The organism is Frigoribacterium sp. PhB107 (assembly GCF_003751515.1).
Classification (GTDB): Bacteria; Actinomycetota; Actinomycetes; order Actinomycetales; family Microbacteriaceae; genus Frigoribacterium.
This window is the reverse complement of the sequence record NZ_RJKU01000003.1, coordinates 1-54,561: the sequence shown is the minus strand read 5'-3', so window position 1 is coordinate 54,561 and position 54,561 is coordinate 1. Positions and strand designations below refer to the sequence as shown.

Annotated in this window: 57 protein-coding genes (1 of these 57 only partly in view); 25 read left to right on the top strand and 32 right to left on the bottom strand. The window is 73.7% G+C overall.

Annotation, left to right across the window (positions count from 1 at the left end):
• Together EDF18_RS13785 and EDF18_RS13780 are read left to right on the top strand one after the other, a co-directional pair.
• Positions 1-735, top strand: the 3' portion of a protein-coding gene (locus tag EDF18_RS13785; RefSeq protein ID WP_123548413.1) for a glycosyltransferase family A protein. The gene continues 183 nt to the left of window position 1, outside the view; 735 of the gene's 918 nt are visible here — the last part of the coding sequence; its start codon lies off the left edge, out of view; it ends in the stop codon at positions 733-735.
• 14 nt (positions 736-749) lie between these two features.
• On the top strand, positions 750-944 hold the full coding sequence (locus EDF18_RS13780; RefSeq protein WP_123548582.1) for a DUF2795 domain-containing protein: 195 nt from the start codon (positions 750-752) through the stop codon (positions 942-944).
• 77 nt (positions 945-1,021) lie between these two features.
• Here EDF18_RS13780 and EDF18_RS13775 read toward each other — a convergent pair whose 3' ends face one another.
• The 4 genes from EDF18_RS13775 to EDF18_RS13760 form a co-directional block, all read right to left on the bottom strand.
• Positions 1,022-1,219 (bottom strand): hypothetical protein, encoded by a 198-nt coding sequence (locus tag EDF18_RS13775; RefSeq protein ID WP_123548412.1) that lies wholly within the window; start codon positions 1,217-1,219, stop codon positions 1,022-1,024.
• A 68-nt stretch (positions 1,220-1,287) separates the two neighbouring features.
• Positions 1,288-1,812: a hypothetical protein gene (locus EDF18_RS13770; RefSeq protein ID WP_123548411.1), complete on the bottom strand. Its 525-nt coding sequence runs from the start codon at positions 1,810-1,812 to the stop codon at positions 1,288-1,290.
• On the bottom strand, positions 1,812-2,462 hold the full coding sequence (locus EDF18_RS13765) for an Asp23/Gls24 family envelope stress response protein (protein ID WP_123548410.1): 651 nt from the start codon (positions 2,460-2,462) through the stop codon (positions 1,812-1,814). Before EDF18_RS13765 ends, EDF18_RS13770 begins: the two co-directional genes overlap by 1 nt.
• Positions 2,459-3,016, bottom strand: a complete 558-nt coding sequence (locus EDF18_RS13760) for an RNA polymerase sigma factor (protein WP_123548409.1) — start codon at positions 3,014-3,016, stop codon at positions 2,459-2,461. Before EDF18_RS13760 ends, EDF18_RS13765 begins: the two co-directional genes overlap by 4 nt.
• Before the next feature lie 129 nt (positions 3,017-3,145).
• Between EDF18_RS13760 and EDF18_RS13755 the strand changes: the two genes are divergently transcribed.
• Positions 3,146-3,571, top strand: a complete 426-nt coding sequence (locus tag EDF18_RS13755) for an Asp23/Gls24 family envelope stress response protein (protein ID WP_123548581.1) — start codon at positions 3,146-3,148, stop codon at positions 3,569-3,571.
• 21 nt (positions 3,572-3,592) lie between these two features.
• Here EDF18_RS13755 and EDF18_RS13750 read toward each other — a convergent pair whose 3' ends face one another.
• The 4 genes from EDF18_RS13750 to EDF18_RS13735 all read right to left on the bottom strand — a co-directional run bounded on the left by EDF18_RS13750 (position 3,593) and on the right by EDF18_RS13735 (position 8,019).
• Entirely contained in the window at positions 3,593-4,573 is a 981-nt protein-coding gene (locus EDF18_RS13750) for an NAD(P)H-quinone oxidoreductase (protein ID WP_123548408.1), read from the bottom strand.
• Between the two features lie 68 nt (positions 4,574-4,641).
• Complete coding sequence (locus EDF18_RS13745) at positions 4,642-5,661, bottom strand: zinc-binding dehydrogenase (protein WP_123548407.1); 1,020 nt, start codon at positions 5,659-5,661, stop codon at positions 4,642-4,644.
• A gap of 67 nt (positions 5,662-5,728) precedes the next feature.
• Positions 5,729-6,499: an SDR family oxidoreductase gene (locus EDF18_RS13740; protein ID WP_123548406.1), complete on the bottom strand. Its 771-nt coding sequence runs from the start codon at positions 6,497-6,499 to the stop codon at positions 5,729-5,731.
• A gap of 128 nt (positions 6,500-6,627) precedes the next feature.
• Positions 6,628-8,019 carry a GntP family permease gene (locus EDF18_RS13735; RefSeq protein WP_123548405.1) on the bottom strand — a complete coding sequence of 464 codons (1,392 nt, stop codon included), beginning with the start codon at positions 8,017-8,019 and terminating at the stop codon, positions 6,628-6,630.
• Between the two features lie 154 nt (positions 8,020-8,173).
• On the opposite strand from EDF18_RS13735, the gene EDF18_RS13730 reads away from it, so the two are divergent.
• Both EDF18_RS13730 and dcd read left to right on the top strand, forming a co-directional pair.
• Positions 8,174-8,911: a FadR/GntR family transcriptional regulator gene (locus EDF18_RS13730; RefSeq protein ID WP_123548580.1), complete on the top strand. Its 738-nt coding sequence runs from the start codon at positions 8,174-8,176 to the stop codon at positions 8,909-8,911.
• A gap of 9 nt (positions 8,912-8,920) precedes the next feature.
• The gene (dcd, locus tag EDF18_RS13725) at positions 8,921-9,508 is read left to right on the top strand and encodes a dCTP deaminase (RefSeq protein WP_123548404.1); all 588 of its coding nucleotides are present in this window, start codon (positions 8,921-8,923) and stop codon (positions 9,506-9,508) included.
• A 69-nt stretch (positions 9,509-9,577) separates the two neighbouring features.
• Here dcd and aroC read toward each other — a convergent pair whose 3' ends face one another.
• Positions 9,578-10,663, bottom strand: a complete 1,086-nt coding sequence (gene aroC, locus EDF18_RS13720) for a chorismate synthase (protein ID WP_123548403.1) — start codon at positions 10,661-10,663, stop codon at positions 9,578-9,580.
• Positions 10,664-10,958: 295 nt separating this feature from the next.
• The gene (locus EDF18_RS13715) at positions 10,959-11,978 is read right to left on the bottom strand and encodes a helix-turn-helix transcriptional regulator (RefSeq protein ID WP_123548402.1); all 1,020 of its coding nucleotides are present in this window, start codon (positions 11,976-11,978) and stop codon (positions 10,959-10,961) included.
• A 225-nt stretch (positions 11,979-12,203) separates the two neighbouring features.
• On the opposite strand from EDF18_RS13715, the gene EDF18_RS13710 reads away from it, so the two are divergent.
• Entirely contained in the window at positions 12,204-13,241 is a 1,038-nt protein-coding gene (locus tag EDF18_RS13710) for an aldo/keto reductase (RefSeq protein WP_123548401.1), read from the top strand.
• A gap of 121 nt (positions 13,242-13,362) precedes the next feature.
• Here the strand turns inward: EDF18_RS13710 and EDF18_RS13705 are convergent, their stop codons facing one another.
• The 3 genes from EDF18_RS13705 to EDF18_RS13695 all read right to left on the bottom strand — a co-directional run bounded on the left by EDF18_RS13705 (position 13,363) and on the right by EDF18_RS13695 (position 17,208).
• Positions 13,363-14,226, bottom strand: a complete 864-nt coding sequence (locus tag EDF18_RS13705) for a tryptophan-rich sensory protein (RefSeq protein WP_123548400.1) — start codon at positions 14,224-14,226, stop codon at positions 13,363-13,365.
• Between the two features lie 190 nt (positions 14,227-14,416).
• A complete protein-coding gene (locus EDF18_RS13700) occupies positions 14,417-16,624 on the bottom strand; it encodes a heavy metal translocating P-type ATPase (RefSeq protein WP_123548579.1) in 2,208 nt (735 codons plus the stop codon).
• Between the two features lie 125 nt (positions 16,625-16,749).
• Positions 16,750-17,208, bottom strand: a complete 459-nt coding sequence (locus EDF18_RS13695; protein WP_123548399.1) for a DUF3817 domain-containing protein — start codon at positions 17,206-17,208, stop codon at positions 16,750-16,752.
• A 231-nt stretch (positions 17,209-17,439) separates the two neighbouring features.
• On the opposite strand from EDF18_RS13695, the gene EDF18_RS13690 reads away from it, so the two are divergent.
• Positions 17,440-17,787 carry a hypothetical protein gene (locus EDF18_RS13690; RefSeq protein WP_123548398.1) on the top strand — a complete coding sequence of 116 codons (348 nt, stop codon included), beginning with the start codon at positions 17,440-17,442 and terminating at the stop codon, positions 17,785-17,787.
• A 126-nt stretch (positions 17,788-17,913) separates the two neighbouring features.
• Here EDF18_RS13690 and EDF18_RS13685 read toward each other — a convergent pair whose 3' ends face one another.
• Positions 17,914-18,312 (bottom strand): MerR family transcriptional regulator, encoded by a 399-nt coding sequence (locus EDF18_RS13685; RefSeq protein ID WP_123548397.1) that lies wholly within the window; start codon positions 18,310-18,312, stop codon positions 17,914-17,916.
• Between the two features lie 152 nt (positions 18,313-18,464).
• Between EDF18_RS13685 and EDF18_RS13680 the strand changes: the two genes are divergently transcribed.
• On the top strand, positions 18,465-19,184 hold the full coding sequence (locus tag EDF18_RS13680) for an SDR family oxidoreductase (protein ID WP_123548578.1): 720 nt from the start codon (positions 18,465-18,467) through the stop codon (positions 19,182-19,184).
• Here the strand turns inward: EDF18_RS13680 and EDF18_RS13675 are convergent.
• The 4 genes from EDF18_RS13675 to EDF18_RS13660 form a co-directional block, all read right to left on the bottom strand.
• Positions 19,181-20,158, bottom strand: coding sequence for an oxidoreductase (locus EDF18_RS13675; RefSeq protein WP_233569175.1), 978 nt, complete (start codon positions 20,156-20,158; stop codon positions 19,181-19,183). The two genes, EDF18_RS13680 and EDF18_RS13675, sit on opposite strands and share 4 nt — an antisense overlap.
• Positions 20,155-20,733 carry a molybdopterin-dependent oxidoreductase gene (locus EDF18_RS13670; protein WP_123548396.1) on the bottom strand — a complete coding sequence of 193 codons (579 nt, stop codon included), beginning with the start codon at positions 20,731-20,733 and terminating at the stop codon, positions 20,155-20,157. The genes EDF18_RS13675 and EDF18_RS13670 overlap by 4 nt, the downstream gene beginning before the upstream one ends.
• A gap of 80 nt (positions 20,734-20,813) precedes the next feature.
• Positions 20,814-21,296, bottom strand: coding sequence for a hypothetical protein (locus EDF18_RS13665; RefSeq protein ID WP_123548395.1), 483 nt, complete (start codon positions 21,294-21,296; stop codon positions 20,814-20,816).
• Positions 21,297-21,381: 85 nt separating this feature from the next.
• Positions 21,382-22,323: a hypothetical protein gene (locus tag EDF18_RS13660; RefSeq protein ID WP_123548394.1), complete on the bottom strand. Its 942-nt coding sequence runs from the start codon at positions 22,321-22,323 to the stop codon at positions 21,382-21,384.
• Between the two features lie 142 nt (positions 22,324-22,465).
• Between EDF18_RS13660 and EDF18_RS13655 the strand changes: the two genes are divergently transcribed.
• From EDF18_RS13655 to EDF18_RS13640, 4 genes are all read left to right on the top strand, one after another.
• Positions 22,466-23,086 (top strand): superoxide dismutase, encoded by a 621-nt coding sequence (locus tag EDF18_RS13655; protein WP_123548393.1) that lies wholly within the window; start codon positions 22,466-22,468, stop codon positions 23,084-23,086.
• Between the two features lie 262 nt (positions 23,087-23,348).
• On the top strand, positions 23,349-24,695 hold the full coding sequence (locus EDF18_RS13650) for a sensor histidine kinase (RefSeq protein ID WP_158614685.1): 1,347 nt from the start codon (positions 23,349-23,351) through the stop codon (positions 24,693-24,695).
• Positions 24,692-25,414 carry a response regulator transcription factor gene (locus EDF18_RS13645; RefSeq protein WP_123548391.1) on the top strand — a complete coding sequence of 241 codons (723 nt, stop codon included), beginning with the start codon at positions 24,692-24,694 and terminating at the stop codon, positions 25,412-25,414. Before EDF18_RS13650 ends, EDF18_RS13645 begins: the two co-directional genes overlap by 4 nt.
• A 40-nt stretch (positions 25,415-25,454) precedes the next feature.
• Positions 25,455-26,405, top strand: a complete 951-nt coding sequence (locus EDF18_RS13640) for a hypothetical protein (RefSeq protein ID WP_123548390.1) — start codon at positions 25,455-25,457, stop codon at positions 26,403-26,405.
• 118 nt (positions 26,406-26,523) lie between these two features.
• Here EDF18_RS13640 and EDF18_RS13635 read toward each other — a convergent pair whose 3' ends face one another.
• Positions 26,524-27,177: a ScbR family autoregulator-binding transcription factor gene (locus EDF18_RS13635; RefSeq protein ID WP_158614684.1), complete on the bottom strand. Its 654-nt coding sequence runs from the start codon at positions 27,175-27,177 to the stop codon at positions 26,524-26,526.
• A 147-nt stretch (positions 27,178-27,324) separates the two neighbouring features.
• Between EDF18_RS13635 and EDF18_RS13630 the strand changes: the two genes are divergently transcribed.
• Positions 27,325-27,906, top strand: coding sequence for an N-acetyltransferase (locus tag EDF18_RS13630; protein ID WP_123548389.1), 582 nt, complete (start codon positions 27,325-27,327; stop codon positions 27,904-27,906).
• A gap of 11 nt (positions 27,907-27,917) precedes the next feature.
• On the opposite strand, the gene EDF18_RS13625 is transcribed toward EDF18_RS13630, so the two are convergent.
• Complete coding sequence (locus EDF18_RS13625; RefSeq protein ID WP_123548388.1) at positions 27,918-28,880, bottom strand: EamA family transporter; 963 nt, start codon at positions 28,878-28,880, stop codon at positions 27,918-27,920.
• 71 nt (positions 28,881-28,951) lie between these two features.
• On the opposite strand from EDF18_RS13625, the gene EDF18_RS13620 reads away from it, so the two are divergent.
• Positions 28,952-29,884, top strand: coding sequence for a LysR family transcriptional regulator (locus tag EDF18_RS13620; protein ID WP_123548387.1), 933 nt, complete (start codon positions 28,952-28,954; stop codon positions 29,882-29,884).
• Positions 29,885-30,054: 170 nt separating this feature from the next.
• On the opposite strand, the gene EDF18_RS13615 is transcribed toward EDF18_RS13620, so the two are convergent.
• A complete protein-coding gene (locus EDF18_RS13615) occupies positions 30,055-31,401 on the bottom strand; it encodes a M23 family metallopeptidase (RefSeq protein ID WP_123548386.1) in 1,347 nt (448 codons plus the stop codon).
• Between the two features lie 399 nt (positions 31,402-31,800).
• Here EDF18_RS13615 and EDF18_RS13610 point away from each other — a divergent pair, with 399 nt between their 5' ends.
• Positions 31,801-32,919: a glycoside hydrolase family 6 protein gene (locus tag EDF18_RS13610; protein ID WP_158614683.1), complete on the top strand. Its 1,119-nt coding sequence runs from the start codon at positions 31,801-31,803 to the stop codon at positions 32,917-32,919.
• A gap of 36 nt (positions 32,920-32,955) precedes the next feature.
• Here the strand turns inward: EDF18_RS13610 and EDF18_RS13605 are convergent, their stop codons facing one another.
• Entirely contained in the window at positions 32,956-33,360 is a 405-nt protein-coding gene (locus tag EDF18_RS13605) for a MerR family transcriptional regulator (protein WP_123548575.1), read from the bottom strand.
• Between the two features lie 99 nt (positions 33,361-33,459).
• On the opposite strand from EDF18_RS13605, the gene EDF18_RS13600 reads away from it, so the two are divergent.
• Positions 33,460-35,058, top strand: a complete 1,599-nt coding sequence (locus EDF18_RS13600) for a SulP family inorganic anion transporter (protein ID WP_123548384.1) — start codon at positions 33,460-33,462, stop codon at positions 35,056-35,058.
• Between the two features lie 19 nt (positions 35,059-35,077).
• Here the strand turns inward: EDF18_RS13600 and EDF18_RS13595 are convergent, their stop codons facing one another.
• From EDF18_RS13595 to EDF18_RS13585, 3 genes are all read right to left on the bottom strand, one after another.
• A complete protein-coding gene (locus EDF18_RS13595) occupies positions 35,078-36,118 on the bottom strand; it encodes a C40 family peptidase (protein WP_123548383.1) in 1,041 nt (346 codons plus the stop codon).
• A gap of 117 nt (positions 36,119-36,235) precedes the next feature.
• Entirely contained in the window at positions 36,236-36,865 is a 630-nt protein-coding gene (locus EDF18_RS13590; protein WP_123548382.1) for a DUF1992 domain-containing protein, read from the bottom strand.
• A 53-nt stretch (positions 36,866-36,918) separates the two neighbouring features.
• The gene (locus EDF18_RS13585) at positions 36,919-37,842 is read right to left on the bottom strand and encodes a PfkB family carbohydrate kinase (protein WP_123548381.1); all 924 of its coding nucleotides are present in this window, start codon (positions 37,840-37,842) and stop codon (positions 36,919-36,921) included.
• A gap of 203 nt (positions 37,843-38,045) precedes the next feature.
• Between EDF18_RS13585 and EDF18_RS13580 the strand changes: the two genes are divergently transcribed.
• Both EDF18_RS13580 and EDF18_RS13575 read left to right on the top strand, forming a co-directional pair.
• Positions 38,046-38,567 (top strand): SRPBCC family protein, encoded by a 522-nt coding sequence (locus tag EDF18_RS13580; protein ID WP_123548380.1) that lies wholly within the window; start codon positions 38,046-38,048, stop codon positions 38,565-38,567.
• 175 nt (positions 38,568-38,742) lie between these two features.
• On the top strand, positions 38,743-39,798 hold the full coding sequence (locus EDF18_RS13575; RefSeq protein WP_123548379.1) for a TerC family protein: 1,056 nt from the start codon (positions 38,743-38,745) through the stop codon (positions 39,796-39,798).
• Between the two features lie 348 nt (positions 39,799-40,146).
• On the opposite strand, the gene EDF18_RS13570 is transcribed toward EDF18_RS13575, so the two are convergent.
• From EDF18_RS13570 to EDF18_RS13555, 4 genes are all read right to left on the bottom strand, one after another.
• Complete coding sequence (locus EDF18_RS13570; protein ID WP_123548378.1) at positions 40,147-41,649, bottom strand: PTS ascorbate transporter subunit IIC; 1,503 nt, start codon at positions 41,647-41,649, stop codon at positions 40,147-40,149.
• 44 nt (positions 41,650-41,693) lie between these two features.
• Positions 41,694-41,966 (bottom strand): PTS sugar transporter subunit IIB, encoded by a 273-nt coding sequence (locus tag EDF18_RS13565; protein WP_123548377.1) that lies wholly within the window; start codon positions 41,964-41,966, stop codon positions 41,694-41,696.
• Positions 41,967-42,078: 112 nt separating this feature from the next.
• The gene (locus tag EDF18_RS13560) at positions 42,079-42,549 is read right to left on the bottom strand and encodes a PTS sugar transporter subunit IIA (protein WP_123548376.1); all 471 of its coding nucleotides are present in this window, start codon (positions 42,547-42,549) and stop codon (positions 42,079-42,081) included.
• Between the two features lie 228 nt (positions 42,550-42,777).
• A complete protein-coding gene (locus tag EDF18_RS13555; protein WP_123548574.1) occupies positions 42,778-43,938 on the bottom strand; it encodes an ROK family transcriptional regulator in 1,161 nt (386 codons plus the stop codon).
• Between the two features lie 91 nt (positions 43,939-44,029).
• Between EDF18_RS13555 and EDF18_RS13550 the strand changes: the two genes are divergently transcribed.
• The 5 genes from EDF18_RS13550 to EDF18_RS13530 all read left to right on the top strand — a co-directional run bounded on the left by EDF18_RS13550 (position 44,030) and on the right by EDF18_RS13530 (position 50,623).
• Positions 44,030-46,195, top strand: coding sequence for a transketolase (locus tag EDF18_RS13550; protein ID WP_158614682.1), 2,166 nt, complete (start codon positions 44,030-44,032; stop codon positions 46,193-46,195).
• A gap of 377 nt (positions 46,196-46,572) precedes the next feature.
• Positions 46,573-47,607 (top strand): iron-siderophore ABC transporter substrate-binding protein, encoded by a 1,035-nt coding sequence (locus tag EDF18_RS13545; protein ID WP_123548374.1) that lies wholly within the window; start codon positions 46,573-46,575, stop codon positions 47,605-47,607.
• Between the two features lie 36 nt (positions 47,608-47,643).
• Complete coding sequence (locus EDF18_RS13540; protein ID WP_369878364.1) at positions 47,644-48,690, top strand: FecCD family ABC transporter permease; 1,047 nt, start codon at positions 47,644-47,646, stop codon at positions 48,688-48,690.
• 59 nt (positions 48,691-48,749) lie between these two features.
• On the top strand, positions 48,750-49,781 hold the full coding sequence (locus tag EDF18_RS13535; protein ID WP_123548572.1) for an iron chelate uptake ABC transporter family permease subunit: 1,032 nt from the start codon (positions 48,750-48,752) through the stop codon (positions 49,779-49,781).
• Positions 49,778-50,623 (top strand): ABC transporter ATP-binding protein, encoded by an 846-nt coding sequence (locus tag EDF18_RS13530; protein ID WP_123548373.1) that lies wholly within the window; start codon positions 49,778-49,780, stop codon positions 50,621-50,623. Before EDF18_RS13535 ends, EDF18_RS13530 begins: the two co-directional genes overlap by 4 nt.
• A gap of 228 nt (positions 50,624-50,851) precedes the next feature.
• Here EDF18_RS13530 and EDF18_RS13525 read toward each other — a convergent pair whose 3' ends face one another.
• From EDF18_RS13525 to EDF18_RS13515, 3 genes are all read right to left on the bottom strand, one after another.
• The gene (locus EDF18_RS13525; RefSeq protein WP_123548372.1) at positions 50,852-51,880 is read right to left on the bottom strand and encodes a hypothetical protein; all 1,029 of its coding nucleotides are present in this window, start codon (positions 51,878-51,880) and stop codon (positions 50,852-50,854) included.
• A 183-nt stretch (positions 51,881-52,063) separates the two neighbouring features.
• Positions 52,064-52,477 (bottom strand): hypothetical protein, encoded by a 414-nt coding sequence (locus tag EDF18_RS13520; protein ID WP_123548371.1) that lies wholly within the window; start codon positions 52,475-52,477, stop codon positions 52,064-52,066.
• 94 nt (positions 52,478-52,571) lie between these two features.
• Positions 52,572-53,036 (bottom strand): phage holin family protein, encoded by a 465-nt coding sequence (locus EDF18_RS13515; protein ID WP_158614681.1) that lies wholly within the window; start codon positions 53,034-53,036, stop codon positions 52,572-52,574.
• 269 nt (positions 53,037-53,305) lie between these two features.
• Between EDF18_RS13515 and EDF18_RS13510 the strand changes: the two genes are divergently transcribed.
• Together EDF18_RS13510 and EDF18_RS13505 are read left to right on the top strand one after the other, a co-directional pair.
• A complete protein-coding gene (locus EDF18_RS13510) occupies positions 53,306-53,611 on the top strand; it encodes a Dabb family protein (protein WP_123548369.1) in 306 nt (101 codons plus the stop codon).
• Between the two features lie 69 nt (positions 53,612-53,680).
• Positions 53,681-54,229 (top strand): hypothetical protein, encoded by a 549-nt coding sequence (locus EDF18_RS13505; RefSeq protein WP_123548368.1) that lies wholly within the window; start codon positions 53,681-53,683, stop codon positions 54,227-54,229.
• The last annotated feature ends 332 nt before the right edge of the window (positions 54,230-54,561 follow it).

Here is a 54,561-nt window from a genome sequence, read left to right as displayed (position 1 = left end):
AGCGACCAGTCCGAGGGCGAGCCCGACTGGGCGCACCCGGCGGCGCAGGCCATGGTGCGGGTGCTGCGCGCGCAGGGACGCTCCGTCGAGACGCACGTCCACCTGCCGCGTCGGGGCCTCGCCGAGCACCGCCAGTCGCTGCTCGAGCGGGCGACGGCACCCGAGGTGCTGTTCCTCGACGACGACGTCTGGCTCGAGCCCGGCGCTCTCCACCGGATGCACGACGCCCTGGACCGGCTCGGCTGCGGCTTCGTCGGCTCGGCGGTGCAGGGCCTGTCGTACCTGGACGACGTCCGGCCGCACGAACGGGAGGCCTTCGAGCTCTGGTCCGGCGAGGTGCTGCCCGAGCGCGTCCGGCGGGACACGCCCGCGTTCTCCCGCTGGCGGCTGCACAACGCCGCGAACCTCGTCCACGAGGCGGCTCGGCTCGGCGTGCCCGAGGGCGGCTGGGAGGCCTACCGGGTGGCCTGGGTCGGGGGCTGCGCGCTGTACCGCAGGGACGTCCTGCTCGAGGCCGGCGGCTTCGGGTTCTGGGACGACCTGCCGCGCGACCACGCGGGCGAGGACGTCGCCGCCCAGTGGCGCGTCATGCAGGCACGAGGAGGCGCGGGCATCGTCCCCAGCGGTGCCGTCCACCTCGAGGCGCCCACCACCGTGGAGCGCCGCGACGTCGAGGCGACAGACCTGGTCGACCTCGACACCCCGGCCGGACCCGGCCGGGCCACCCCGAGATGAAGGAGGCGACCGTCATGGCCGACACCCCGAACCCCATCCAGATGCAGAAGTACCTCAGCGGCGTGGACTACCCGGTCTCGAAGGAGGACCTGATCGCCACGGCGAGGGAGCAGGGCGCGCCCGACGACGTCGTGTCGGCGCTCGAGGCGCTCGACGGAGACTCGTTCGACGCGCCGACCGACGTCAGCAAGGGCGTCTCGGAGGAGTAGCTCGCCGCCGTGGGACACGGCACGGGACCGCCCGTCGTCGGGGACGGCGGGCGGTCCCGTGCGTTCGTCGACGCGGGTCAGACCTCGTCGGGCGAGGGCGCCTGCGTCGGGGCGTCGTCGCCGCCCCGGTCGCCGTCGGCGCGCTGCTCGACGTCGTCGTCGACCGAGCCGTCGGCGTCGAGGTCGTAGTCCTCGCCCTTCAGCACCTGGTCCCACTTCTGGGCGTCGTCGGGGTTCGAGTCGGGGTTCTGCGGGGTGATGGGGACGCTGCTCATGGTGACCTCCTCGGTCGGTCGTGGTCCCCTCGACGGTAGGCGCGCCTCCCCGCGCTGTCCGCCCCCGGCTACGACGAGGTGCCGACGATGCGGACGTCGATCGTCGGGGCCGGCAGCTGCTGCGCCTCGAGGTGCCCGAGGAGGCGAGCCGCGACCGCCCGCGCGACCGCCGGCCCCGAGGCGGCGTCGTCCACGGCGAGGTCGAGCACCACCCGCGTCTCGTCGTCGGTGACGGCGAGCGTCACGAGCGGCCTCGGCCGACCTGGGGTCCCGTCGGCCGCGCCGGCCGAGGCGGGCACGCCGGCCGCGGCGGCACCGGTCACGACCGCGCCGGCCGCACCGGTCACGCTGGCGACGGCTGCCCGGAGTCCGCCGAGCGCCTGGCGGGCGATCTCGACCGCACCAGGCCGGGCGTGCACGCGGGCGACGCCGTCCGTCTCCGCCGCCAGCGCCCCGAGCTCGAGCGCGAGGTCGTCGAGCCGGTCCTGCGGCACGGTCGCGACGCCGTCGGCACCCACGGCCGGGCCTGCGGCCGCACCCGCGGCCGGGCCTGCGCCCGTACCAGCACGGTCGTCGATCGTCGGGTCGTCCATCACAGTCCTGCCTCTCGGGCCTCGAGGTGCACGTCGCGCACGGTGACGTCGAGGGACTCGACGACGATCTCGGTCTGCCGAGCGAGCGCCTCGGACACGGCCTCGCGCACGAGCTCGGCGACTCGCCGCAGGTCGGCGCCGTAGACGACGCTCACCGCCACGTCGACCCTGATCGGCGCGTCGACGACGCCCACGTCGCCGGCCAGCCCGCACGAGATGACGACGGCACCCGGCACCGCGTCGCCGGCCTCGCGGACGAGCGAGCGCACCGCGCCCTCGGTGATGTGCAGGGTGCTGCGGACGTCGGGCGACGCGAGCGGGATGTCGCGCCCCGTGCGCGACTCGAGCCGGACGCGGTCCATGACGCTCGCGATCCACGACGGGTCGGGTGCCGGAGCCGTCGCGACGTCGCTCTCGACGAGCTCGGACGACAGCGCCCGCAGCCGCTCGAGCGCGAGGAGCTGCGCCAGGCACTCGGGGTCGTCCTCGATGAGCGGGTCGTACGGCTCACGGCCGGCGTCGAGGTAGTCGGCGAGCCGCTCGGTCGGGACCGAGTCGGCCCCCGAGCCCGAGCCGACGCCCGTCAGCGGGCCCTCGGCGGGGCCGTCGCTCGGCTGCGCGGAGGGCGAGAAGGGCGTCGGGTCGCTCATCGCCAGGCCTCCATCTCTCGGGTCAGTGACTCTCGGGCACGGGCGAGCTGGCCCCTCACGGCGGTCACGGACGAGCCGGTCCGCTCCGCGATGTCAGCGTACGACTCGCCGCCGACCTCGCGCATGGTCCACACGCGGCGCTGGGCGGCGGGCAGCCGGTCGAGCGCCTGGCGCAGCGCGACCATCGCGTCGGACGACTGTGCCCGCCGTTCGGGGTCGTCGTGGGCGCCGTCGGTCGAGGGCACCTCCAGCTCGTCGACGTCGGCGGCGGGACGGCGACGACGGATCAGGTCGAACGCCTTGCGCGACACGATCGTCATCATCCAGCCGCGGACGGCGTCGGGGGTCTGCAGGCCCGGGAGCTCACGCCAGATGGTGATCGACGCCTCCTGCACCGCGTCGGAGGCGTCGGCCCGGGACGAGGTCAGCCGCGTCGCGTAGGCGGTCATCAGCCCGAGGTGGCGCCGCAGCAGCACCTCGAAGGCCCGTTCGTCGCCCTCCGCGGCACGGGACGCGAGCGTGCCGTCGGCAGCCTCGGTGAGGTCGATCGACACGGTGCCTCCTCTGTGCGGCGAGCCCCGGCAGGGCGTTCGATGGAACGACTGGGACGGATTCCGTGACGATCAGGTCGCGTCGTGCGTCTCGTCCATGACTACACCAGCCTCTCGCAGAACGGAGCCACCATGGCCGACACCACCCCGACCACCCCCACCGCCGCCACGACGCCGACCGGCCTCGCGACGGACGGCCCCACGCCCGGCCGCACGGTCGTCGCCGACGCCGTCGTCGCCAAGGTCGCGGGCATCGCCGCCCGTGAGGTGCCCGGCGTGCACGCCCTCGGCGGCGGGGCGGCCCGCGCCTTCGGCGCCCTCCGCGACGTCGTCGGCAGCACGGACCTCGGCCAGGGAGTCCGCGTCGAGGTCGGCGAGACCCAGGTCGCGGCCGACGTCACGATCGTCGTCGAGTACCCCGTCGCCATCAGCCAGGTCGCCGACCAGGTCCGCGAGTCCGTCGCGGCCGCCATCGAGCAGCTCGTCGGCATGGACGTCGCCGAGGTCAACGTGTCCGTGGCCGACGTGCACATCCCCGGCGACGACGACGAGGACTGACATCGACCGGGCGCACGGCCCTCAGCGCACCGCGAGCACGATCTTGCCGAGGTGCTGCCCCGACTCCATGCGCTTGTGGGCGGTCGCGGCGAACTCGAGCGGGTAGACGCTGTCGAGCACCGGGCGCACCGTGCCGGCGGCGACGAGCGGCCAGACGTGCTCGCGGACCTCGGCCATGATCGCGCGCCGCTCCTCGAGGGGGCGGGCACGCAGGGTCGTGCCCCAGATGCGTGCGCGCGCGGCCATCAGCCGCCCCACGTCGATCGTCGCGGCCGTGCCGCCCTGCGTCGCGATCACCATGACGCGGCCCCCGGGGGCGACCGCCTCGACGTCGCGCGCCAGGTAGTCGCCGCCGACGAGGTCGAGCACGACGTCGACGCCGCGCCCGTCGGTGAGCTCGTGGACGACCTCGACGAAGTCCTCCTGCTTGTAGTCGATGCCGCGGGCCGCGCCGAGCTGCTCGCAGAACGCGGTCTTCTCGGCCGAGCCGGCGGTCGCGTAGACGGTGGAGCCGAGGGCCACGGCGAGCTGGATCGCGATCGACCCGACGCCGCTCGACCCGCCGTGCACCAGCAGGGTCTCGCCCGGCCGCAGCCCGGCCGACATGAACACGTTCGACCACACGGTCGCGAGCGCCTCGGGCAGCCCCGCCGCCTCGACCAGGTCGAGCCCCTTCGCGTAGGGCAGCAGCAAGCCCTCGTCGACGGCCACGCGGTCGGCGTAGCCGCCGCCGGACAGCAGCGCCAGGACGTAGTCGCCCAGGGAGGCGCCCGTCACCTCGCTGCCCACGCTCACGACGGTGCCGCTCACCTCGAGCCCCGGCCACGCGGGCGCCCCGGCCGGCGACGGGTAGTGCCCCTCGCGCTGCGAGACGTCGGCGCGGTTCACGCCCGCGGCGGCGACGTCGATCACGACCTCGTGGGGGCCGGCGACGGGCTCGGGGACTTCGCTGACGACGAGGGCGGAGGGCCCTCCGGGAACGGGGACGGTGACGGCGCGCATGCCTCCATCCTCCCCTGCGGGGCGGGACCAGGCTCGCCGGCTCCGTCCCGTGGCGCGACCGGCGCCTCCTACGGCCTGTCGGGCCAGGCGGCGACGAGCACCTTGCCGCTGACCGACGAGTCCCGGGCGACGTCGAAGGCCCGGGCCGCGTCGGCACTGTCGACGACGTGCGTGACGACCGCGCCGAGCGACGGGTCGGCGTCGAGCATCCGCACGGCCTCGTCGATCTCGTCCCGGAACCGGAAGACGCCGAGCACGGTGAGCTCCTTCGAGATCGCGGGCGCGAGGTTGACCGGGCGGGCGACGTCCGGCACCATCCCGACCTGCGCGACGACGCCGAGGCGACGGGCGGCGACGAAGGCGGCGCTGACGGCCGGCGCGGCGCCCGAGCACTCGAGCACGACGTCGAACGAGTCGGCGGGGACGGCGTCCTCCCCGAGCCGGAGGACTTGGTCGGCGCCCACGGCGAGCGCCCTGGCCAGGGGCTCGGGCAGGACGTCGACGACGGTCACGTGCGCCGCACCGCGGGCACGGGCCGCGGCGGCGGCGAGCAGGCCGATCGGGCCGGCCCCGGAGACGAGGACCCGGGCGCCCCGGACGTCGCCGACCCGGCTGACGGCGTGCAGGGCGACGGCGAGCGGCTCGGCCAGGGCCGCGCGCTCGAGCGGCAGCGTGGCGGGCAACGCCCGCAGCATGCCCGCGTCGACCACGAGGTACTCGCTGAGGGCGCCCTGCGTGTGCGGGTGCGTCGAGGCGCTGCCCAGGTAGGAGCCGCCGGGCCACAGGTGCGGCGCCTCCTCGGTGCCCTCGGTCGGGGTGCCGAACCGGGCAGGGTGCACGGTGACGGGGGTCCCGGGTGCCCACTCGCCGCTCGGGTCGAGGTCGACGCGTCCCGACAGCTCGTGGCCGGGGGCGAGGGGCTCCTCGACGACGAAGGCACCGTTGGCACCCTCGAAGTAGTAGTGCAGGTCGGAGCCGCAGATGCCGACGAAGTCGACGCGGAGGCGCACCTCGCCCTCGCCGGGCTCGGGCGTCGGGACCTCGCGCTCCGTCAGGACGGTCGCGGAGTCGATCTGGATGGTCTTCACGGTCGTTCTCCTCTGTGGGCGGGTCGGTTCTGCGTGCTCGTCGGACGACGCACGGGGACGACGCGCGTCAGACGACGCTCGTCATGCCGCCGTCGACGAAGATGTTCTGCCCCGAGACGAAGTCGCTCGCGCTCGACGCGAGGTAGATCAGCGTCCCCGTGAGCTCCTCGACGCGGCCCCAGCGACGCGCCGGCGTGCGCTGCCGCAGCCAGGAGTCGAAGGTCTCGTCCTGCCAGAGGGCCGTGTTCATCTCGGTCGCGAAGTAGCCGGGCGACAGGGTGTTCACCTGTACCCCGTGCCGGGCCACGTCGGCCGCCATGCCGCGGCTCAGCTGGGCGACCCCGCCCTTGCTCGCCGAGTACGGCGCGATGGTCTCGCGCGCCAGCATCGACTGCACGCTCGCCACGTTGACGATCTTCCCCGAGCCGCGCTCGACCATCCCGGGCGCGACGAACCGCGAGACGTAGAACACGCTCGACAGGTTGGTGGCGACGACGGCGTCCCAGTCCTCGACGGGGAACTCGGTGAACGGCGCGCGCTTCTGCACGCCGGCGTTGTTGACCAGGACGTCGGGCATGCCGTGCTCGGCCACGAGCTCCCCGACGGCCGCCTCGACGGACGCGGCCTCGGTGACGTCGAAGACCGTCGTCGCGGGCCGCGTCCCCGTGGCCGCCTCGAGGGCGTCCTGGGTCTCGCGCAGCGCACCGGCGTCGCGACCGTGCACGATCACCTCGGCCCCCGCCTCCGCCAGCGCCAGGGCGAACGAGCGACCGAGTCCGCGGGAGGAGCCGGTCACGAGGGCGAGCCGGCCGGTGAGGTCGAACAGGGACGAGGTCATGGTTCTCCTTGGTGGTTCCGGGCGGTCCGGACGGTCGGCGTGGTCGATGCGGTCGGGACGGCCCGGGCCGTCGGGACGGCCCGGGCCGTCGGGACGGCCCGGGCCGTCGGGACGGCCCGGGCGGTCGGTCAGACCAGCGAGCCGACGGCGAAGACGAGCAGCGCCGCGGCGAAGCCGAGCACGGACTCGACGCCCTGCTGCACGGTCCACACGCGCAGGGTGGTCTTCACGTCCATGCCCATCAGCCGGCCGACGAGCCAGAAGCCCGAGTCGTTGACGTGGCCGGCGAAGACCGAGCCCGCAGCCGTGGCGAGCACGACGGCGGCCAGCTGGACGGCGTTGAGGTCGGCCAGGGCGACGGCCGGGGCCACGAGGCCCGCGGCGGTGACGAGGGCCACGGTCGCCGAGCCCTGGGCGAGGCGGAGGATCGCGGCGATGATCCACGCGGCCACGATGACCGGCAGTCCGAGGTCGCCCAGCACGTCGGCGAGGGCGTCGCCGATGCCCGAGGCGCGGAGGACGCCGCCGAACATGCCGCCGGCGCCGGTGATGAGCACGACCGAGCAGATCGGGCCGAGCGCGCTGTCGAGCACCTTCTCGAGAGCACTGCCGCCGACGCCGCGGGCCCGGCCCAGGACGACGGCCGCGACGAGGACGGAGATGAGCAGCGCGATGCCGCTGGTGCCGATCAGGACGAGCGCCTGCACCCAGGTGGCGTCGGGGTCGACGACCCCCACGGAGCCGAGCGAGCTGAGCCCGGTGTTCAGCAGGATCAGGACGAGCGGGACGGCGAGGACGGCCATGACCGTGCCGGCCTTGGGCGGGTTCGCGGCGTGGACGTCGTCCTTCTCGCTGCCGAAGAGGGACAGCACGGGCAGCGGGATGCGCTTGTTGACGTACTTGGCCCACAGGTAGCCCGACACGTACCAGACGGGGAACACGATGACGAGGCCCGCGACGAGCACGATGCCGAGGTCGGCGCCGAGCAGCTCGGTCGCCGAGACCGGGCCGGGGTGCGGCGGCAGGAACACGTGCATGACCGAGAAGGCCGCGGCGGAGCTGATGCCGTAGAGCAGCAGCGACTTGCCGCCCATGCGCCGGGCCACGGCGAAGACGATCGGCAGCATGACGATCAGGCCGGCGTCGAAGAAGATCGGGAAGCCCATGATCAGCGAGGCGAGGCCGAGGGCGAACGGCGCGCGCTTCTCCCCGAAGACGTCGACCATGCGGTCGGCGAGCACCCGGGCGCCGCCCGACGACTCGACGAGCCGCCCGAGCATGGCCCCGAGGCCGACGAGCAGCGCGACGGAGCCGAGGGTGCTGCCGAAGCTCGTGACGAGCAGGTCGGCGATGGCGCCCGTGGGGATGCCCGTCGCGAGGGCCGTGAGCGCCGCGACGATGACGAGGGTGAGGAACGCGTGCAGCTTGAACTTGATGACGAGCACCAGGATCAAGGCGATCGCCCCCGCGGCGATCGCGAGCAGCGGTGCCGCCCCCAGGGTCTGTGTCCAGTCGTCCATGTCGATCTTCTCCGTTGAATACCGTGGGCTGCGCCCGTCGAGTCCGCGGTCGAGGCGCACAGGAGGTGCGCGACCGCGGTGAAGGCCAGGGTGCCACCAAAGGTAGTACTTTTCAAGTCGTGCCGAGCTCGCGGCCTACGACAGGATGACCCTCATGACATCTCGCCCCGGGCCCGAGGGGACGCACGCTCGGCTCGTGCAGGCCCTCGGCGGCCGCATCGCCTCGGGCGACCTCCCCGTGGGCAGCGTGCTCACCCTCGCCGCGCTCGAGCTCGAGTTCGGGGCCTCCCGGACCGCCGTGCGCGAGGCGGTGCGCGTCCTCGAGTCGCTCGACCTGATCCGGTCACGCCGCCGCGTGGGGATGACCGTGCAGCCGCGGGCGTCGTGGCGGGTGCTCGACGCGCAGCTCATCCGCTGGACCCTGGCCGGCCCGCTGCGGCAGCGGCACCTCGTCGAGCTGATGGAGCTGCGCGCCGCGCTCGAGCCGGCCGCCGCCCGGCTCGCGGCCCGGAACGCCACGGACGACCAGCGCGCGGGCCTCGTGCGCCTCGCCTCCGAGCTCGACGACCTCGGCCGGGCCGGGCGGGGCGACTCGTCCGAGTACCTCGCGGTCGACGTCGCGTTCCACTCGCTGCTGCTCGCCGCCAGCGGCAACCTCCTGTACGCCGAGCTCGCCGCCCCGGTCCGCGAGATCCTGGAGGGGCGCGCCGACCTCGGCCTCACGCCGGCCGTCCCCTGGCCGGGCACCCTCGACGCCCACGTCGCGGCCGCGCGCGCGGTCGCCGACGGCGACGGCGACGCGGCCGAGCACCAGGTGCGCACCCACATCGCCATCGTCAGCCACGAGGTGCAGGAGGCGCCGGGCAGCGAGGCGGACCAGGCGGCTGACTAGGCTGACCGCGTGCTGCTCTCCGACCACGACATCAAGCTCGAGCTCGACGCCGGGCGCATCGGCCTCGACCCGTACGACTCCTCGCTGATCCAGCCGTCGAGCATCGACGTGCGGCTCGACCGCCTGTTCCGGCTGTTCGACAACCACAAGTACCCGTTCATCGACCCGGCCGCCGAGCAGCCCGAGCTGACGCGCCTGGTCGAGACGCCCGCCGACGAGCCGTTCATCCTGCACCCGGGCGAGTTCGTCCTCGGCAGCACCTACGAGCGCGTCACGCTGCCCGACGACGTCGCCGCCCGCCTCGAGGGCAAGAGCTCGTTGGGCCGCCTCGGCCTGCTGACGCACTCGACGGCCGGCTTCATCGACCCCGGCTTCACCGGGCACGTCACCCTCGAGCTGTCGAACGTCGCGACGCTGCCGATCAAGCTCTGGCCGGGCATGAAGATCGGGCAGCTCTGCTTCTTCCGGCTGAGCTCGCCGGCCGACCACCCCTACGGCTCGGGCGAGTACGGCTCCCGGTACCAGGGCCAGCGCGGACCGACCGCGAGCCGCTCGGCGACGAACTTCGTCCACACGGACGTGTCCGCGCGCGACTGAGCCCCGGAGGGCTCAGCCCTGCAGGAGGCGCGGCTCGGCTGAGCAGGACGCTCGGCCGAGCTGCACCGATCAGGCCCCGGGAGGCGTGAAGGGCACCGGTCCGATCTGGGCCCGGAACGCGAGCACGTGGTCCATCACGACCAGGGCGAGCATCGCCTCCACGATCGGCGTCGCACGGATGCCCACGCAGGGGTCGTGCCGTCCGAAGGTCTCGACGCTCGTCTCGTTCCCCGCGCGGTCGATCGAGCGCTGGGGCGTCCTGATCGAGCTCGTCGGCTTGATCGCGACCGAGACCCTCAGGTCCTGCCCGGTCGAGATCCCGCCGAGCACGCCGCCCGCGTCGTTCGTCTCGAAGCCGTCGGCGGTCAGGGCGTCGCCGTGCTCGCTGCCGCGCTGCGAGACGCTGTCGAAGCCCGCCCCGATCTCGACGCCCTTGACGGCGTTGATGCCCATCATCGCGGCGGCGATGTCCGCGTCGAGCTTGGAGAACAGGGGCTCGCCGAGGCCCGCGGGCACGTTGCGGGCGACCACGTCGATGCGGGCGCCGCACGAGTCGCCGGCCCGGCGCAGCTCGTCCATGCGCTCCTCGAGCCGCGGCACGATCGCCGCGTCGGGGGCGAAGAACGGGTTCTGCGAGATCTGCGACTCGTCGGTGAAGGGGACGGCGATGTCGTCGAGCTGGCTCATCCAGCCGGTGAACGAGATGCCGCCCTGCTCCTGCAGCCACTTGCGCGCGACGGCGCCGGCGGCGACCATCGGCGCGGTGAGCCGGGCGGAGGAGCGGCCGCCGCCACGAGGATCGCGCACGCCGTACTTGCGCCAGTACGTGTAGTCGGCGTGGCCGGGGCGGAACGTGTCGAGGATGTTGCCGTAGTCCTTGCTGCGCTGGTCGACGTTGCGGATCATGAGGGCGATCGGGGTGCCCGTGGTCTGCCCCTCGTAGACGCCGGACAGGATCTCGACGGCGTCGGGCTCCCTGCGCTGCGTGACGTGGCGCGAGGTGCCCGGGCGACGGCGGTCGAGCTCCCCCTGGATGTCGGCCTCGGTCAGGGCGAGGCCCGGAGGGCACCCGTCGATGACGCAGCCGATGGCGACGCCGTGCGACTCGCCGAAGTTCGTGACGCGGAAGAGTTCACCGAAGGTGCTGCCAGACATGGGACGACCTTACGGCCCCCACGTCTCGAGCGATGGAGAGAAGGGGGTGCGAGTGGGGACCCGACGCCCTCACCCGCACCCCTCGCGGCCGCGACCGGGACCCGACGTCCCTGCGCTTGCCGCGTGTACGACTCGCGATCCTGAACCCAAATCGCGAGGCCCCCTCATTCTGCGTCGTGTCGGGCCCTCCTGGCCACCAGGTGGTCACGAAACGAAGGAGGAGGACAGGGAGCGAAGGAGGCGCCGGATCGGGTCGCCGGACGCCCTCGTCCCTGCCCTCGGCCCCGTCGACCGCTCAGGACTCGAGGGTCTCGCGCGGAGTCCGGCCGAACTGCGTCGAGTAGAGCGCGGCGAACCGCCCGGGGTTCGCGAAGCCCCAGCTCAGCGCGATCCCGGCCACGGTGTGCCCGAGCGTGGGGTCGCCGAGCACGAGGTCGGCATGCGCACCGCGCAGGCGAGCCGCGCGCAGGGCCGCCGTCGGGGTCGTGTCGAGGTGGCGACGGAACGCCAGCTGCAGCCCTCTCGGGGTCAGGCGGGCCGCCTCCGCGATCTCGACGATCCCGATGTCGTCGTGCGCGTGCTCCTCGACGAAGGCGAGCGCTCGACGGACGGTGGACGGCAGGGCACGCGCGTCGGAGGACCGGCCCGTCCCCACCACGTTCGTGTCGTAGGCCTCGACGAACGCCGTCACGAGCGAGCGGAACGCGGCCGACCGCACCAGCGGGCTCGCCATCGCGGCGTCGTTCGAGAGCACCCCGTCGAGCACGTGCCGGGTCGTGCTGCCCCAGTGCTCGCCCAGGGCCTCGGAGACGGGCTCCATCGCGAGGGTCTGCAGCCCCTCCGGCGGCGTCGTGAGCGACAGGCCGGCGAGCTCGCGCTCCACGGCGGCCCGGTCGAGCATCACCTGGCCGAGGTGCATGTCGTCCCAGCGGTGCTCCTTGACGCGGTCGCTGGGGAACACGAAGCGGTCGCCCGTCTGTGCCCGCAGGTCGGCCCTGCCGTCCGCGAGGCCGTAGCGGCCGCCCAGGACGCGGCTGATGCAGAAGAACTCGGGCAGCGGCTCGCTGACGGCGTGCAGCTGTCCCCTGTAGTGGATCTGGCCCATCGCGAACCGGTCGTCGCCGGAGACGACCCGGCCGAAGCTGAAGTCGGGGCCGGCCTCGGGAGTGAGGTCGCGGAGACGGTAGATGCGGCTGATGATGGAGTGCGCGACCGCGGGGTCTGCGGTCTCGACGCCGCGCACCCGAGGGTCGTCGAAGTCCGGGCGACGGGAGCCCGTGCGGGTCCAGGCCGTGGGCGTCGCAGGACTGGCCATGCGCCCCTCCAGGCGGTGCGGCGGAGCACGAGGTGCTCTCGTGGGCGACGAGGCCGGTGGTCGACGCACCTCGCACGCATCGGCCTGATCCACCGATGCCGCGATGCTACCTCGCAGGCTCGTCTCGGGCGACTCTCACCCGACCGCCTGGTATCGAGCGTCTCCCGGGTGCCGGGCCGACGCCTCCTCGGGCACGGCCACGAGCTCGCGGCGTAGCGTCGGGGCATGGACTACAGGACCCTCGGGAACAGCGGTGCCTCCGTGTCGGAGCTGACACTGGGCACCATGACGTTCGGCGCAGAAGCCGACGAGACCACCTCTCACCAGATCCTCGACGCGTTCGTCGCGGCCGGCGGCACGCTCGTCGACACCGCCGACGTGTACACGGCGGGGACCTCGGAGGAGATCATCGGGCGCTGGCTCGCCTCGCACCCCACGGAGGCGGCGCAGGTCGTGCTCGCGACGAAGGGGCGGTTCCCGATGGGAGACGGCCCCAACGACGTCGGCCTCTCGCGCCGGCACCTCGCGACGGCGCTCGACGCGTCGCTCAGCCGGCTCGGCGTGGAGCACGTCGACCTCTACCAGATGCACGCCTGGGACGCCTTCACCCCGATCGACGAGACGCTGCGGTTCCTCGACGACGCGATCACCGCGGGCAAGATCGGCTACTACGGCTTCTCGAACTACCTCGGCTGGCAGCTGACGAAGGCCGTCGCCCGGGCCCAGGCGCTCGGCTTCGCGCCGCCCGTCACGCTGCAGCCGCAGTACAACCTGCTCGTCCGCGACATAGAGCACGAGATCGTGCCGGCCTCGCTCGACGCCGGCATCGGCCTGCTGCCGTGGTCGCCCCTCGCCGGCGGCTGGCTGAGCGGCAAGTACCGTCGCGACGAGGCACCCACCGGCGCGACCCGCCTGGGCGAGGACCCGAAGCGGGGCATGGAGGCGTGGGAGGCGCGCAACGGCGACGAGCGGACCTGGTCGGCCATCGAGGCCGTCGCCTCCGTCGCGGACGCGCACGGCGCCTCCTCGTCGCAGGTGTCGCTCGCGTGGCTGCTGAGGCAGCCGGCCGTGACCTCGGTGATCCTGGGCGCGCGCACGGTCACGCAGCTCGACGACAACCTCGGCGCCTCCGACCTCGCGAAGCTGCTCACCGACGACGAGCTGGCCCGCCTCGACGCGTCGAGCAGCCCGCGCGTCGACGACTACCCGTACGGGACCGCCGGCGTCGCGCAGCGCGACCGCAAGCTGACCGGCGGCCGCTGAGCCGCTGAGCCGCTGAGCCGCGGCCGCTGAGCCGCGCAGAGCGAGGCTCAGGCGACGCGAGAACGACGAACCGACGTGGGAGACCACGTCGGTTCGTCGTCCTGGCGGAGGGACAGGGCCTCTAGGAGGCGCGCGTCGCCTCCCCGGGGGCGCGGGCCGAGCCGCTCCGCTCGGCGCGCACCCGCAGCACGAGCACGACGACCAGCACGACGGCGGCGGCGACCAGCGCGGTGACCCCCGCGGCGGTGTCGAGGGGCTGCCCCGAGAACCGGCCGACGGCGACCCACGCCAGGCCCCAGACCAGCGAGAGCATCGGGGCGATCCGACCCCGTCCGACGACGGCGACCGCGACGCCCGAGAGCCCGGCGACCGCGAGGACGACCGTCGACCAGAGCCCGCTCGGCAGCCCGAACCCGTCGAAGCCGGACTCGACGAGGGCCGCGGCGACGTTGGCGGCCGTCGCGACCGACACCCAGCCGAGGTAGAGGCCCATCGTCCCGTCGGTGACGACCGCGTCGACCCGGCTGCGGGTGGGCGTGCGCACGACGAGCAGGAAGATCCGGACCAGGACGGCGAGCAGCGCGACGATCACGACGACGCTGAGCCAGACCTGGCCGAGCTGCACGGCGGCGAACAGCCAGCCCGCGTTGAGCAGCATGGAGGCGGCGACCCAGTAGCCGAGGCGACGGTGCCGGTCGACGGCCCGCTGGCCGGGCAGCGCCTGGTAGACGGCGTACGCGACGAGGCCGGCGTAGATGACCGACCAGATCGAGAAGGCCGTCGTCGCCGGGGCGATCGGCGTCGCGTCGGCGCTGAGCGCGCCGCCCGAGGCTCCCGACACCGAGGTGCCGCCGAAGGCGCCCGAGCCGACCGCGGCCAGGACGATCGCGAGCACGGCGCCCACGACGACGACGACCTGACGGACGACGTCGGCGGACGCAGGAAGTGCGGTGGCGGAGGCGGGACGGGTCGCTGCTGTGCTCATGCCGCCGACGCTATCCCCGCCTGATCTCTTAGCAACTGAATCATCAGCGATCTCCCAGCCCACGCCTCCTGTGCTCGTCGCCGCCCGCGTCTGTTCTCGGCAAATGCCGACCGTGAGCGCGCAGATCGCCCGACAAAACGGGGATCTCCCACTACAAGAGCCCCGACGGTCGGCATGTGCGGGCCTGCGCTCAGGCGGCGAGGCGCCAGCGGCGGAGGAGCTGCGCGTTCAGCGCCACGATGACCGTCGACAGGCTCATGAGCACGGCTCCGGCGGCCGGCGAGAGCACGAAGCCGACCGGCGCGAGCACGCCCGCGGCCAGCGGCACCGAGAGCACGTTGTAGCCGGCGCCCCAGACCAGGTTCTGGATCATCTTGCGGTAGCCGACCCGCGACAGCGAGATCACCGAGAGCACGGCACGCGGATCGCTCGACGCGAGAACGACGCCCGCCGACTCGACCGCGACGTCGGTGCCCGCGCCGATCGCGATCCCCACGTCGGCCCGAGCCAGCGCGGGAGCGTCGTTGACGCCGTCGCCCACCATCGCCACGCGCTGGCCGCGCTGCTGCAGCTCGGCGACGCGGGCGTCCTTCTCGTCCGGGCGCACCTCCGCGAAGACCTCGTCGATGCCGAGCTCGCGCGCGACCGAGTCTGCGACCTGCCGGGCGTCGCCCGTCACCATCGCGACGCGCACCCCGGCGTCGTGCAGCCGGCGCACCGCCTCGGCCGACTCGGGCCGGACCTCGTCGCGCAGCGCGAAGGCCGCCACGACGCCGCCCGAGCGCACGAGCCACAGCACGGCCGCGCCGTCGCCGCGCCACGGCTCCGTCGCGGCCGCGAGGTCGGCGGGCGCCTCGAGCGCCAGGTCGCGGAGCAGCCCGGGACCTCCGACCGCGACGTCGACCCCGTCGACGCGGGCCGAGACGCCGCTGCCGGTCAACGAGCGGAACGACTCGACCCGCGCCTCCTGCGGGGCAGCCGCAGCCGCAGCCGCCGCGGCACGCACCAGCGCGCGGGCGACCGGGTGCTCGCTGTCGCGCTCGGCGGCCGCGGCGAGGCGCAGGGCCTCGTCGCCCGTCAGCCCCCCGGACGAGGAGGCGGTGGCCACGTCCGTCACGCCGGGCTCGCCCTTCGTGAGGGTGCCGGTCTTGTCGAACAGCACGGTGTCGACCGTGCGCATGCGCTCGAGGGCGAGGCGGTCCTTGACGAGGACGCCCGCCCGGGCGGCGCGCTCGGTCGAGATCGCGATCACCAACGGGATCGCGAGCCCGAGGGCGTGCGGGCAGGCGATGACGAGCACGGTCACGGTGCGCGTGATCGCCTGGTCGAGGTCGCCGAGGAGGAGCCACACGACGAAGGTGACCACCCCGGCACCCGAGGCGAACCAGAAGAGCAGGGCGGCGGCGCGGTCGGCGAGCGCCTGGGCGCGCGACGACGAGGCCTGGGCCTCGGCGACGAGCCGCCGGATGCCCGCGAGGGCCGTCTCGTCGCCGACCGCGGTGACCCGGACCCTCAGGGCGCCGTCGGTCGCGACGGTGCCCGCGACGACGCGGTCGCCCTCGCCGCGCGCGACGGTCCGGGACTCGCCCGTGATCATCGACTCGTCCATCTCGGCGGAGCCGTCGACCACGACGCCGTCGGCGGGCACACGGGCGCCCGAGCGCACGAGCACGACGTCGCCCGCGACGAGGTCGGCGAGCGCCACCTCGGTCGTCGCGCCGGAGCCGGTGCCGGGGCCGGTGCCGTCGCCCGAGTCCGTGCCGGAGGTGCCGTCGACACGGTCGGCCGTGTCGGGCAGCAGCGCGGCGAGGGCGTCGAGGGCACCGGAGGCGGCGCCCAGGGCCCGCATCTCGATCCAGTGCCCGAGCAGCATGATGACGACGAGGAGCGCGAGCTCCCACCAGAAGTCGAGGTCGAGGCCGCCGATGCCGAGCGTCGTCGCCCAGCTCGCGACGAACGCGACGGTGATGGCCATCGCGATGAGGAGCATCATCCCCGGCTGCTTCGCCCGTGCCTCCGCGACGCCTCCGCTGAGGAACGGCCAGCCGCCCCACGCGAAGAGGAACGTGCCGAGCACCGGCGAGATCCACTCGGAGCCGGGGAACGACGGGACGTCGTAGCCGAGCAGCCCGGCGAACATCGAGCTGAAGGCGACCACCGGCACGGCGACGACGAGGCTGACCCAGAACTTGTCGCGGAACTGCGCGGCGTGGTCGCCGTGGCCGTGGTGGCCGGCGTGCGCGTCCTGCCCGGCGTGCGCGTCGTGGCCGGCGTGCGGGTCGTGCCCCGCGTCGACGCCCGCGGCCTCCTGGCCGTGGTCGGCCGTCGCGAGTCCCGAGTGGTCGGTGCCGACCTGCTCGTCGTCGCCGGGGGCGTGGTGGTCGTGCGCAGCGCTCATCCCCATACCCTAGGGGGGTATCGTGCGCGACGTCCAGGACTCGGGACGACCGCCTCCTCGACCGTCAGCCCCTCGCTGTCAGCCCCCTCTCCGTCAGCCCCCTCTCTGTCAGCCCCCTCGACGGATCAGCCGCCGACGGGCGGGCCGACGATCAGCAGCAGGACGAAGACGACCACGACGGCCGCGAGCAGCAGCACGACCGCGAGCGCGAGGTGCCCGAGCACCCAGCGGAGGAGGCGGTCGAGTGGCCGGCGGTCGCGCGGGTCGCCGGTCGCCTCACGCCGCCAGTCGCCGTCGAGCCCGCTGCGGCGGTCGATCCAGCGCTCGACGGGCAGCGAGGCGAACGGCACGACGGCGCTCGCGAGGGCGAGCACGGTCACCCCCGGCGACCAGCGCTGGTTCACGGCGACGACGACCCCCGCGACCAGGTAGGCGAGGAACACGAACCCGTGGATCGGCCCCGCGACGCTGACGGGCCAGTCGCCCACCTTCGCGACGTACTTCAGCAGCATCCCGCCGATCAGCAGGGCCCAGGTCACGACCTCGGCGACAGCGAACGAGCGGAAGAGGGCGCGGGGCGACATGGCGGCTCCTGGTGAGGGGGTCGGTGGGCCTCCATGGTCGCAGCACCGCCCTGGACGCCGCCTCCCCCGGTGCAGCGCCTGCACCGCCGCCCGTCCCCACGACCACGAGAGGCCCCGGACCGACCTCCGAGCACCTCCGGACGTCGCTCCGAGGCCTCTCGACCCGACCCGAGGGGCGAAGGAGGCGCGGCGTACGGTGGACGGATCGACGACGACCACGAAGGGGACTCCATGAGCGACCGCGACGCCGAGCAGCACCGCCCGCACGACCGACACGAGCGCCCCGGTGCGACGCGCCCCGCCGCCGACGGTCGGTCGCGAGGCAGGCTGCGCCTGCAGTGGCCGACCTTCCGCGGGTCGCCGTTCCTCTGGGGCGTGCTCGCGTTCCCGCTGTTCCTGCACCTGGTCACGGCCGCCGTCTCGCTCGGCCGCGGCGAGGCACCCACGCCGTTCGGCATCGTGTTCCTGGTGCTGGTCGCGGTCGTGTTCGTCGTCTGCCTGGTCGGCGTCGTGCAGACGCTCCGGCACCCGCGGCCCTCGCGGCCGTCGTGGCTCGACGAGGGCGACCCGCGCGCCTGACCCGGCCCGCACCTCCTTCGGGGCGACGTCGCCCGCGAGGGAACGAGTGGTCAGCAACGGTCGTCGACGCCGCTCGGGAGGACCGGAACTGACCACTCGGTGGGCCGACCGGTCAGGGCGGGCAGGTCAGGCCGCGTCGCGGGCAGGCTCGGCGGGCTCGCGCAGGGCCGGGCAGTGCTCGGGCGTCGGGTGCCGCGCGATCTCGACCATGCGGTCGAGGGCGTCGCGCGCGGCCGAGAGGTCGGCCATCGCCGCGGTGATGCGCCGACGCTCCGCCTCGAGCACGGCGAAGACCTCGGGCGAGCTCGTGCCGGAGTCGACGCAGGGCAGCAGCTGCAGGATCGTGCGGCTCGGGAGCCCCGCCGTGAAGAACTGCTGGATCAGCTGCACCCGCTCGACCGCCGCCTCCGCGTAGCTGCGCTGGCCGCTGCTCGTGCGGTCGGACTCGAGCAGGCCCTGCTCTTCGTAGTACCGCAGCGCGCGCGTGCTGACGCCCGCTCGCTCTGCCACCTCGCCGATGCGCATCCATGCCCCTGTTCTTCTTGGAAGGCGTCTCGGCCTGGTCCGCGTGTCGGACTTGCCCTTGACGTCAACGTGAAGTCCTAGCGTAGCCGACGCCGGGCCAGCCGAGACTGCCCGGCCGACCGTCCACGACCAGGAAGACACCACGCATGAACATCGACATCACCGGCCAGACCGTCCTCGTGACCGGGGCCAACCGCGGCATCGGCCGCCAGTTCGTCCTCGAGGCGCTCGAGCGCGGCGCCGCCAAGGTCTGGGCGACGGCGCGCCGGACCGAGACCCTCGACTTCGCCGACCCTCGGGTCGTGCCGCTGCAGCTCGACCTCACCGACCACGACTCCGTGGTGGCCGCCGCCGTCGCGGCCCACGACGTGACCGTGCTCGTCGACAACGCCGGCATCGCGACCGGCGCGTCGCTGATCACCGGCGACCTCGTCGACGCCCGCCGCGAGATGGACACGCACTACTGGGGCACCCTCGACGTGATCCGCGAGTTCGCCCCCGTGCTCGCGGCCAACGGGGGCGGTGCGATCGTCAACGTCCTCTCCGCTCTCTCGTGGTTCGCCGCTCCCGGCAGCGGGGCCTACGCCGCCGCCAAGGCCGCCGAGTGGAACATGACCAACGCCGTCCGGCTCGAGCTCGCCGCCCAGGGGACGCTCGTCCAGGGCGTGATGCTCGGGGCCGCGGACACCGACATCACGGCGAACTACGACGGACCGAAGATCGACCCGCGCGACGTGCCCCGCAGCTCGTTCGACGGCCTCGCCGCCGGTGCGATCGAGGTCGTCGTCGACGACTGGAGCGCGATGGTGAAGGCGTCGCTCGCCGGCGACCCCGCCGAGTTCTACGCGAAGATGCGCGAGCTGCTCGGCTAGACGCCGCCGAAGCGCTCCGTACGGACGCGGGTCGGGTCGTGGCCGGCGTCGACCAGCCAGCCGGCGACGGTCTCGACGAACGAGTTCGTGCCGCAGACGTAGACGAGCGGGTGCACGGACGCCGGCAGCACGAGGTCGAGCAGCTCGTCACGGGTGAGCCTGCCGGAGGCGCGGGTCGCCCCTGCAGGAGCCTCCCGCGTGAAGACCCAGTCGACCTGCACCTCGCCCGCCGACTCCTCGGCGAGCGCCGCCAGCTCGTCGCCGAACCAGCGGTCGGCCGGCGTCCGGACGGAGCAGAGCAGCCGCATCGGCGGCGGCCCGGCCGAGCCGGCCGCACCGGCCGCACCGGCCGCACCGGCCGCAGCAGCGTCAGCGTCAGCAGCACCAGCCCCCGCGGCCCTGGCACGCACCATCGCGACGAGCGGGGCGATGCCCGACCCTCCCCCGATCAGCTGCACCGGCGACCGGCCCGGTGCCGGAGCCCCGTCCGGCTCGGGCAGCACGGCGTGCACCGCCGAGTCGGGGTCGAACTCGGTCGGCGGCCAGACGAACCAGCCGCCGATCGGGCCGCGCACCTCGACGGGGTCGCCGACCTCGGCCGCCGAGACGAGGTACGGCGAGACCTCGCCGTCGGGGAGCTCCTCGACGGTGAGCTCGATCTGCGGTGCCCGGCCCGCGCCTCCTGCGCTCGCCCGCACGTCCGACGACGAGTCGTCCGACGGCGAGACGTCCGACAGCGTGACGTCCGACAACGAGTACGAGCGGACGGCCTGGTAGCCGTCGTCCGCGGTGAGGCGGACGTCGACGTGCTGACCAGCCCGGGCCGGTCGCAGCCCCGGCACCTCGAGCACGATCGAGCGCCCGGTCGGCGTCTGCCCTGCCGCGGCGACGATCGTCGCCGGCATCCACCTGAAGGGGTCAGCGGGCAGCGACGCCGACGAGGAGGCAGGCGCGCCGTCGTCCGACGAGCTCACGCGTAGCGCTGTTCGCGCCAGGGGTCGCCGAGCGCGTGGTAGCCCATGCTCTCCCAGAAGCCGCGGCGGTCGGAGGCCATCGTCTGGATGCCCTGCACCCACTTCGCGCTCTTCCAGAAGTAGAGGCCGGGCACGAAGAGCCGGGCCGGGCCGCCGTGCTCGGACCCCAGGGGCTCGCCCTCGTAGGTGTCGACGACCCAGGCCTTGCCGCCCAGCAGCTCGCTCAGGGGCAGGTTCGTCGTGTAGCCGCCGTAGCTCGTCGTCATCGCGAACTCGTGCGTGGTGTCGAGGCCGTCGAAGAGGGTGTCGAGCGAGACGCCCGACCAGTGCGTGCCGAGCTTCGACCAGCTCGTGACGCAGTGGATGTCGGTCTCGATCTGCTCGTGCGGCAGCGCCTGGAAGTCGGCCCAGCTGAGCGAGCGGCTGCCCTGCTCGGTGCCGAGCTGCAGCTCCCACCGCTTGATGTTCGGGGTCGGGCCGGCCGACAGCACCGGGAACCCCTTCTCGAGGTGCTGCCCCGGCGGGAGGCGCGGGTCGGCCTCGCGACGTCGGCCGAAGCCCGTGAAACCTGCCATGGTGCGCCTCCTCGTGGTCGACGCCAGGCTAGCCGTCCCGACCGACACCTGGTCGGGCCGAACGGTCGGCGGCTCAGGCCCTACGGCAGCTCGAGGGAGACGGGCTCGGCGCCCTCCTCCGCGGGGACGACGTCGACCGTGACGGGACGACCGTCCACGCCGGCGGGGAGCTCGTGCTCGGACACGGCCGGCACGTAGTCCATCGTGCACATGCCCGGGTCGGCAGGCGCGAGCCGCACGGTCACGGCGTCGGCACCGGCCGCCTCGACCGACTCGACGGCAGGCGGGCAGGTCGAGCTGCCGAAGAGGGTCAGGGAGAACGACGTCCCCTCGTCGAGCCAGGCCACCGAGGGGCCGCCCTCGGCGGCGCCGTCGTCCGTGCCGTCGCCGTCGCCGTCGTCCGCCGGCCCCGACGGGGTCGACGACCCGGTCGGCGCCGCCCCCGCGTCGGGTGCGCCGCCCGGCCCGGCCTGCGCGCAGGCGCCCAGGAGGAAGGTCGCCGCGACCGCCACGAGGGCGATGCGGGCGGCGGCAGGTCGTCGGTGGGGTGTCGTCTCGGCCATTCAGCCATGGTGCCAGGGCCGTCCACGACCGCGCGCCTCCTCCGTGCCCGGCCGCGGTCGAGGCGAGCCCAGGAGCAGGCGAGCCTCAGGAGGTGGTGGCCTGGTCGGCCTCGGAGCCCTCGTCGACCATCTGCTGCCACCAGTCGGGGTGCAGGTCGACCAGGCGGACCCAGGCGTACCCGGCGACGACGCGGTCGACGTGCCCCGTCAGCTCGGCGAGCGCCAGCTCGCGCGCGTCGCCGACGTCGGCACCGCCGTCGAGGTCGCCGTCGCCCTGGACGTCGAGCATGCCCAGCGCGTCGACCACGGCGACGGGCACGCGCCAGGCGTCCGGCCCCTCGAGGTGCCGCGGGACGTCGTCGACGACGCCGAGCAGCACCGCCACCGCCGAGGCCGCCCCCGTCTCGCCCAGCGCCGCGACGACGTCGAGGTGCTCCTCGTGCCAGTCGCCGTCCCAGAGCTCGGCGAGCAGCGGCACGTGGTCGCCGTCGAGCCCGAAGACGACGCAGACCCGCAGCGCGGCCCACAGGTCGTCCTCGGCCCGCGACAGCACGACCTCGTGCAGCAGCTCGAGCCCGAGGTCGCGTCCGTCGCGGGCGCCGAACCAGAAGAGGAAGTCGGCGGCGGCGATCGGCTCGGGCAGGCTGCGGATCAGGTGCCGCTCCTGGTCCGTCAGGCGTCCCTCGTCGCGCGGCCTCTCGACGGGCGGGTGGTCGAGCACGGACAGCAGGGCCCGCATGCCCCGGCGACGCCGACCCGTCAGGCGGACGACGACGGCGGCGATCGACCAGAACAGCACGAGCGGGACGAGGTCCCCGAGCGCACGCGACGGCGAGGGCGTCGTCACCAGGATCCCCACGGACAGCACGACGGGCAGCACGCCGAACATCGCGAGGGTGAACCACCGCGCGAACCGCTGCGTGCCGAGCTCACGCCGCAGGGCGGAGCGCCACGGGTCGAGGGGCACGTTGATCGGCAGCTGCCGTCGACGGGCGGCCTCGAAGACCTCGACTCGGGTGATCGGCATGTGCACGGTCCAGATCGTTGCAGACTCTGCATGCTCGGCCGGACACCGGCCCACGAGGCTGCGTCCCTGCTGGGAGTTGCTCGACACAGCACCCCACGGGAGTCGTACGGTGGACGGAGGTCAACTGCGAAAGGACTCCCACATGGCTGAGTACACCCTCCCCGATCTCCCCTACGACTACAGCGCCCTCGCGCCGCACATCAGCGCGACGATCATGGAGCTGCACCACTCCAAGCACCACAACACCTACGTCACCGGCGCGAACACGGCCAACGCCGCCCTCGCCGAGGCCCGCGAGACCGGCGACCTGGCGAACGTGAACAAGCTCGAGAAGGACCTCGCGTTCAACCTCGGCGGCCACGTCAACCACTCGATCTTCTGGACGAACCTGACCCCCGAGACCGGCGAGCCCACCGGCGACCTGCTCGAGGCCATCGGCCGCGACTTCGGCGACCTCGAGAAGTTCAAGGCCCACTTCACCGCCACCGCGCTCGGCGTGCAGGGCTCCGGCTGGTCGGTGCTCGCCTACGACGTGATCGGTCAGCGCCTCAGCGTCTTCCAGCTCTTCGACCAGCAGGGCAACGTGCCGTTCGGCCTCGTCCCGCTGCTGATGCTCGACGTCTGGGAGCACGCTTACTACCTCGACTACCAGAACGTGCGCGCCGACTACGTCAAGGCCTTCTGGAACATCGTGAACTGGGACAACGTCGGCCAGCGCTACGCGGCCGCGACCAGCAAGACGCAGGGCCTGCTGACCTTCTAGCAGCAGCCTGTCCTCCGAGGAGGCGCGGTGCGGGATCTCCTGCACCGCGCCTCCTTCGTGTTCCTGTCCTCGATCTTCGTGATTCAGGAAGTCGTCGCCTCGGGCTCCTGAACCGTGCACGACTCAGGACGATGCGTCCCCTCCTCGCGAGGATCAGGACCGATCTTCCTGAATGAGGAGAGGCGACGACGCGTCCGACCTCGGGATGAAAACCCGGGGCAGGAGGCGCGCCGCACGCGGCCCTGCACCTAACCTGGCGCACATGGCGGACGCGAGGCGGTGGGGGCGGCACGTCGTCGCGCCGGCCGCCGCCCTCGTCTACTTCGTCTTCTGGGTCGCCAGCTCGTGGGGCCGCGGCGGCGTCGCCGACAACACGGTGGTCTTCGGCCTCTTCGCGATCGCGATCGCCCTCGCCTGGTGGATCCCGACCACGTCGCTCGCGCTCGTCGTGGTCGTCCCGGTGCTGCAGCTGCTCGGGCTCGCCGAGGCCCCGTCGCAGGACACCTGGACGGCCTACGTCGCCATCGCCCTGGTGATGGCCTTCGTGGCGGTGAAGCCGTCGCCCTGGCTCCGTCTCGCCGCGCTGCTCGTCGCCGGCGTCGCCGCCGGCCTCGCCGCGTGGCTGCTGGCCGTGCCGACCCTGACGCGGCCGCAGAGCTGGAGCACCTGGGTCGGCGCCGGCACGACGGGGCTCCGCATCGAGTTCTCGCTGCTCACCGCGGCCTTGTTCGGCGTCTTCGCCGGTGCGTGGGCGATCGGGGTCGCGTTCGCGAGCATCCGCCGGGTGCTCGTGATCCGGCAGGCCCTGGAGGCGACCGAGACACGGTTCGAGGCGACCGACCTCGAGCTGCGGCTCGCCCAGGACAGGGCGCGGATCTCCCGCGACGTGCACGACGCTCTGGCGCACTCCCTCGCGGTCGTGGTCTCGCAGGCCCAGGGCGGGCTCGCCCTGCAGGCGACCCGCCCCGAGGTCGCCGAGGAGTCGCTGCGCACCATCGCCGAGGTCGGCCGCACGGCCCTGCTCGACGTGCGGCGCCTCGTCGAGCGCATCACGCAGGACGACGACGTCACCGCTCCGCGCGAGACGCTCGCCGACGTCGACGCCCTCGTCGTCGCGATGCGCGAGGTCGGGATGGAGGTGGACGTCACGACCGAGGGAGCCCCCGGGCCCCAGGGGCCGGTCGGCGCCCTCGCCCCCTCGCAGGAGCTCGCCGTCTACCGCATCGTGCAGGAGAGCCTGACGAACGCGCTGAAGCACGCGGGCACCTCGAGCCGCGTCGCGGTGCAGCTCGACTGGCGCGGCCGCGGGCTCACGCTGCAGGTCACGTCGCGGGGCCGCGGAGCCCCGCTCGTCGCGGCCCGCACCGGGGCCGACCGCGGCGCCGGCGTCCGCGGCATGACCGAGCGTGCCCGACTCGCGGGCGGCTGGCTCACGGCGCAGCCCTCGGCGGACGGGACAGCCTTCGAGGTGACCGCGTTCGTGCCGACGACCGGCGCCTCCTCGGTCGTCGCGCCCGACGCCTCCTCCGCACCTGCACCTGCACCTGCATCTGCCTCTGCCTCTGCCTCTGCCTCTGCCTCTGCCCCCACCGAGAGAAGCTCCTCATGACCGACTCGCCCGCCGCCGGCACCGCCAGCCCGGCCGTCATCACCGTCGCCGTCGTCGACGACCAGCCGCTCTTCGCCTCCGGCCTGCGGATGCTGATCGAGGCGCAGCCGGACCTGCGCTGCGTCGGCACCGCCGTCGACGGGCGCGAGGCGCTGGCGCTGGTCGAGCGCGAGCACCCCGACGTGGTGCTGATGGACCTCCGCATGCCCGTGATGAACGGGCTGGAGGCGACGGCCCGAATCCTCGAGGGGGTCTCGCCCGACGACCTGCCCCGGGTGGTCGCGCTGACGACCATCCAGCGCGACGAGGCCGTGTTCGGGGCCCTCAAGGCCGGGGCCTACGCGTTCCTCACGAAGGACGCGACGCCCGACGAGGTGCTCACGACGATCCGCGCGGCGTGGGCGGGCGACCCCGTGCCGACCGCCGCGGCCGCGCTCGACGTCGTGCACGAGTTCGCCGTGCCGACGACCCCGGCTCCCCGCGTCGACCCGCTCGAGCCGCTGTCGCCGCGCGAACGCGAGATGTTCACCCTCGTCGCCCGGGGGCTCAGCAACATCGAGATCGCGGGCGAGGCGTACCTGAGTGAGGCGACGGTGAAGAGCCACGTCCGCTCGGTGCTGCAGAAGCTCGGCATGCGCAACCGCGTGCAGATCGTCGTCTTCGCCTACGAGAACGGCCTCGTGCCCGCCTCCGACGGCGGGCCGAGGCCGCGCCGGTGAGGGCCGGTCGCCGAGGGGCGGGTCGGTGAGGGGCCGGCCGGTGAGGGCCGGCGGCCGGGAGCGCGTCGCGAAGCGGGTCACCGTCGTCGCGGTGGCCGCGCTCGTCGCCGGGGTCGTGGCCGTCGGCATCCCCGCCAACGCCGCCTGGACCCTGCCCGACCTGCCCGAGAAGGACCAGGCGTCGTGGACGATGCCCCTCGACCAGTACGTCGGGGTCGGCGTCGTCCGCCTCAACTACGCGACCGAGCTGCTCATCCAGGACTGCATGGTCGACGCCGGCCACGACGACGCGGTCGTGCCCTGGCGCGACGTCGACGCGGCCACGAACGCCACCGAGCGCCAGCCGCTCCGCGCCTTCGACCTCGCCGCCGCCCGCGAGCGCGGCTACCACGTGCCTCCCACCGTCGACGCCGGTGCCGACGCCTGGCGGGCCTTCGAGTACCGGGAGACCTCGCCCGACGAGGCGGCCGACCGCGCGACCTGCCTCGAGCGCGCCTACCGCCAGCATCCCGAGCTGTTGACGGGCGCCTCCGCGTCGTCGACCACCGGCTCGGTGGGCGACGTCGCCATCCGGCTGAGCAACGCGGCGTTCCTCGAGGCCCGGCAGGACGCCTCCGTGCGCCGGGCTGCCGACGCGTGGCACGCCTGCATGATCGACCAGGGCGTGGGCGCCGGGCCCTGGGCCGACGACCTGCCGGACGACCCGGCGGACATGCCCACCACGCGGATGGCCCAGACCTTCACCTCGTACGACCCCGCGACCGCCGTCGGCGACGAGGAGCGCGACCTCGCCGAGACCGACGCCGCCTGCCGTGCCGCCTCGGGCTACCTCGACGCGCTCTACGAGGCCGAGTGGCAGCAGCAGCTGACTGTGCCGCACGACTACGGCGAGCGCCTCGCCCAGATCGACACGGGCCCCCTCGTCGCGGCGCAGCAGCTCGTCGACCGCACGATCGAGCGGCTCGGACCCGAGCGGCCGAGGGGCCTGTAGGAGGCGAGGAGGGCTCGGCCCTCCGACGGGGGGTTACGAAACAGGTCGTGGAGTATGCATGATGGGGTACAGAGGAACACTGACGGGGCGGGGGCGCCTGCCGGTCGGCTGACGCTGGTCAGTCGATCGGGGGACGGTCCGTCGGCCTGATCAGCTCGGCGAGCTCGTCGGCGAGGCCGGCGGACCGCGGCGACAGGAACGACGGCAGCACGAAGCGCATCATGTCCTGCAGCCGCTCGAAGACGTCCGCGTGGCCGGTGCTGAGGGCCGAGAAGGTCTGCACCCCGCTGAAGGCGCCGACGACGAAGCGCGCCGCACGGTCGACGTCGAGGTCGTCGCGGAACGTCCCCTCCGAGACCGCGCGCGACACGTGCCCCGCGGTCTCGTCGACCCAGGCGAGCGCCGCGGGCGCCCGGCTCGGCACCTCGCCGATCGACTCGGTCGACAGCCGCAGGCCGGCCGCGACCATCGGCTCGGTCGAGAGCTGCGTCGCAAAGGAGGCGCACGCCAGCATCAGCGCACCGGCCGCAGACGGCGCACCCGCGATCGCGAGCTCGGTCCACGCCCGCGACAGGCGCTGCTGCTCGGCGACGACCGCCCCGGCCAGGTCGGCCTTCGAGCGGAAGTGGAAGTAGAGGGCACCCTTGGTGACCCCGGCCGCGTCCGTCACCTGGTCGAGCGACGTCTCGGCGTAGCCCCGGGCGAGGAACACCGAGGAGGCGCCCTGCAAGATGGCCGCCCGCGTCTCGCGGGCCCTGCGCTGCTGCGCCACGGTCGCCTCCTGCCCTCTGCTCGTCGTGTGCGTGTTGCTCGTCACGTGCGCGCTGCGGGTCGCGCGCCCGTGGTCGGCGGGCGCCGGCGTCGGCAGCCGTGACGAGGCTGACCCTAGGGTAGGGCCCCCGGGCGGTACCGTCGGGGCATGACGACCGTGCTCCGCCTCATGCCCGACGACCGGCTCGGCCCCTGGATCGCCCGCTCGCAGGCCGAGTACGAGCGGTCGCGGCTCGCGTCGGGCGAAGCGGCCGAGATCGCGGCGGAGGCGGCGCGCGCCTCGTTCGAGCGGAACTTCCCCGGGGGCCGCCCCGCGCCGGGGCACCTCGTGCACGACGTGGTGGTGACGGCGTCCGGCACCGACGGCGACGGAACCGGAGTCGGAGACGGCGAGGACGGCGGCAGTGACGGCCGCGGCACCGTCGTGGGCGTCCTCTGGATCGGGCCGTTCGCCGGGGGCAGCGACGCGTGGTGGGTGTGGGACGTCGAGATCGACGAGCAGCACCGCGGCGCCGGCCACGGCCGTGCGGCGATGCAGCTCGCCGAGGAGGAGGCGGCCCGCCACGGCGCCGCCACCCTCGGCCTCAACGTGTTCGGCTACAACACGGCCGCCCGGGCGCTCTACGAGTCGCTCGGCTACGAGACGACGGCGGTGCAGATGCGCAAGCCGGTCGGCGCCGCTGCTGCTGCTGCTGCCGCCGCTGTGGCTGCTGCTGAGTCGGCGCAGTGACCACCGTTGCATCACGTTCCGAGCGTCGCGTCCCGTCGCGGCGAGACGTGATGCTCGGAACCTGATGTGACCGCCCCGCTCCCGGCAGCAGCAGAGGCAGCGCGTCCCCCGAGCGGCGGGCGGCTCGCGAACAGCACCCCGGCGACGACGACGACCCCGGCGCACACCTCCACGAGGTCGGGCACCTCGTCGAAGGCGACCCACGACGCCGCCACGCCGACGACGGGCACCAGCATCGAGAAGGGGGCGACGGTGCTCGACGGGTACGCCGCGAGCAGGCGGGTCCAGAGCCCGTAGCCGAGCACGGTCGCGACCAGCACCACGTACAGCAGGCCGATCACCGACGGCAGGGCCGCGACCGTGAAGGCGCCCGCGAGGCTGTCGCCGATGCGCTCGGGACCCTCGACGACGAGCGAGAGCGCGAGCATCGGCACGGGCGGCACGACAGACATCCACAGCGTCAGGCGCAGCGGGTCGGGGGCGGCCGCACGCCGGACCGCGACGTTGCCGAGGCCCCAGCCGACCGCCGCGCAGAGCGTGAGCACCACGGGCAGCAGGGCCGCGACCTGCGACCGGTGCGCGGCGATCACCGCGAGCGCCAGCACGGCGACGCCGATGCCGATCGCCTGTCGCCGCGTGATGCGCTCGCGCAGCCAGATCGCCGCGATCACGACGGTGGCGGGCGCCGACGCCTGCAGCACGAGCGACGCGAGGCCCGACGGCATGCCCGCGGCCATGCCGAGGTAGAGGAACCCGAACTGCAGGATGCCGAGCCCGAGGCCCACCATCAGCAGCCGCGACCACGGGATCGCCGGCCGTGGCACGAACAGCAGGGTCGGCACCGCGAGCAGCGCGAACCGCAGCGCCACGAGGAAGATCGGCGGGAAGTGGTCGAGCGCCAGCGCCGTCATCGGGAAGTTGACGCCCCAGCACACCACGACGACGAGGGCGAGGAGGCGGTCGCGGGGGCTCATGGGACCACCTTGCCGGAGGTGCGGATGCAGGACCAGCGCAGGTCTCGTCATCGACGATGTAGCGTCCCTTCATGGAGATCCAGCACCTCGACCTGCTCCGCGAGCTCGCGGACCGCGGGAGCGTCACCGCGGTCGCCGCGGCCGTGCACCGGTCGCCGAGCGCGGTGTCGCAGCAGCTGCGGACGTTGCAGCGCCAGCTCGGGGTCGAGCTCGTGCGACGGTCGGGACGCGGGGTGCAGCTGACCGACGCGGGGCTGGTGCTGGCACGCGCCTCCGTGGCGGTCTCGACGGCGGTCGCCGAGGCGGAGGCGGCCCTCGAGGCGCACCGCGGCGGCCGGGTCGGCGTGGTGCGGCTGGCGCTGTTCCCCTCCGCGGCGGAGCTGCTGCTGCCCGGCCTGCTCGTGCGGATGCACGAGCACACAGGGATCGAGCTCGAGATCAGCGACCGCGACGTCTCCGAGGACGAGTTCGCACAGCTCACGGCCGACGTCGACGTGGTGATCGGGCACCGCTCCGACGGCGTCGTGCCGGTCGAGCACCCCGACCTCACCGTCGTGCCCCTGCTGCGCGAGCCGCTCGAGGTCGCCCTGCCGCTCGACCACCCGCTGGCCGGACGCGAACGCGTCACCGTGGCCGACGTGATCGGCGAGCCCTGGGTCGGCGTGCCCGAGGGGTACCCCATCGATCGTGTGCTCGTCTCGATGGCGCTGCAGTCGGGGGTCGTGCCGCAGGTGGTGCACCGCACGGTGCACCTGCCCGTGATCGAGGCGATGGTCGCCGCGGGGCTCGGCGTCGCGCTCGTGCCCCGGCACACGTCGGCCGGGCGGGCGCCGGGGCGGTTCCGCCTGGCGACGCTCGACAGCGTGCAGGCCGGCCGTCACGTCGAGGCGCTGATGCGGCCGGAGCGGGCGGCCCGGCCCGTCGTGCAGACGGTGGTCGCGGAGATCGCGGCCGAGGCGCGGGCTACCGAGGCCGCCTCCGAGGAGGCGCGTCGCGCCTCCTGAGACCGGGTCGCGTCGCACTGAGGCCGGGTCGCGTCGCCCGGGACGAGGGATGGCCCCCGGCTCACGGGAAACGAGTCGGGAGCCGTGCCGCCGGACGGGGCTCCGGCGCGGCGGGCCCGGGGGCCCGTCGACGATGACGGTACGCCGCCGGTCGGCCCCGCGGAAGGGGCCTAGCGCACGCCCTTCGTGGCGAGGAAGGCGACCGGGTCGGTCGCGATGCCGCCGCGACGGATCTCGAGGTGCAGGTGGCAGCCGGTCGAGCCGCCGGCGGTGCCGACGCCGGCGATGTTCTGGCCGGCCGCGACCGTCTGGCCGTTGGCGACGTAGATGCCCGAGCGCTCCATGTGCCCGTAGGCGCTGCTGATGCCGTTGCCGTGGTCGATGATGATGAGGTTGCCGTAGCCGCCGGCCACGCCCGCGTAGGTCACGGTGCCCGCCGCGACCGAGTAGATCGGGGTGCCGCAGCTGGCGCCGAAGTCCGCTCCGGCGTGCAGCTTGTACTCACCGGTGATGGGGTGCACCCGGTAGCCGTACGCCTGGTACGAGGAGTACGAGCGGATGCCCGCGACCCAGCCCGTCCCCGGGTCGGGCACGGACGTGCCGGGCGAGCCGGGACCGACCGGGCGCGATGCGCCGCCGCCCCGGGGAGGTGCGGGCGCGGCCGCGGCGGCACGGGCAGCAGCAGCGGCTGCCGCGGCCTCGGCAGCCGCCTTGGCCTGGGCGGACGCGTAGGCCTGCTCGAGGGTGAGCCGGTCGTCCTGCAGCGCCTCGGCCTGTGCGGCCAGGGTCGCCTTCTCCTCGTCGACGGCCGCGACGTCGCGCTGCGCGGTGTCGCTCGCGGCCACCGCCGCGTCGAGGGCGTCGGAGGCCTCGTCGGCGAGCTTGTCGCGCTCGGCCAAGGCGACCGCAGCCTGGTCGGCGAGCGAGGTCGCGAGGTTCTCAGCCGAGACGGCGCGCTCGCGCAGCGTGCTCAGGTTCTCGCCGATCTTGGTCGACATGCTCAGGCCGCGCAGCACCGTCTCGGCGTCGTCACCGGACGACAGCAGGTCTCCGGTGAGCCCCCCGCTGCCCGGACGGGCGAGCAGCGCGGCGGCCTGGCCGACCACGACCTGCGCGGCGTCGGCGTCGGCCCGGGCGGCAGCCGCCTTCTGCTGCACCGTCTCGTACTCGCCGGTGGCCTCGTCGACGGCGAGCTGCGCCTCCGTCAGGGCGGCACCGGCCTCGTCGGCCGCCGTCTGGGCGTCGGCGGCCCGGGTCGACGCGGCCTCGAGGGCGACCTGGATGTCGGCGAGCGCCGCCTTCTTCGCCTGCTCGGAGCCGCGGGCGTCGAGCACCTGCTGCCAGCTCGGGCCGGCTGCCTGAGCCGGGGCGGGAGCGGCCAGCACGGGGACGGCCGCGAGGCCCACGACGAGCAGGGCGGCGATCGCCGCTCGCGACGCGACGCGGGAGGCGCCGGCGCGGAACGAGGGGGGGACGGCGGGGAGCGGGGCGGACGAGGGGGCAGGGCGGCGGAGCATGGTTCTCGGTTCGTCGTGTGGCGGCGGCAGGACCGGAGGTGGGCCGGTCGTGATCACGCGGCTCGGGCGCGGCGGTCCGTCCACCCTACCGACCGCCTCCTCGTCGCACCTCCCCCCGTGAGCGGTACACGACACCTGTGGACCATCCCGCCCCTGTGCAGGACTGAGCCCACCCGCCCCGTCGGTTCCGCAGATGCCGACCGTGGGCCCCTCGCGAGCCTCAGGACAACGGCATTTCCCGTCATAGCAGCTCCTCTGGTCGGCATCTGCGGAAGCAAGCCGCGCGTCGGGGACAGCCGATGTCCCCCGAAGCGCCCCCTGCGCCCGAGCGCCCGCCGTGCTGTCATGGAGGTCCACCATCGTCGGGGCCCTCCCCCACGGCGCCCGGGAACGGGATCGATGCCGCACCTGACGCCGCACCTCCTGCGCACCGCCCTCGGCACGCTCGTCGTGGCCGCGGCCCTCGGCGTGGGCGGGTGCACCTCCGCCGACCGTGACGCAGCAGGCCCGACGGCGGGCGCCACGGCGAGCCCGAGCCCGACCGACGACACGTCCGACGAGGCGACGGGCACGCCCGCCCCCACCGGGGACGCAGCCCCGCGGCCCTTCGGCGCGATCACTCCGGACACGATCCGCTCCGCCCCCAACACCCTCGTCTTCGACGGCGGCCTGGCGGTCGAGCCGAACTCCCTCGCCGCCCGGGCCGCGGACCGCCTCACGGCCGACGGCGACGCCGACGCCGCCCGGGCCGCCGAGCTGATCGCCGAGCGCCCCGTCGCCCTCTGGCTCGGCGACGGCCACGACGACGCCGCGCTCGTGGACGAGATCACCGACTACCTCGTGGCGGCCGAGATCCAGGACGCGACGCCCGTCTTCGTCACGTACGCGATCCCCGACCGCGACTGCGGCAACTACTCCGCGGGAGGCCTCGCGGCCGACGACTACCCTGCCTGGAACCAGCTCGTCGCCGACACGCTGCGCGGCCACCGCGCGGTCGTGATCGTCGAGCCCGACTCGCTGGGCATGCTCACGCGCTGCCCCGACCTCGCCGAGGAGAGGCTCCCCCTGATCCGGGAGTCGGTGACCGCGTTCTCCGACGCGGGGGTGCCCGCCTACCTCGACGGCGGCAACTCGAACTGGGTGCCCGCCCGGGAGATGGCCGAGCGCCTCGAGCAGGCCGGGATCGACCGCGCCCGCGGCTTCTACACGAACGTCGCGAGCTTCTACCCGGTCGACGACGAGCGCGCCTACGCCGAGCGGGTCAGCGAGCTCACCGACGACAGCCGCTACGTCATCGACGTCTCGCGGAACGGCCAGGGGTGGCGCGGCACCTGGTGCAACCCCGAGGGAGCCGGCCTCGGCCAGGACCCGCACGTCACCGGCGGCAGCAAGGGCCTCGACGCGTTCCTGTGGGTGAAGACGCCGGGCATCAGCGACGGCACCTGCAACGGCGGACCGCCCGCCGGCGAGTGGTGGGCGTCGTTCGCCGAGGGCCTCGTCGAGCGCCGGAGCGACTAGCCCGCAGGAGGCGCGGGCCGGGCCCGCAGGACCGCGTCAGCGGCTGCGCAGCAGCTCCAGGAACTCGTCGGCCATGGCGAGCTGCCGCTCGAGCCGGGCCCGGCGCTCGGCGGCGTCGGCGATGAAGGCGTCGAGACGGGCGCGGGTGTCGTCCACCGCGCCTCCACCGCTCTCGGCGCTGTCGGCGTCCGCCGCCCCCAGGGCGTCGACGACGCGCAGCAGCTCGGCCATCTCGTCGAGCGAGAAACCCAGCGGCTTCATGCGTCGGATCACCATCAGCCGCGAGAAGTCGGCGTCCGTGTAGAGGCGGAACCCGCCGTCGCTGCGCCCCGAGGGGGTGAGCAGCCCGACCTCGTCGTAGTGCCGGATCGTGCGCAGCGACATCTCGGCACGGTCGGCCAGCTCGCCGATCTGCATCATCGGTGCGTCGGCGTCCGTCATGCTCACTGGCCCATCTCTACCCTCACGTGAGGGTAGGGTCGATCACACGGCAGTGTCGCCGGTCCCCCGATCTTCTCACCACACCACCCGGAGCACACCGTGACCGTCGACTCCCCCCAGCCCCGCGCTGTCGCGCCCGCTCGTCCCGACGACAGCGTGCGCGCGGTGCTCCGCTCCCCGCGCCTCCTCACCCGGGAGGCGCTGGCCGGCATCGTCACCACCCTCGCCCTCGTGCCCGAGGTGATCTCGTTCTCGGTCATCGCCGGCGTCGACCCGATGGTCAGCCTGGTCGCGTCGGTCGTGCTCGCCGTGGTGATGTCGCTGCTCGGCGGCCGACCCGCGATGGTGACCGCCGCAGCGGGCTCGGTCGCCCTCGTGATCGCGCCGCTCGTGCGCACCCACGGCGTCGAGTACGTGCTGCCGACCGTGCTGCTGGCCGGCGTCGTCCAGATCGTCTTCGGCACCGCCGGCCTCGCCCGCCTCATGCGGTTCATCCCGCGCTCGGTGATGATCGGCTTCGTCAACGCGCTCGGCATCCTGATCTTCGTCGCGCAGGTGCCGCACCTGATCGACGTGCCGTGGATCGTCTACCCGCTCTTCGCCCTGACCATCGCGATCGTCGTCCTGCTGCCGCGGTTCACGACCGTCGTCCCGGCGCCGCTCGTGGCGATCGTGGTCGTGACCGTCATCGTCGTGGCCGCGGGTCTGACCGACGTGCACACCGTCGGCGACGAAGGACCGATGGGAGGCGGCCTGCCGGGACTCACCCCGTGGCTGGTGCCCTTCAGCCCGGAGACCCTCGGCATCATCCTGCCCACCGCGCTCAGCGTCGCGTTCGTCGGCCTGATGGAGACGCTCCTCACCGCGAAGCTCGTCGACGACATCACGGAGACGCCCTCGCACAAGGGCAAGGAGTCGTGGGCCCTCGGCGTCGCGAACATCGCCGCGGGCGCCTACGGCGGCATCGCGGGCTGCGCCATGATCGGCCAGACCGTCGTCAACGTGAAGATCGGCCGCGCACGGACGCGGGTCTCGACGCTCGCCGCCGGGCTGTTCCTGCTGCTGCTGGTCACCGGGCTCAGCTCGGTGATGGCGCGGATCCCGATGGTCGCCCTCGCCGCCGTGATGATGGTGGTCGCGATCACGACCGTCGACTGGCACAGCGTCCGGCCGTCGACGCTGAGGCGCATGCCCGTGCCGGAGACACTGGTCATGGTGGTCACGGTGGGGGTCGTCGTCGCGACGAACAACCTCGCGATCGGGGTCGCCGTCGGCGTGCTGCTCGCCATGGTGCTGTTCGCCCGGCGCATCGCGCACGTCATCCGGGTCGAGCGGACCGTCGAGCCCGCGACCGCCGACGGCGACAGCGACAGCGCCGGCCCGGGCGCGGACGGCTCCGCCCGCCCGCGCGCTCGCGTCCGCTACGACGTCGTGGGCCCGCTCTTCTTCGGCAGCAGCAACGACTTGGTCGAGCACTTCGCGTACGCGGACGACGCGGCCGTCGCCGGCGACTCGGCGCACTCCACGACCGTCCTCGTCGACCTGAGCCGCGCCTCCGTGTGGGACGCCTCGAGCGTCGCGGCCCTCGACTCGGTCGAGACGAAGTTCGCCGCGCACGGCCTCCCCGTCGAGTTCGTCGGCTTCGACGAGCGCAGCGGCTCGTTCCACGGACGCCTCACGGGCCAGCTCGGCGGCTGAGCGCGCGGTGGGCGGTGCGCTACGCGCCGATGCGCACGAAGTGGTGCGGCGAGTCCCAGATGGGCCGCACGCTGACGGACCCGCCGGGCTTCGGTGCGTCGAGGATCATCCCGTTGCCCGCGTAGATGCCGTCGTGGGCGAGGTTGTCGAAGACGACGAGGTCGCCCGGCACCGCGTCGGCGGCCGGGACCCGCGTGCCCTCCGTGTCCTGCGCGGGCACGTAGTGGGTCAGCGAGATGCCGAACTGCGCGTACACGAACGTGATCAGGCCCGAGCAGTCGAACTTCGTCGGATCTTCGCCGCCGTGCACGTAGGGCGTGCCGATGTACTGCATCGCGACGGCGAGCACCTGGTCGCGGTCGAGGGTGTCGTAGAGAGGGTCGGCCAGGTAGGAGGCGGTGGTCCGGCCGTCCCACTCGCTCGAGCTCGCCGCCTTCGCGTTGCGGAGCAGCTGCGTCTGAGCGTCGACCATCGACGTCGCCGAGTACCCGTCGCGCTCGACGTCGTCCAGGACGACCGCCGCGTCGACGGAGAGGTGCTGCTGCCCGCTCGCGGAGGCGCCGGCGGAGAAGCCCGAGCCGCCGGCCGCGGCCTGCGCCTCCTGGTCGGAGCCGGCGATGAGCGGGAGCGTGCCGCTGGCGGCGAAGCCCACGAGCGCCGCGACGACGGAGACCTTCTTGACGACGGCGACGAGCCGACGCGATACGGGAGCAGGCGACGCCGAGGCAGGCGAGGACGGCGCATCCGCGGACGACGACCGGCCGGCGGGCGCGTCCCGTCGGGCCAGCGCGAGCAGCCCGCGGCGCTCGGCACGGGCCGACAGGGCGGCACGGGCAGCGCGTCGGCCGCTCAGCCCGGGCACCGTCACGACGGCGGCCTCGGCGGCGGCGACGGACGCGTCGACGAGCGCCTCGGGCTGCACGAACGAGGCCCGGCAGCTCTGCGGCAGCACGGCGGCCTCGGCCCGACGGCGACCTCGGGGACGCAGCAGCGGGGCGGCCTCTCCGCCTCGTCCGTGCGCGTCGTGACCTGACGGGCTCGGGGAGGCGGTGGTCGTCACGCGGGCGGTCCTCACGGTAGGTCGGTCAGCAGGGAACGTTCGACTGTATCGCGGTTCGTCCCCCGAGCCGAGTCCGCTCCCAGGTTCATCCGGGTCAGCGGCGGCGGGTGAGCCGTCTCACCCGTCGCGCCGTCGCCTCCTCAGCTCACGACGGAGCGCGCGTCGTTCGCGCCAGGTCGGCGGGGCAGGCGGGACCGCAGCGGCGCGGGCCGCGCGACGGTCCTCGCGGCGCTCGCGCCACCTCCTCAGCTCGTCGTCGACGTCGCGGGTGGGAGTCACGACGGGAGGTCCGCCGGTCAGCTGGCGCCGCGCCTCCACGATGCGGGAGTTGAAGTCGTCGAGGTGCGCGCGCACCGCGGCTTCGGTGCCGAGGCCGTCGAGCACGTCGTCGAGCTGCTGGTGCTCGGTGCGCAGCGAGAGCGCAGGAGGCGCCAGGCCGGTGAGCCCCTCCCTCTCGATCAGGCCACGGATCCACCAGTCGGGGTCGACCGTGCCGCCGGCGAGGCCGGGCAGCGGCTTGCCTGCCAGGGGCAGGTCGTCGAACTCGCCGCGCTGCACGGCCAGGTCGATGGCGGTGCGGGCCCAGGCGCGCATCTCGGCGGCGGTGCGGGTGTCGCGCGGGGCGTCGTCGGGCGGGCGCTCGCCCTCGGCCCGGTAGCGGGCTGCGGCGACTCGCGGGTCGCTGCGGCGCGGGTCGCTGCGCGCCGAGTCGTGCCGGGCCGCCGATCCGCCCTCCTCCGCTGACATGCCGTCGAGGGTACGCCGCGCCTGCCGGGTCGTCCCAGCGGTCACGAGGCGGGCTACAGTTCGCGCACGCTCACGACCGCACGCAGCGCCGCGATCGCGTCCGGGTCGCCCGAGCCCAGCCCGTGGCGGGTCACGTTCAGCGCGCCGGCCGCGGTGCCCGTGACGACCGCCTCCTCCAGTCCGCCGCCCGCGGCGAGCACGGCGGCGACACCGGCCGTGAGCGAGTCGCCCGCGCCGCGGGTGTCGACGACCTGCATCGACGGCACGCTCACCTCGAACACGCGCGCGCCGGGCCCGTCGAGCACGAAGGTGGGCAGGTCCGAGCAGGTGACGACGACCGACGACGCCCCGCGCAGCCGCAGGTCGCGCATGGCCTCGACGATCCGCTCGGGGGTGCTCTCGGTGATCAGCTCGTCGGCGAGCAGCTCCTGGTCGCTGACCTTGAGCACGTCGACGCCGCCCTCGAGCACCGCCTCCAGCCGCTCGCCGGCGAGGTCCGCGACGACGACGCGGTCCACTGCCCGCAGGTCGGCGGCGAGACGCCGGTAGACGTCGACGGGCAGGGTGTCGTCGCCGGACGGGCCGCTGAGCACCGTGACGTCCGACTCGAGCCCGGCCCGCAGCGCGAGTCCGTACAGCTCGTCGAGGTCGTGTCGGCTGAGGGCGTCGCCGGGGGTCTCGACGAGCTCGTCCCGCTCGCCGTCGCGGCGGTCGTGCACGTAGGCCGCGCCTCGGCCCTCGCGGCGGACCGACAGCAGCGGCACGCCCTCGTCGTCGCAGAGGTGCCCGACGACCGCGCCCGTCTCGCCGACGAGCGCGGCGACCACGACGACCTCGGCCCCGAGCGTCTGCAGCATCCGCGCCTGCCAGAGCCCCTGCCCGCCCGCGTGCACGTGCACGTCGGCGCCGGAACCGTGGTCCTCGACGGTGACCGTGAGCACGGGAGAGGGGGCGAAGACGGCGACTCGGCCTGCCATGGTGGTCCGTTCTGTGGGGCCCCGCGGGTGCGACGGCTGACAGGCAGAACGAACCACGTGGTGCGGTGCGCGGCTCCCAGCGGTCTCCCGGGCGGCTCTGTGATCACGCGCGGGCCTGCATGAGGAGAGACCGAGCCGAGGAGGCGCGGTGCAGCGCCCGCAGGCCGACCAGTCCCCCGAGCGGGTGACTCCGAACCATCCTCATGACCACCACAGCGAGCGCGATCCGCGAGGGAGTGACGACGGCGTCCCTCGAGCGGGCGTGGGAGATCGGGACCCCGATGACGCCGGTCGGGTTCTACCCGCGCTCCGGCCCCCTGCCTGCCGTCGTCGCCGTCCACGGACAGACCGGCCCCTGGGACGCCCCGGGCCAAACCCGCCGACTCGAGCTCTCCGGCGGCGGCCAGCTGGTCGAGACGCTCGTGACCGTGGCCCGTCCGGCGTTGTTCGTCTACGAGCTGACCGACTTCCGCGGCCCGCTCCGCTCGCTCGTCGAGCGCGGCCGCGCCGAGTGGTGGTACGAGCCCCTCGACCGTCAGGACGAGGAGGGATCGGGCACCCGCGTCTGCTGGCAGTACTCGTTCGACGCGAAGCCCGGCCGCGGCCTGCTGGTGCGTGCCGTGGTCCGGCTGCTCTGGGGGCCGTACATGACGAAGGTGCTCGGGGGCGTGACCGCCGAGATCGACCGGGTCGCCGCCTCCCCGGACCAGGCTCCCACCGCCTGAATCCCGCCAGGCCCCTACCGCCTGAAGCTTGCAGCGACCGCAGCTTCACAGCAGTGTCGGGGCAGCTTGGGGGCACGCTGACAGCGCCGATCGACTTACCGTCGATCAGACCCCCTTCGCCGCGCGTGCGCAGGGCCCGCTGCCTCACAGCCCGACCTCTGCGGAGAGACCTCCCGTGAACATCACCCTGACCACCTGGCTCATCACCATCGGTGTGACGATCGCCTTCTTCGTCTACGAGTTCTTCACGCACGTGCGCAAGCCGCACGAGCCCACGATCGGCGAGTCCGCTCGCTGGTCGGCCTTCTACATCGGCCTCGCGTTGCTCTTCGGCGTCGGCATCGGCTTCACGAGCGGCTGGGGCTTCGGCGGCGAGTACTTCGCCGGCTACCTGACGGAGAAGGCGCTGTCGATCGACAACCTCTTCGTGTTCCTGCTGATCATGACCGGCTTCGCCATCCCGCGGATGTACCAGCAGAAGGTGCTGATGATCGGCATCGTCATCGCCCTGATCATGCGTGCCGGCTTCATCGCCGCCGGCGCCGCGCTGATCGAGAACTTCTCGTGGGTCTTCTACATCTTCGGCGCCCTGCTCTTCGTGCTGGCCTACCAGCAGCTCAAGGGCGACCACGGCGGCAACGCGGCCGACAACATGTTCGTGCGCGTCGCCCGCCGCGTCCTGCCGGTGCACGACGACTTCAACGGCGACAAGTTCACCGTCAAGGTCTCGGGCAAGCGCTTCGTCACGCCGCTGCTGCTCTGCGTCATCGCGATCGGCTTCGTCGACCTCGTCTTCGCGCTCGACTCGATCCCCGCGATCTACGGCCTCACCAACGAGGCGTACATCGTCTTCACGGCCAACGCGTTCGCGCTGATGGGCCTGCGTCAGCTGTACTTCCTGATCGGCGGGCTGCTCGAGCGCCTCGTCTACCTGTCGCAGGGCCTCGCGGTCATCCTGGCCTTCATCGGCGTCAAGCTCGTGTTCCACGCCCTGCACGTCAACGAGGTGCCCTTCATCAACGGCGGCGAGCCGCTGCTCTGGGTGCCCGAGATCCCGATCTGGCTGTCGCTGCTCTTCATCGGAGCGACGATCACCGTCGCGACCGTGGCCAGCCTCGCCAAGACCCGGGGCGATGCCGAGAAGAAGAAGCGCGACAAGATCGAGGGCGAACCGATCACGCACGCACACGACTCCTCCGCCTCGAAGAAGGACGACAGCGCGGCGCACTAGCCCGCACCGCTCGTCTCCTCCTCGCACCGCACCGCACCGCCGCAGAGCGCCGCGTCCCCGTCTCGGGGACACGGCGCTCTGCCGTTCCCGGGGCCCCGCCTCCTACGGCCGCGCCCCACGGAACACCGCGTTGTGGACCGAGCACCCCGAAACAAGGGGGTGTTTCGTCCACAACGGGGTGTTCCCGCCCCTCGGGCGCGGTGCAGACGCGTGCAGCCACAGCCACAGGCACAGGCACAGGCACAAGCACAGACGAAGGAGGCGCGGTGCCGGTCAGACCGACACCGCGCCTCCTGCGCGCACCTGCCCCGCGCACCCTGCCTCAGCAGCAGCGCGCGGGGCTCGGGCTCACGACGTGGCTGCCGCCTCCTTGGCGCGCTTCGCCGCGGCGTCCGCCTCGGCCTTCTCGGCAGCGAGGCGCTCGTCACGCTTCGCGCCGGGCACCCAGCCGCCGTCGACGAGCTTGATCTGGTAGATCGAGGCGCCGATCACGAGGGCCGCGCCGATGACGAGGCTCAGGACCACGCCCACCATCGGGCTGCCGAGGAAGCTGGCGCCGATCAGCGTGCCGAACCAGCCGAAGTCGGCGTCGCCGAACGTGCTGTTCGCGAAGCCGAGGTTGCCGAGCACGAGCAGCAGGATCGCGGGCAGGAACGTGATGATCAGGCCGTTGACGAACCCGCCGACCATCGCGCCGCGACGTCCGCCGGTCGCGTTGCCGAAGACGCCCGCTCCACCACCGGTGAAGAAGTGGGGCACCATGCCGGGCAGGATCAGCGCGAGGCCGAACACCGGGTTGAGCCACGCGGCGAGCACGCCGAGGGCGACGAGGCCTCCGGCGAACGACGAGAGGAACCCGATCAGCACGGCGTTGGCGCCGTACGGGAACACCAGCGGGATGTCGAGCGCGGGCTTGGCGCCCGGCACGACCTTCTCGGCGATGCCCTGGAACGCGGGGACGAGCTCGCCGAGCACGGTGCGCACGCCGTAGAGGATGATCGCGACGCCGACGCCGAACTGCAGCGCCTGGGCGAAGCCGGCCATGATGAACGCGCCCGCGTCCGTGACGCCGAAGATCTCGAACGCCTCGGCCTGCGGCAGGCTGATCAGGCCCCAGATCGTGAAGACCAGGTAGATCAGCACCATCGACAGGCTCGTGGCGACCATCGAGTCACGCAGGAACTTCAGGCCCTGGGGGAACTTGATCTCCTCGGTCGACTTGCTCTTCTTGCCCACCGCGATGCCGGCCGAGGCCGCCGCGACGTAGCCGAGGGTGCCGAAGTGGCCGATGGCGATCGAGTCGTCACCGGTGATCTTCTTCATGAAGGGCTGCGCGAACGCCGGCATGACGACCATGATCACGCCGAGCAGCACGGCGCCGAGCAGCACGGTGAGCCAGCTGAGGCCGTCGCCGAGGCCGACCGACAGCACGACGGTGAGCAGCACCGACATGAACACCATGTGGTGCCCGGTGAGGAAGATGTACTTCAGCGGCGTGAAGCGCGCGAGCGCGAGCATCACGAGGAAGCCCAGCACGAGCACGTAGGCGCTCTGCGCGCCGTACTGCTCCTGCGCGACGGCCGCGATGACCTCGTTGGTGGGGATGACGCCCTGGGCGCCGGTGACCGCGAGGATCAGCGTGCCCAGCGGGTCGAGCGCCCCGGTGACGACGGTGGCGCCCGCCCCCAGGATCAGGAAGCCGATGGCCGCCTTGAGCGCGCCTCCCACGACCTGTCCGGCGTTGCGACGCAGGGCGATCAGTCCGATCGCCGTGATGATGCCGATCAGGTAGGCAGGCACGTTGAGGATCTGCTTGCCGATGAAGTCGAGTACGACGACCAGCCACTCCATTGGGACTCCTTAGTTGTTGGTGTTCGGGACCGACTGACCGGGGGTCAGGCGATCGAGTCCTGGATCTTCTGCTGGATCTCGGCGACGTTCGTGAAGTTGTCGATGACGACGACCTTCGCCGGGACCTGGCCGAGCTCCTCGACGAGGTCCTCGCTCGTGAGCACGAGCTCGGCGGTGCGGGCGGCGCCGCGGGCGGTGCCGATGTCGGCGGCCTCCACGTCGGCGTCGATGTCGAGCGCGCGGAGCGCCTTCTCGGCGTTCATCTTGAGCAGCACCGAGGTGCCGATGCCCATGCCGCAGACGGTGATGATCTTCATGGTGCTGTCCCTTCCGGGGGGTCGAGTGCTGGTGTTCGTGCGTTCGGGTGTCCGTGGTGCGGAACCGGCGCCGAGGAGGCGCGGGTCGCATCGGCCTCGGGAGGCCGGTCGGCTAGACGGCCGCGGCCTGCGCGAGCTCGTGCAGGGTGGCGAGCACCTCGTCGGGCGTCTGCGCGGCACGGAGGCGGGCGAGGCCCTCGTCGTCGGCGAGCACGCCGGCGAGCGCCGACATGACCTCGATGTGGCCGTCGTGGTCGAGGGCGGCGAGGCCGATGACGAGGTCGACCGGGTCGTTCGTCTTGTGGCCGAAGGCGACGGGCTCGGCGAGGCCGACCCACGAGAGGCCGGTGCGCGCGACGGCGGGCGACGGGCGGCTGTGGGCGAGCGCCAGGCCGGGGGCGATCACGATGTAGGGGCCGAGCTCGTCGACCGCCGCGATCATCTCGTCCGTGTAGGCGTCGGTGGTGGCGCCCGAGGCGACGAGGCCGGCGCCGGCGAGGCGGATCGCCTCGCGCCAGTCGGCGGCGTGCGCCGCGGTGGTCACGGCCTCGACGGAGAGTTCTTCGGCCAGGTCGACGGTCATGGGCGGGCTCCTTCGCTCGGCGCCGCGGGGGCGCGTGCCTGCTCACGCGAGCAGGGTCGCCCGACAGGTGTCGACGGGCGCGCCCCGACTCTAGCTCGGATCGAGCCTTTTGACCACTCGTGTTCCAAAGTCGATGCCGTCTCGACAGCGCGACGCCGAGGCCGGGGCCCCGGCAGGGCCGGATCCGCCGGGAGCGCGGGAGGCGGGGGCGGGACGAGGAGGCGCGGGCTACGCGCCCGGGGCGCGTCGGCTCGTCGCGGCGCTCACGCGGGCCACGTCGAAGAGCTCGTCCTGCGCCATGAGGGAGGCGCCGCGCACCCCGGCCTTGTCGCCCAGCCGGGCCCGCTCGACCACGAGGCCGCGGCGCGAGAAGTCGTGCGTGCCCGTGAGCAGCGCCGACCGGATGCCCGCGACGAGACGCTCGCCCGTCTCGGCGAGGTTGCCCCCGACGATCACGGCCTGAGGGTTGAGCAGCCCCACGACGTCGGCGAGCGCCTCGCCGATGCGGGTGCCCACGGCGTGCAGCTGCTCGAGCACGAGCGGGTCGTGGGCCCGCGCGGCGGCGACGATGTCGGCGCTGGTGGCCACGTCGTGCCCGGCGTCGCGCAGGGCGCTGCGGATGGTCGCGCCGCTCGCCTCCAGCTCGAGGCGGTGGAGCGGCTCGTGGGAGGCGCGCGGCGCGCTCAGCTGGCCCGCGCCTCCTCGGGCCCCTCGGTACACGTGCCCGTCGAGCACGAAGGCGCAGCCGACGCCCATGCCGACCTTGACGACGGTGAGGTGCGAGTACTCGGGCCAGCTGAGGCGGGACTCGCCCACGGCGAGGATGTTGACGTCGCGGTCGACGGCGAAGACGGCGTCGAAGCCGGCGAAGTAGTCGTCGACCCGCACCTCCTCCCAGCGGGGGTCGAGCTGCGGGCTGCCGAGCCGGCCGGTGACCGCGTCGACCGGCCCGGGCACGCCGACGCCGATCGCGCGCACCTCGGCGCGGCTGCGACCGAGGTCGGCGAGCAGGAAGTCGAAGACCTGGATCGCCCAGGAGAAGATCTCGTCGGGGCCGTCGTGCAGGCCGATGTCGGCCTCGTCCTCGCTGAGCACGGTCGAGACGAGGTCGGTCACGCCGACGCGGGTGTGCGAGCCGCCGATGTCGATGGCCAGGATCACGCCCGCGTCGGCGGCGACCGCGAACTCCTCGGGCGGACGGCCGCCGCTGCTGCTGAGCTGGCCGGCGCTGACGATGAAGCCCGCCTCGAGCAGGTCGTCGAGCCGTCGGGCGAGGGTGACCCGCGACCAGCCGAGCTGCTCTATCAGGTCACTGCGAGTCGTCGCCTCGCCGCGGCGGATCAGGTCGAGCACGATGCCGGAGCCGGTGGAGGGCGTCCTGGGGGTCATCACCACGCTGCGCTCCTCTGCGATCGGTGGGCGTCGACTCGTCGGGCCGAGCTCGGTTGACTTCAGTCTAGGTGTAGACGAAAGTGGGGCCATGGCCGACGACGTCCCCTCGACTCCCCCGACAGACACTAGCCGTGAGGCCGCGACCGACGGCGCCGCTGCCTCCGCCGCACCCGCCGCCTCGCGCGGCGACGCGGCCGCCGAGGCCGACGCCCTCGAGGCCCGTGCCGTCGCCGCCGCGATCATGATCCCCGCCCAGGTGGTCCAGGCGAAGGGCCACGGCCACGCCGGCACCGCGATGGCGCTGGCTCCCCTCGCGCACACGCTGTTCCAGCACGTGCTCCGCCACGACCCCGCCGACCCCGAGTGGACCGGGCGCGACCGCCTCGTGCTCTCGGCCGGCCACGCCAGTCTGCTGCTCTACGTGCAGCTCGCCCTGACCGGCTACGGCCTGGGCCTCGACGAGCTCGCCCTCAGCCGCACCCTCGGGTCGCGCACCCCCGGCCACCCCGAGCTGCACCACACGCCCGGCGTCGAGATGAGCACCGGGCCCCTGGGCCAGGGGGTCGCCTCCGCCGTGGGCCTCGCACTCGCCGCACGCCGCGACGAGGCGCTGCACGGTGCGGGCACGGGACTCTTCCGCAGCACGACCTGGGTGATCGCGGGCGACGGCTGCCTGCAGGAGGGGGTCTCGGGCGAGGCGTCGAGCCTCGCCGGCACCCTCGGCCTCGACGAGCTCGTGCTGATCTGGGACGACAACAGGATCACGATCGACGGCAGTACCGACATCACCTTCGGCGAGGACGTCCGGGCCCGCTACCGCGCCTACGGCTGGCGGGTGCTCGAGGTCGACGACGCCGCCGACCTCGACGCGCTGCGCTCGACCCTCGAGCAGGCGCGCGAGCGCGAGGGCGGCGCCGGCCGCCCGACGCTCGTCGCCGTCCGCTCCGTGATCGGCGCCCCCTCCGCCCTGCGCGGCGGCACCTCCGCGGCGCACGCGGGTGGGTTCGGCGACGACGAGGTGGCGGCGGTGGCGACCTCCCTCGGGTTCGCGGCGGGCGCCTCCTTGGCTGACCTGCTGCCGGACGACGTGCGCGACTGGGCGCTGGGCGCCCGCGACCGCGGAGCCCGGCTGCACGCCGAGTGGGACGAGCGCGAGGCCGCCTGGCGCCGCGAGCACCCGGCGGCGGCCGACCGGCGCGACGCGGTCGCCGCGGGCGCGGACGAGGAGGCGGTGGCCGCGGCCCTCGCGACCGTCGCGGTCGACGACGGCGCCGCCACGCGCACCACCTCGGGCGCCGTGCTCAGCGCGGTGCACGAGGCCGCCCGGCTCTGGGGCGGCTCGGCCGACCTCTCGTCGTCGACGAACGTCGCGATCCCGGGCGAGGCCGTCAGCGCCGACCGGCCCGGCGGGGACTTCGTGCACTTCGGGATCCGCGAGCACGCGATGACGGCGATCCTGTCGGGAGTCGCGCTGCACGGGCTGTGGCGGCCCTACGGCTCGACCTACCTCGCATTCAGCGACTACGCGCGGCCGAGCATCCGCCTCGCGGCGCTGATGCAGCTGCCGGCGCTGTACGTGTACACGCACGACTCGGTCGCCGTCGGCGAGGACGGGCCGACGCACCAGCCGGTCGAGCAGGTCGCGTCGCTGCGGACCGTGCCGGGGCTGGACGTCGTGCGTCCCGCAGACGCGCGGGAGGTCGTGGCGGCGTGGGGGCGCCTCCTCGGCTCGGGATCGAGTTCGGGGTCGAGCTCGGGCGGCCGGCCCGCCGGCTCGGAGCGGACGGTCGCGCCGACCGCGCTCGTCCTCTCGCGCCAGGCCCTCCCCGACCTCGAGGGAGGCGACGCCACGGAGCAGGGAACGCCCCGAGGCGGTTACGTCCTCTGGCAGCAGGGAGGCGGTGGCGACCTGGCCCTGATCGCCACCGGCAGCGAGGTGCAGGTCGCGCTCCGCACCGCGCGGCTGCTCGCCGACGAGGGCGTCGACGTGCGCGTCGTGTCGCTGCCGTGCCTCGAGTGGTTCGAGCAGGAGCCCCGGGCCTACCGGGACGAGGTGCTGCCGCCGTCGCTGCGGGCCCGGGTCACGGTGGAGGCCGGCTCGCGGCAGCCGTGGGGCCGCTACGCGGGGCTCGACGGCATCAGCGTCGGCATCGACGAGTTCGGCGAGTCGGGCTCGGGCCCGGAGCTGCTGCGCCTCCGCGGTGTCGACGACGCCGCGGTGCTCGCCGCCGCCCGCGGGGTCTTCGCCCGCTAGCCCCGCCTCCTCGCCCCTCCCCCGCACATGCCGACCGTGACGCCCGGACACGCCCGGGATGCACCTCAGCACGCGGCGTGTCGGCGCCGCATGGTCGGCATTTGCGGCTGGGAACGGGTTGCCGACACCCGTCGCCCCGGATAAGGTAAGGCACACCTAACACGGCGATCACCCGTGAGAGCCCCCGCGCCGGACAGCACCGGCGAGAGGGGCTGTCCGTCGACGCGGCACGCACCCGGCGTGCCCTCCCGACACCGGGCGATCCGTCGTGCCCCCGGCACGTCCGCCACGCCTCCCGCAGCCGTGGCACTCGCCGCGGCAGGTCCGCACCGCCTCGACCGCACCTCCTCCCCTCGCCCCACCTCCGGAAGGCCCCCATGTCCCGCACCTCGCGCCTCCTCGCCCTGAGCGCCGCCTCCGTCCTCGCCCTCGGCCTGACCGCCTGCTCGACCGGAGCCGGCTCCGGCACCGACGGCGGCAGCACCGACGGCGCGGCCGGCGACTTCACGCCCGTCACGATCGAGCACGCGCTCGGCACGACGACGATCGACGAGAAGCCCGAGCGGGTCGCCACGGTGAACTGGGCCAACCAGGAGGTGCCCCTCGCGCTGGGCGTCGTCCCGGTCGGCATGGCGCGTGCGGACTTCGGCGACGACGACGGAGACGGCATCCTGCCGTGGGTCAGCGAGAAGCTCGACGAGCTCGGCGGCGAAGCCCCCGTGCTGTTCGACGAGACCGACGGCGTCGACTTCGAGGCCGTGGCCGACACCGAGCCCGACGTGATCCTGGCCGCGTACTCCGGCCTGACGCAGGAGGACTACGACACGCTCAGCGAGATCGCGCCCGTCGTCGCCTACCCCGAGACCGCGTGGGGCACCTCCTGGCGCGACATGATCGCGTTCAACAGCCAGGGCATGGGCATGGCCGCCGAGGGCGAGCAGCTCGTCGCCGACCTCGAGGGCGAGATCGCCGAGGTCGCCGACGCGCACCCCGAGCTGACCGACTCCACCGCGATGTTCCTCACGCACGTCGACACGACCGACCTCAGCGAGGTCAGCTTCTACACGACGCACGACACCCGCGTGCAGTTCTTCGACGACCTCGGGCTGGAGCAGCCCGCGAGCATCCGGGAGGCGTCCGACTCGACCGACCTGTTCTCGCTCACCCAGAGCGCCGAGACGGCCGACACGTTCGACGACGTCGACGTGATCGTCACGTACGGCGACGACGAGCTCGTCCAGACCCTCGAGGGCGACCCCGTCCTGTCGCAGATGCCGGCCGTCGCGAACGAGGCGATCGTCGCGCTGCCGAGCACCGGCCCGCTGGGCACGGCCGCGAACCCGACGCCCTTGTCGATCTCGTGGATCCTCGCCGAGTACGCCGACCTCCTCGCCGAGGCGTCGCAGAAGTAGCCCCCGGCCTAGCCTTCGAGAGCAGTCAGCAGCAGCGTGACCGTCACCACCACCTCCGGGGCCGCCTCGGACGTCGCCGCCGTGCGTCTTCCGAGGCGTCTCCGTCCCGTCTGGCTGCTCGCGCTGCTGGGCGTGCTCGTCGTGGTGATGGTGCTGTCGCTGACGATCGGCTCGAGGTCGGTGTCGATCGACGACGTGCTCGCCGCGCTGGGAGGCGCGACCGACGGCTTCGACCGCGCCTCCGCCGCGAAGCGGATCCCCCGCACCCTGCTCGCCGTCGCGGCGGGGGCGGCCCTCGCCGTCGCCGGGGCCGTGATGCAGGGGGTGACGCGCAACCCGCTGGCCGACCCGGGGATCCTCGGGGTCACGACCGGCGCCTCCCTCGCGGTCGTCACCGGCCTCGCGTTCTTCGGCCTGAGCGCCGCGACGAGCATCGTCTGGGTCGCGATCGTCGGCGCCGCCGCGACGGCCCTGTTCGTGTACACGGTCGGATCCCTGGGACGAGGAGGCGCCACCCCCCTCAAGCTGGCCCTGGCCGGGGCCGCGACCTCGGCCGCGCTCGCCTCGTTCATCACCGCCGTCGCGCTGCCCCGCGGCGACATCTCGGCGAACATCCGCTCGTGGCAGATCGGCGGCGTGGGCGGCGGCACGTTCTCGAGCCTCGGCCAGGTGCTGCCGTTCCTCGCCGTCGGGCTCGTCGTCTGCCTGCTCTCGGCCAAGGCGCTAAACTCTCTGGCACTCGGCGACGAGCTCGCGGCCGGCCTCGGCGAGCGCGTCGCGGTCGTCCGCGGGCTGTCGGCCCTCGGCGCCGTCGTGCTCTGCGGGGCGGCGACCGCCGTCACGGGCCCGATCGGCTTCGTCGGCCTCGTCGTGCCGCACGCCTGCCGGCTGCTGACCGGCGTCGACCACCGCTGGCTGCTGCCGTTCTCGGCGGTCGGGGGCGCGGTGCTGCTCACCGCCGCCGACGTCGTGGGGCGGGTCGTCGCCCGGCCCGCCGAGATCGACGTGGGGATCGTCACGGCGCTGATCGGCGCCCCCTTCTTCATCTGGATCGTCCGCCGCGCGAAGCTGAGGGCGCTGTGAGCGGCGCCGACCTGCGCTCCGCGAGGGGCGCCTCCTCGACGGCTGCCGGTGCCGCGCGCATCGCGAGCGTCGCCTCCGACGTCGCCCGCGGCCGCGCCCGCCGGGGCCGCCGCCGTCGGGCCGTGATCGGCCTGCTGGCCGCCGCCGTGCTGGTCGTCTTCGTGCTCACCCTCATGGTCGGGCGCACCTTCTACGGGCCGGGCGAGGTGCTCGGCGTGGTCCTCGGGCAGGACGTGCCCGGCGCCTCCTTCACCGTCGGCCGCCTGCGACTGCCGCGTGCCGTGCTCGCGATCGCCGCCGGCCTCTGCTTCGGCCTGGGCGGCGTGACGTTCCAGACGATGCTGCGCAACCCGCTCGCGAGCCCGGACATCATCGGCATCAGCTCGGGCGCCAGCGCCGCCGCCGCGTTCGCCATCGTGACCCTGTCGCTCGACGACGCGCAGGTCTCTGCCTTCGCCATCGCCGCGGGGCTCGCCGTCGCGGTGCTCGTCTGGCTGCTGTCGAAAAAGGGCGGCGTCGCGGGCACGCGGCTCGTGCTCGTCGGGATCGGCGTCGCGGCGATGCTCGACAGCCTGACGGCGTACGTGCTGTCGGGGGCGGCGCAGTGGGACCTGCAGGAGGCGCTGCGCTGGTTGACGGGGAGCCTCAACGGCACGAACTGGCCGCAGGTCGTCCCGGTGCTGGTCGCGCTCGTCGTGCTGACGCCCGTGCTGCTCTCGCGGTCGCGCGACCTCTCGGTCACGCAGCTCGGCGACGACACGGCCTCGGCCCTCGGGGTGCGGGTCGACCGCACGCGGCTGGTGGTCATCCTCGCGGCCGTGGGCCTCATCTCGTTCGCGACCGCGGCCTGCGGGCCGATCGCGTTCGTGGCCTTCCTGTCCGGCCCGATCGCAGCACGCATCATCGGTCCGCACGGCTCGCTGCTCGTGCCCTCGGCGCTCGTCGGGGCGCTGCTCGTGCTCGTCGCCGACGTCGTGGGGCAGTTCGCGCTCGGCACCCGGTTCCCCGTCGGGGTCGTCACCGGGGTGCTCGGCGCCCCGTACCTGATCTACCTCATCGTCCGCACCAACCGTGCCGGAGGCTCGTTGTGACCACCGACCACTCGCTCGTCGCCCGACGACTCACCCTCGGCTACGGCGACCGCGTCGTCGTCGACGACCTCGACCTCGCCGTGCCGCCCGGCCGCATCACCGCGATCGTGGGGGCGAACGCGTGCGGCAAGTCGACGCTGCTGCGCTCGATGTCGCGCCTTCTCCGGCCGCGTGCCGGGCAGGTCGTACTCGACGGCGCCGAAGTGCACCGGACGCCCGCGCGGCAGCTGGCCCGCACCCTCGGCCTGCTCCCCCAGTCGCCCGTCGCGCCCGAGGGCATCACGGTCGCCGACCTCGTCGGCCGGGGGCGGCACCCGCACCAGGGCCTGCTCTCGCGCTGGAGCTCCGCCGACGACCTCGCCGTCGCGGAGGCGCTCGAGGCGACCGAGACCACCGGCCTCGCCGACCGCTCGGTCGACGAGCTGTCGGGCGGGCAGCGACAGCGGGTGTGGATCGCCATGGCGCTGGCGCAGCAGACCGACGTCCTGCTGCTCGACGAGCCGACGACCTTCCTCGACGTGAGCCACCAGGTGGAGGTGCTCGACCTGCTCACCGACCTCAACCGCAGCCGCGGCACCACGGTCGTGATGGTGCTGCACGACCTCAACCTGGCCGCGCGCTACGCCGACCACCTCGTCGCCCTGGCCGACGGGCGGGTGCACGCCGCGGGCACGCCGCACGAGGTGCTCACCGAGGACTGCGTCCGCGCCGTCTTCGGCCTCGACAGCCGGGTCGTCGACGACCCGACGACGGGCGCGCCGATGATGCTGCCGCTCGGCCGGCACCACGTCGTGGGCGAGGGGCCCGTGCGCCGCGAGTCCTCGTCCGAGTCGACGCCGTAGGAGGCGCGGGCGCGTCCCGCGGATGCCGACGGTCGGGCGAGAACGTGGGCTGCAACACCGGGAGATCCAGTTCTCGCGAACGGCGTTGTCGGCATCTGCGGACCACACCGTGTTGCATCGATGCGTCTCGCCTGCTGGCGGCGGCGCGAACGACGGAGGGCCGCCCGACGAACTCTCGTCAGACGGCCCTCCGGGGCGGTGCAGGTGGTGCAGGTGGTGCGGTGCTGACTAGCCGGTGAACGCGGCGTTCGCGCGCACGGGCACGGCGACCGGAGCGGTCGGGCCGGCCGGCACGGGGGTGACGACAGCGCCGTCAGCCAGGACCGTGACGGTGCCCTGCAGGGTGACGCCCGATTCGAGGCCACCGATGGTGATGAAGTACGTGCCCGCTGCGGGCACGGCGTCGGCAGGGATGACGACGGTGCCCTGGACACGGCCCTGGGCGTCGGCCGTCAGGGTCACGTCGAGCGGGCTCGCGCTGGCGGCGTTCTCGACCGCGAAGTAGACCTCGAGGGCCTCGTTCGGGAAGAAGCCGCCGCCGTCGACCGTGATGCCGGTCGTGCGGGCCTGGGTGACAGTGAGCGTGGCGGGCTGGTAGGTACCGGTCGGCGCGGGGATGAACCAGGTGCTCTCGTCGCCGAACGCGACGGCCTGCACCGACGAGGTCAGGGGCGACGGCGTGATGAAGCCGTAGGCGAGGACGGTCGCGTCGGCCGCCTGGTCGCCGTCGGCGTCGATGGCGTCGATCGAGGCCTGGAACTCGGCAAGCGTGGCCTGCGCGCCGGCGACGTAGGTGCCGAAGGCCTGCGAGGTGATCCAGGCGCTGTCGGCGGTGAAGCCGGCGTCGCCCGTGGCGACGGGACGCAGCGTCGTGAACTGGGTACCGGTGCCCGTGTCGTTGACGAACATCGGCACCTGGAAGGTCGCGTCCCCGAGCGAGACGAAGTCGGCGTCGAGCACGAGGTCGGTCAGCGTGCTGGCCGGGGCGTCGTACGCGTTGAGCACCTGGACGTTGCCGCCGGCCGAGTTGAGGCCGGCGCCGTCGAAGGTGACCGTGCCGGCGGGAGCCGCGACGTCGCCGAGGAACCAGCCGGTCGTGGGGTAGGTGTCGCCCTCGACGCCGAGCTGGTCGTTCGTGGTGACGCGGTCGGCCGTGTCGGGGTCGAACGCGGCGTTCGCCGTGCCGGAGACGGCGACGACGGAACCGAGGACCGCGGCGGACGCCACGGCCACGGAGAAGATGCGGGACTGCTTCACTGGTGATCCTTTTTCTCAGAGTGAGCCGCGCCGGGTGAGGGGCGGCAGAACGGTGATCCCCCCATCACGGCGTCTGCGCAGGGGTGCGCCGTCGCATCGAGAAAGGTTCTGAGTAAGTGTCACTGATTTGCGGCTGCTTGGGAAGCCCTGTGACGAACCAGTGCGCATCCGCGGGGCGCCCGGCTACCGGCTGATCGTCTTCCCGACGGCGACCCCGACGAGCACGGCGGCCACGACCGTGACGACGGGTCGACGCCGCGCGTTCCGGCGCACGAACGCCGCGACCCCCGTGCCCTCGTCGTCCGTGTCCAGCGATCCGACGGTGCGGTCGACGACGTCCGAGGTCGCCCGGCCGGCCTTGTCGGCGAACCGCTCGCCTCGGTCCTGGGCGCGGTCCAGCACCTCGGAGGCCGCCTCCTTCGCCTTCTGCACCAGCCGGTCGGTGCTGCTCAGCCCGCCGGTTCCGCCGCGGCCGTCGCTGTCGCGTCCGGCGGAGGTGCTGCCGTCCCGGTCGCCCGGGGCCGCGTACCGGCGCTCGGCCTCGTCGAGGGCGCGGCTGGCGGCGCGCTTGGCCTTGTCGCTGAAGGACTCGCTCATGGGGTGTCTCCTCGTCTGCCCGCCGTGCGGGCGTCGTGTCGTGGGGGGTCGTGGGGTTCGGGGCGGGTCGCGATGGTGGGGAGCCGCCGGGTGGTCAGTCGCGGCCCGTGACGGACTCGTCGCCGCGCGACGTGAGCCCGGCGATCGTGTCCGCCGGGACGGGCGGGACGCCGCGTCCCAGTGCCGAGACGCCGACCTTGAGGACGACCGCCGAGACGATCGCGAACACGGCGAAGGCGATGAGGGTCGCGGCCCAGAGCGGCAGCGCGACGGCGAGGGCCGTCACGGCGACGGCCGCGAGCAGCCCGACGGTGACGAGGGCGAGCACGGCGCCGACCCCCACGAGGACGAGTCCCGTCCGCGCGCTCCTGGCACGGTCGGCGACCTCGGCCTTCGCCTTGCCGATCTCGCCGCGCACGGCCTTCACGATCGGCTCGATCGCGCGGCTGCCCAGCTGGTCGGCCCGGCTGCTCAGCTGGTCGCGCAGGCGCGCTCCGGTACGGCCGTCGTCGGTGCGCGTCTCGGCTGCGCCGGTGTCGGTGGTGTCCTTCTCGGCCACGGGGCTCCTCCTGGTCTCGGCCCTGCTCCCCCGCATCTCCCCGGGGGAGGCGCGGTGCAGGACTCCCCATCAAGTCGTGTCCCGCTCCTCTGCCGTCACGCACCTCCGGCTGGCTCCCAGCTTCACGCAGCCCGGCACTCGTCCCCCGGCCATCGCGCGCCGATCGTCCGTCTCCCGTTCCTCTTCTCTGCGGGATCGGCGCCGCGCCTCCTCGGGGTCCAGGCTGGGACGAGCGACCGGGAGCCGGTCGGCGACGAGAGGAACGCGACATGGCCGAGACGACAGAGGTGCTGCACGTAGTGCTGGCGGAGTGGAACGACGGGGTCGACGCGACCGCCCGGGCGACGACGATGTCGGACGAGCACCTGACCACCATCGACGGCGTGCTGTCCGTGTCGAGCGGCCCCACCGTCAGCGGAGAGGGCCTCGAGGGAGGCTTCGACTGGATGCTCGTGGTCCGCTTCCGCGACCGTGCCGCCCTCGACGCGTACCTCCCGCACCCCGAGCACCTGCCGGTCGCGGGCTTCCTGCGCGACTCGGCCGCCCGGGTCGTCGTCTTCGACATCGCGGCGTAGGGCGCGGTCGCTCGCGGCCGGCCGGAGGTGCCGCTGCCCCGAGCGCGCAGCCGTCCCTAGAATCGGCGCATGCCCTACGACGAGTGGTACGACGACGACACCCGCGAGGCGGCGACGGCGCGGGTCCTCGAGCGCAGGGCCACGAAGCCGGGCGACCGCAACGTGCTCACGGTGGTCGCCGACGAGTTCGGCATCCCGCAGCAGACGCTGCGCGCCTGGGTCGAGGAGGCGGCACCCGAGCCCGAGAAGCCAGCCCGCAAGCCCCGCCCCAAGTTCTCGCAGGTCGTGACGACGCGGATCGAGCCGGCGCCGGTGCCGGCGCCCGAGGTCATGCCGGACGCGGACGTCGAGCCTGACGAAGAACACCAGTCGGAGCCGGAGCCGGAGCCGGAGGCGGAGGCGGACGCGGACGCGGAGGCGGACGCGGAGGCGGAGGCGGACCGCGAAGCCGGACCGGACGTCGAGACCCAGCCCGCACCTCCTGCCCCGACCCCCGTCGCTGCCCGCGCTCCGGTGCCGCGCACAGACGAGATCGCGGCCCTCGAGGCGGAGGTCGCCGCGCTCCGTGCCGGCAACCGCGTGCTCACCGAGGCCATGCGCGTCCTGCTCGACCCCTGACCTGACGCCCGACCGTCGCTCTCCTCACTCAGGAAGATGGGTCCTGGGTCGCGCAACTCAGGACCCATTCGTCCTGATCCGTGCACGACTCAGGACCCGTGCACGCTCGATTCCTGAACGCTGATGCCGAGACAGCGGGCCGAGGAGGCGCGGGCCCCGTCCCCTGGACGTGCCCACCACCTCCTCGGTAACGGTCAGGTAACGCACCAATCTCATCCAGCGAGGGTGGCGAACCCCTGTCAACTCCCCACCGGGAACCACAGACAAGGAGAACCATCGTGAACATCTCACGCAAGACCATCACCAAGTCCGCCTTCGGCATCGTCGCCTCC

What these genes read in the sequence shown, in the direction of transcription:
- EDF18_RS13780 (WP_123548582.1), top strand. Translation starts at nt 750, where the DNA reads ATGGCCGACACCCCGAACCCCATCCAGATGCAGAAGTACCTCAGCGGC.
- EDF18_RS13775 (WP_123548412.1), bottom strand. Translation starts at nt 1,219, where the DNA reads ATGAGCAGCGTCCCCATCACCCCGCAGAACCCCGACTCGAACCCCGAC.
- EDF18_RS13770 (WP_123548411.1), bottom strand. Translation starts at nt 1,812, where the DNA reads ATGGACGACCCGACGATCGACGACCGTGCTGGTACGGGCGCAGGCCCG.
- EDF18_RS13765 (WP_123548410.1), bottom strand. Translation starts at nt 2,462, where the DNA reads ATGAGCGACCCGACGCCCTTCTCGCCCTCCGCGCAGCCGAGCGACGGC.
- EDF18_RS13755 (WP_123548581.1), top strand. Translation starts at nt 3,146, where the DNA reads ATGGCCGACACCACCCCGACCACCCCCACCGCCGCCACGACGCCGACC.
- EDF18_RS13750 (WP_123548408.1), bottom strand. Translation starts at nt 4,573, where the DNA reads ATGCGCGCCGTCACCGTCCCCGTTCCCGGAGGGCCCTCCGCCCTCGTC.
- EDF18_RS13740 (WP_123548406.1), bottom strand. Translation starts at nt 6,499, where the DNA reads ATGACCTCGTCCCTGTTCGACCTCACCGGCCGGCTCGCCCTCGTGACC.
- EDF18_RS13735 (WP_123548405.1), bottom strand. Translation starts at nt 8,019, where the DNA reads ATGGACGACTGGACACAGACCCTGGGGGCGGCACCGCTGCTCGCGATC.
- EDF18_RS13730 (WP_123548580.1), top strand. Translation starts at nt 8,174, where the DNA reads ATGACATCTCGCCCCGGGCCCGAGGGGACGCACGCTCGGCTCGTGCAG.
- aroC (WP_123548403.1), bottom strand. Translation starts at nt 10,663, where the DNA reads ATGTCTGGCAGCACCTTCGGTGAACTCTTCCGCGTCACGAACTTCGGC.
- EDF18_RS13715 (WP_123548402.1), bottom strand. Translation starts at nt 11,978, where the DNA reads ATGGCCAGTCCTGCGACGCCCACGGCCTGGACCCGCACGGGCTCCCGT.
- EDF18_RS13710 (WP_123548401.1), top strand. Translation starts at nt 12,204, where the DNA reads ATGGACTACAGGACCCTCGGGAACAGCGGTGCCTCCGTGTCGGAGCTG.
- EDF18_RS13705 (WP_123548400.1), bottom strand. Translation starts at nt 14,226, where the DNA reads ATGAGCACAGCAGCGACCCGTCCCGCCTCCGCCACCGCACTTCCTGCG.
- EDF18_RS13700 (WP_123548579.1), bottom strand. Translation starts at nt 16,624, where the DNA reads ATGAGCGCTGCGCACGACCACCACGCCCCCGGCGACGACGAGCAGGTC.
- EDF18_RS13695 (WP_123548399.1), bottom strand. Translation starts at nt 17,208, where the DNA reads ATGTCGCCCCGCGCCCTCTTCCGCTCGTTCGCTGTCGCCGAGGTCGTG.
- EDF18_RS13690 (WP_123548398.1), top strand. Translation starts at nt 17,440, where the DNA reads ATGAGCGACCGCGACGCCGAGCAGCACCGCCCGCACGACCGACACGAG.
- EDF18_RS13685 (WP_123548397.1), bottom strand. Translation starts at nt 18,312, where the DNA reads ATGCGCATCGGCGAGGTGGCAGAGCGAGCGGGCGTCAGCACGCGCGCG.
- EDF18_RS13670 (WP_123548396.1), bottom strand. Translation starts at nt 20,733, where the DNA reads ATGGCAGGTTTCACGGGCTTCGGCCGACGTCGCGAGGCCGACCCGCGC.
- EDF18_RS13665 (WP_123548395.1), bottom strand. Translation starts at nt 21,296, where the DNA reads ATGGCCGAGACGACACCCCACCGACGACCTGCCGCCGCCCGCATCGCC.
- EDF18_RS13660 (WP_123548394.1), bottom strand. Translation starts at nt 22,323, where the DNA reads ATGCCGATCACCCGAGTCGAGGTCTTCGAGGCCGCCCGTCGACGGCAG.
- EDF18_RS13655 (WP_123548393.1), top strand. Translation starts at nt 22,466, where the DNA reads ATGGCTGAGTACACCCTCCCCGATCTCCCCTACGACTACAGCGCCCTC.
- EDF18_RS13650 (WP_158614685.1), top strand. Translation starts at nt 23,349, where the DNA reads ATGGCGGACGCGAGGCGGTGGGGGCGGCACGTCGTCGCGCCGGCCGCC.
- EDF18_RS13645 (WP_123548391.1), top strand. Translation starts at nt 24,692, where the DNA reads ATGACCGACTCGCCCGCCGCCGGCACCGCCAGCCCGGCCGTCATCACC.
- EDF18_RS13630 (WP_123548389.1), top strand. Translation starts at nt 27,325, where the DNA reads ATGACGACCGTGCTCCGCCTCATGCCCGACGACCGGCTCGGCCCCTGG.
- EDF18_RS13625 (WP_123548388.1), bottom strand. Translation starts at nt 28,880, where the DNA reads ATGAGCCCCCGCGACCGCCTCCTCGCCCTCGTCGTCGTGGTGTGCTGG.
- EDF18_RS13620 (WP_123548387.1), top strand. Translation starts at nt 28,952, where the DNA reads ATGGAGATCCAGCACCTCGACCTGCTCCGCGAGCTCGCGGACCGCGGG.
- EDF18_RS13615 (WP_123548386.1), bottom strand. Translation starts at nt 31,401, where the DNA reads ATGCTCCGCCGCCCTGCCCCCTCGTCCGCCCCGCTCCCCGCCGTCCCC.
- EDF18_RS13610 (WP_158614683.1), top strand. Translation starts at nt 31,801, where the DNA reads ATGCCGCACCTGACGCCGCACCTCCTGCGCACCGCCCTCGGCACGCTC.
- EDF18_RS13605 (WP_123548575.1), bottom strand. Translation starts at nt 33,360, where the DNA reads ATGACGGACGCCGACGCACCGATGATGCAGATCGGCGAGCTGGCCGAC.
- EDF18_RS13590 (WP_123548382.1), bottom strand. Translation starts at nt 36,865, where the DNA reads ATGTCAGCGGAGGAGGGCGGATCGGCGGCCCGGCACGACTCGGCGCGC.
- EDF18_RS13585 (WP_123548381.1), bottom strand. Translation starts at nt 37,842, where the DNA reads ATGGCAGGCCGAGTCGCCGTCTTCGCCCCCTCTCCCGTGCTCACGGTC.
- EDF18_RS13580 (WP_123548380.1), top strand. Translation starts at nt 38,046, where the DNA reads ATGACCACCACAGCGAGCGCGATCCGCGAGGGAGTGACGACGGCGTCC.
- EDF18_RS13570 (WP_123548378.1), bottom strand. Translation starts at nt 41,649, where the DNA reads ATGGAGTGGCTGGTCGTCGTACTCGACTTCATCGGCAAGCAGATCCTC.
- EDF18_RS13565 (WP_123548377.1), bottom strand. Translation starts at nt 41,966, where the DNA reads ATGAAGATCATCACCGTCTGCGGCATGGGCATCGGCACCTCGGTGCTG.
- EDF18_RS13560 (WP_123548376.1), bottom strand. Translation starts at nt 42,549, where the DNA reads ATGACCGTCGACCTGGCCGAAGAACTCTCCGTCGAGGCCGTGACCACC.
- EDF18_RS13555 (WP_123548574.1), bottom strand. Translation starts at nt 43,938, where the DNA reads ATGACCCCCAGGACGCCCTCCACCGGCTCCGGCATCGTGCTCGACCTG.
- EDF18_RS13550 (WP_158614682.1), top strand. Translation starts at nt 44,030, where the DNA reads ATGGCCGACGACGTCCCCTCGACTCCCCCGACAGACACTAGCCGTGAG.
- EDF18_RS13545 (WP_123548374.1), top strand. Translation starts at nt 46,573, where the DNA reads ATGTCCCGCACCTCGCGCCTCCTCGCCCTGAGCGCCGCCTCCGTCCTC.
- EDF18_RS13520 (WP_123548371.1), bottom strand. Translation starts at nt 52,477, where the DNA reads ATGAGCGAGTCCTTCAGCGACAAGGCCAAGCGCGCCGCCAGCCGCGCC.
- EDF18_RS13510 (WP_123548369.1), top strand. Translation starts at nt 53,306, where the DNA reads ATGGCCGAGACGACAGAGGTGCTGCACGTAGTGCTGGCGGAGTGGAAC.
- EDF18_RS13505 (WP_123548368.1), top strand. Translation starts at nt 53,681, where the DNA reads ATGCCCTACGACGAGTGGTACGACGACGACACCCGCGAGGCGGCGACG.